The following is a 52,312-nucleotide window of genomic DNA, read 5'->3' on the forward strand; positions in this document are numbered from 1 at the left end:
GGGGCGGCGACAGGTGTCGCCGCCCCGCCTCATGTCACAGCCCGACTCACCGGAGAGTCGCAGGCGATCACCCCGGTTCAAGCAGCAACCACACAGCTCCCCCGTTTTGTGGGAATTCCAAGACTTCCTGGGTCTACAATTGGTGTGAGGTCACACGAACCACTTGACCTATCAACAGCGACCATTCGGAAGTCGTTCAGGAAACGACCAGAAACTGAAGGAATGGTGAGACTCATGGAGCGTTCCCAGCAGTCCCGCACCGAAGCTCACCTCCTTGTCGTCGACGATGAACCCAACATCCGCGACCTGCTGGCCTCGTCCCTGCGCTTCGCAGGCTTCGAGGTCTCGATCGCAGGCGACGGCAACGGCGCGCTGAAGACGGTGGAGAAGACATCCCCCGACCTGGTGGTCCTTGATGTCATGCTGCCCGACATGGACGGCTTCACCGTGGCCCGGCGCCTGCGCGAGCGTGACGTGACCACCCCGATCCTCTTCCTGACCGCCCGCGATGACATGGCGGACAAGGTTCAGGGCCTGACCGTCGGCGGCGATGACTACGTCACCAAGCCCTTCGGGCTGGAGGAGGTCATCGCCCGCATCCGCGCCATCCTGCGCCGCACCCACGCCATTGAGAACCAGGACGACGGCGTCGTGCGCGTGGCCGACCTGGTCCTGGACGAGGACGCCCACGAGGTGTACCGCGCCGAGGTCGAGGTGGATCTGTCCCCCACCGAGTTCAAGCTCCTGCGCTACCTCATGCTCAATGCCGGGCGCGTCGTGTCCAAGGCCCAGATCCTCGACCACGTCTGGGAGTACGACTGGAACGGTGACGCCGCGATCGTGGAGTCCTACATCTCCTACCTGCGCCGAAAGGTGGACCAGATCCAGGGAGCCGACGGCCAGCCCGTCACCCCACTCATCCAGACTCGTCGCGGAGTCGGCTACATGCTCCGCGAACCCAAGGCCGAGTGATGGCGGCGGCGCGTGGGGGGAGCACGCGCCCGGCCAAGTCGTCCGGTAAGCAGCACCGCCCGATCAAACGGGGCCGATGGCACCCGATCACCGCGATTCAGCGGCCCTGGCAGGCAATGCCGCTGCGCACGCGCCTGACCCTCATGACCACCGGCCTGCTCGCCATCGGGCTCATCGTCGTCTCCTTCGTGGTGACCTCGCTGCTCTACAGCCACATGATGGGCCAGATCGACAGCCAGCTGCGCACCACCTCCGTGGCCATCGGAAGCCAGGGACTGGCCCAGATCCGCGAGGGCGGGACCAGCAGCACCACCTTCCCCTCGAACTACTACGTCAAGGCCGAGTACCTCGACCCCACCCGCAACGGGGAGTGGATCTCGCCGGACACCGCCGCCACGTACGGCCGGCCCCAGATCAAGGGCCTGGACTACCGGCGCGCCCTGGCCCACGCGGACAAGAACGACTTCCCGATCACGACGGTCAACTCCGATCAGCCCGGCCACCAGTGGCGGATGATTACCCTGCTCATCCGGGACCAGAACACCGGCGAGTACACCGGTGCCGTGGCCCTGGCCCTCCCGCTGAGCGACGTCATGGAGACCGTCGAGCGCACCCGCCTCGTAGTGGCCCTGGCCGACGTCTCGATCATCTCGGTGGGCGCCCTCTTCGCCACCTACCTGGTCCACCGCTCGTTCCGCTCCCTGCGCCAGATCGAGAGCGTGGCCGCCCGGATCGCCCACGGCGACCTGTCCGCACGCATTCTGGTCACCGAGCCGCGCACCACGGAGGTGGGCTCGCTGCAGCGGGCGATCAACACGATGCTCACCCAGAACGAGAGCTCCTTCGCCGCCCAGGTCGTGGCCCAGGAGCGGATGACGCGCTTCGTCTCCGATGCCTCCCACGAGCTGCGCACCCCCCTGGCCGCCATCCGCGGCTACGGCGAGCTCTACCGGATGGGCGGGGTGCCCGCGAACAAGACCGGTGAGGTCATGGGGCGCATCGAGACTGAGTCCAACCGGATGGGGCGCCTCGTCGACGATCTCCTCCAGCTGGCCCGGATCGACGAGAGCCGGGAGATGTCGATGGAGCCGGTCAACCTCACCGACCTGGCCGCCGGGGCCCTCAGCGACATGATGGTGCTGGCCCCCGAGCGCGACTGCGGCCTCATCCCCCTCGACCCCCGCGACGAGGCCGCCGGCAAGGAGGCCCCCTCGCTTCAGGTCATCGGTGACCGCGACCGCCTCTCCCAGATCCTCACCAACCTGCTGGGCAACGTGGTGCGCCACACCCCTTCCGGGACGCCGGTGGAGATCGCCATCGGCATGGCGCCCCCGCGGGCCAACCCGACGGCGCAGCCGGTCGTCGTCGTCGAGGTCCGCGACCACGGCCACGGCGTGCCACCGGAGGCGGCCGAGAAGGTCTTCCAGCGCTTCTACCGCTCGGACACCTCCCGCAACCGGGAGACCGGAGGCTCCGGCCTGGGCCTGGCGATCGTGCTGGGGATCGTGGCCGCTCACAAGGGCACCGTCCAGATGCTCCAGACCCCCGGCGGCGGCGCCACCGTCCACATCGAGCTGCCGCCCGCGCCGGCCTGGTAGGCCTCGCCGCCGCACCTCAGGCAGCGCCGGCGGGCCTCGATCACGATAAGAGTGGCACGCCAGACACTGTGTCACGTCGACGTCACGGCGAGGACAGTCCTACGATGGCACGCGTTCCATTTCCAACACGGAGACTGACCCATGGGTGTTATCGAAGCACCGCAATGGCTTCTGCCCGCCTTCACCCGCTCGGTGAAGGCGATCGGCGCCACGCAGCCCCCAGAGGCGATCGGCTCCGCCGGCGAGCTCCTCATTGAGCGCTGGTCCACACCGGATCGTCGCTTCCACAATCTTCGCCACCTCATCGACATGCTCGCGCGGGTCGATGAGCTGGCCGAGGAGTCGCACGACCCGGACATCATGCGGGTCGCCTGCTGGTACCACGGCTGCGTCTTCTCCTCCGACGTCGAGGAGGTCATCCGCGGCAACGGCGGCGAGGACGAGACCGCCTCGGCCGCCTTCGCCGAGGCCGACCTGCGTCACCTGGGTGTCCCGATGGAGACGGTCAAGCGGGTGTGCAGCCTCATCGTCAACCTCAAGCGGCACATGCTCGCCGATGACGACATCGACGCCCAGGCCCTCATCGACGCCGACCTGGGCACCCTGGCCGTGGACCCCCAGACCTACACCGAGTACGTGCGGCTTCTGCGCGAGGAGTACTCCCACATCCCCGTGGAGGAGTACCTGCGCGGCCGCCTGACGATCGTCTCCCGCCTGCTGGACCGCGATCATCTCTTCCACTCCCCGCTGGGCCAGCGCTGGGAGCACCCGGCCCGCGAGAACCTGGCGGCCGAGCAGCGACGTCTCCACGAGAAGCTCGCCAAGCTCGCCGATGAGCAGGGAGCGCAGGCCGTTCCGGCGGCCCCGGAGGCCGGGGCCGCTCAGGAACCGGCGCGTCCCGCACCGGCCGCCCCCGTGGGCGATCCTGCCGGCGCCGCCGCCCCCGTTCCCGGGCAGCTGGGCGAGGCCGCCGAACGCGCCCCTCGCACCCCTCCGCTGGGCCTCCAGGCGCTGCCCGCCGAGGACCCTCTGGCCGGCCCCGCCCAGGACGGCGACACCCTGCGTCTGAATCCCACCGAGCTCAGGGCCCTGAGGGCCACGGTACCTCCGTCGAGCGCAACGACACCCGCCGCCCCGGCCGCCACGGCGTCCTCAGGATCGCCGGCGGCTCCGGCATCATCCTCCTCCCCGTCGAGCGCCTCCTCGCCGCGCACCCCCGCCCGCGGGATCCCGGCCGTGGCCTCGGCACGCCGCCCCGTCGAGGCGCCCGCTGAGCGCGGCGAGGGGCGCGAGGACAAGGACGGCGAGGAGGCGATGACGCACACCGCCTCCATGGAGTCGTGCATCGCGGACCTGGACCTGCTCATGTGCTCACGCAACCGCTCCGACGACGGCGAGGACCGCCGCGCCCGGGTCCAGGCCGAGCGGGACAAGCTCACCGAGAAGCTGCGGGCCAAGACCCAGGAGGCCAAGGAGCTGCGCGAGGCCCGCACCGGCGAGATCGCCCCCATCACCGAGGAGATCATCGACGACGGCGCCGGGGACCTCTGAGGCTCCGGCCTCCCCTTCCCTCAGGGACGGCCCGCCGTCTGCGGGGCCACAGGCCACGATCTGCAGGCCCACTCCACAGGGCCGGATCCTCGCCCGGTACGCCGCCGGCCGGGCCCCTACCGTGAGAGGCACAGCGCGCACCTCGGTGCACCACCAGCACACCGCGCACGGCCCTCGGGCCGCCTCTCACGAAAGGACGCCCCTCATGCCCACCTACTCCGTCGATACTGCCGCGGTGGCTGACACCGCCGCCCGGACCCGTACCCGCATCGCGACGATCCAGACCGAGGTCGATGGCATGCGGGGAGACATCGGCCTGCTCCAGACCTGCTGGACCGGGACGGCGTCGGACTCCATGGCCGCCTGCGCGGCCGACTGGCACCTCACCCAGATCCAGGTGCAGTCCAACCTCGATCAGATCAGCCTGGCCCTGGACAACGCCGCCGTGTGCTACGACGACGCCGAGACCTCCAACCAGGGCCGTTTCGCCGGCTCAACGCCGGCTCCCGCGCCCACACCGGCTCCCGCACCGGCCGCCGGCTCGGCGCCCTTGGGCGCCTGGTAGGAGGCGCCGACGGCGAGGCTCGCTCAGGACTGCGCCGTCTGGCCTCAGCGTGAGCGCCACGCGGTCCTGCCCGCACAGGCCAGCCGACCCGCCCAGCACGGACAGGTACGGATACGGCGGCGGGCCGCCCCTCACGTGTGTGAGAGACGGCCCGCCGCGGTTCCGGGACCGGCCGACGTCGCGGCCGGGCTACCGGGTGATGACTGGCTCGTCGGCAGTCGCGTCGATCAGTACATGCCACCCATGTCGCCGGCGCCACCGTCGGCCGGGGCGGCCGGGGGCTCGGGCTTGTCGGCCACGACGGCCTCGGTGGTCAGGAACAGACCGGCGATGGAACCGGCGTTCTGCAGGGCGGAGCGGGTCACCTTGACCGGGTCGGCGATGCCGGCGGCCAGCAGGTTGACGTACTCACCGGTGGCGGCGTTGAGGCCCTCACCGGTGGGCAGGTTGCGCACGCGGTCCACGACCACGCCGCCCTCGAGGCCGGCGTTGGCAGCGATCTGCTTGAGCGGGGCCTCCACGGCGACCTTGACGATCGCGGCGCCGGTAGCCTCGTCGCCCTCGAGCTTGAGGGTGTCGAGGACCTCGGCGGCCTGGAGCAGGGCGACGCCACCACCGGCGACGATGCCCTCCTCGACGGCGGCCTTGGCGTTGCGCACGGCGTCCTCAATGCGGTGCTTGCGCTCCTTGAGCTCCACCTCGGTGGCGGCACCGGACTTGAGGACGGCCACGCCGCCGGCCAGCTTGGCCAGACGCTCGGAGAGCTTCTCGCGGTCGTAGTCGGAGTCGGAGTTCTCGATCTCCAGGCGGATCTGGGCGGTCCGGGCCTCGATGGCCTCCTTGTCGCCGGCGCCCTCGACCAGGGTGGTGTCGTCCTTGGTGACGACGACCTTGCGGGCCTGGCCCAGGTCCTCCAGGGTGGCGTTCTCGAGCTTGAGGCCGACGGTCTCGGAGATGACCGTACCGCCGGTGAGGATGGCCATGTCCTGCAGCATCGCCTTGCGGCGGTCACCGAAGCCGGGGGCCTTGACGGCCACGGACTTGAAGGTGCCGCGGATGCGGTTGACGACGAGGGTGGCCAGGGCCTCGGCCTCGACGTCCTCGGCGATGATGGCCAGCGGCTTGCCGGTCTGCATGACCTTCTCCAGCAGCGGGAGCAGGTCCTTGACGTTGGAGATCTTGGACTCGACCAGCAGGACGTAGGCGTCCTCCAGGACGGCCTCCTGGCGGTCGGGGTCGGTGACGAAGTAGGGGGAGATGAAGCCCTTGTCGAAGCGCATACCCTCGGTGACCTCGAGCTCGAGGCCGAAGGTGTTGGACTCCTCGACGGTGACGACGCCCTCGTGGCCGACCTTCTCCAGGGCCTCGGCGATGAAGGCACCGATCTGCTCGTCGGCGGCGGAGATGGAGGCGGTGGCCGCGATCTCCTCCTGGGTCTCGACCTCCTTGGCGTCGGCCAGCAGGCGCTCGACGACGGCCGCGACGGCCTTCTCGATACCGCGGCGAACGGCGATCGGGTTGGCGCCGGCGGCGACGTTGCGCAGGCCCTCGCGCACCAGGGCCTGGGCCAGGACGGTGGCGGTGGTGGTGCCGTCGCCCGCGACGTCGTCGGTCTTCTTGGCGACCTCCTTGACGAGCTCGGCGCCGATCTTCTCGTAGGGCTCCTCGAGCTCGATCTCCTTGGCGATGGTCACGCCGTCGTTGGTGATCGTGGGGGCGCCCCACTTCTTGTCGAGCACGACGTTACGGCCCTTGGGGCCCAGGGTGACCTTGACGGTGTCGGCGAGGGTGTTGAGGCCGCGCTCCATGCCGCGGCGGGCCTCCTCGTCGAAGGCGATGATCTTGGACATTGAGTTTCCTCCACTGCGTGGTAGGGGCGGCCGGTTCGTGCCCGCGACGGACGGATCGGTCCCGGGCGTTCACGTCACGCCCGACGCCGGCCCTCACGTTCCAGCCTGGATGAACTTGGTGCATTCAAGGATGCTTTGTCACTCGAGGTGCCCGAGTGCTAACCGCAATGCTGGCACTCTCAGTCCTTGAGTGCAAGGAGCTCAGTTCTCATCGGCACTGAATCCTCCGACGGCGAAGCAGGGAATCCCGCCGGGCCCGCGGGTGGGCCAGCGGGAGGTCCCGCAGCCGGTCCTGCCTCGGGCCGCTGCCTGAGTCAGGAGGGCGGGGCCTCGGTCCGTGAGCCAGTGGCCAGCAGGATGAGTGCGCAGGTCCAGGCCAGGGGCGCGGGCCCCGCCGGGGCGCCGTCGGCCAGGACCTTCTCCGGCAGAGCGCCGGCAGCGGTGCGGTGCGCCTCGAGCCACGCCAGCAGCCGGGTCCCTTCCTCCTCCATTCCAAGCGCCAGGGCCGACCAGGCCATGAGGGCGGTCTCCGGTGTCCAGGAGATACCGTCATCGCGCCAGCCCGCTCCCGGGGCGAGGCCCCCGGTGGGGCGGTGCATGCGTGCGGCCGCCGTCTGCCGCACTGTTCGGGCCCCGGCCAGCGGCCGGGTGAAGGGAGGCAGGACCAGGGCGATGGCGGCGTCGACGTCGTCGCGCCGCAGATGGCGGCCCCAGGCGGGGGCGAAGTTGCGCTCCATGGCGCTGCGCACCGCTGTCACCCGCTCGGCCAGGGCCTGGGCGGGGCCGCCGAGGTCGATCCCGGCCCGGGCCAGCGCCGTCGCCGCCTCCAGCCCCAGGAGCACCGGGGCGGCCGTCCCCAGGGTGAGGACCGTCTCGGCGACCTCCCAGTAGTCGGGCGAGGCCGCCGGCAGACGGGAGGGCGTGTCCGTGATCCCCAGGAGCCGGGAGGCGGCGCGCGCCAGGGGCGCGCCCAGGCGGTCACGCAGGTCGGCGGCGGGAACGCCGTCGGCCAGGAGCCGGCCCGCGGCCCACAGGAACCATCCAGCGCCGTCAGCCTGGGCGGGGCGGTTGTCCGGCACGCGGCCGCTGCTGGTGTAGCGGGCCTCGAAGCCGCCGTCGGCCCGCTGCCAGGAGGCCAGGTTGCCCAGAACCCCCAGCGCCTCATCGGCCAGGTTCACGGCACTGAAGGCGGCCGCGGCGAAGGCGGCGTCCCGGGGCCAGACGTAGCGCCAGATGCTCATGGGCGCCGCCACGACCGCACCCGGGGGGAAGACCTCGGCCCCCGGCGGCAGAGCTTCGCGCGAGTCGCGCCCCTCCCGCCCGGCGCCCCCGGCGGAGGTGGGAGTCGGGGGCGGCGTCGACCCGGCGGAAGGTTCGGCAGACGGGTCAGCAGGGCCGGCGGGGACCATCGGACCGGGCATGAGTGCCGGTCCGGTCAGGGCCAGCAGGTCGGTCAGGGCGCCGTCGGCCAGGTCCGCCCACCGGCCTTGAGGAAGGCGGGCAGCCTGGCGGCGGGCGAGCGCCTGACGGGCCAGGGCGCTCTGCTGCGAGGTCGTCAGGCCCCACGGTTCGGGGGCCCGAGGCAGGCGGGTCCCCGGGACGTAGGCAACAGTGTCATCCGGGGCCATGGGGTACAGGACCCCTCCCCCGCCCACGACGAGCCCGCCGCTCAGCAGCGTCGGGGCGCGGCGGCCGAGGCCCACCAGGCGCGAGCCGCCCCAGAGGACCGCGGCGGCGGTGAGCGGGACCGCCGCGGCGAGAGCCAGGAACCGACGACGCCCGGGAAGCGCCAGTGGCCTCATGCCCCTTTACTGAGGCTTGTAGTCGTCACGCAGGATGACGGCGATCGAGGCGCCCTGGGTGTTCTCCGCGGTGCCCTCCACCACGTTGCTGATCCCGAGACGCTTGCCGACCTCCTCGGCCGCGGGCCGGGCCTGCGGGGAGCTGAAGTAGACCGTCGACTGGGCCGGCTCCGCGTTCTCGTAGACCCCGGGGATGACCTCCACTGCGGTGAAGCCGCCGTTGGTGAGCTTCTCGCTGGCCCCCTTGGCCAGGCCGTCGGTGTTCGTCCCGTTGGCCACCGAGACCCCGGTGTTGAAGTCCACGTTGCCGGAGGCGCTGGCCGAGGCACTGGGTTTGGCCGAGGCGGCGCCGCCCTTGTCGCCCTTGTCGCCCTTGCTGTCCGCGTTCTTGTTGCCACCGGCCTGTCCGCCCTGGGCGGGCTGAGAGGAGGAGACCGCGTCCGACGAGCCGGAGCCTCCTGAGCCGTTGAGGAACAGCGTCACCGCGCCCCAGGCGAGCGCCGGGACAATGATGATGATCGCCAGCAGCGGCACCCAGCTGCGCCACCTGGGCACCTGGGCACGGTGCACGCCCACAGGAACCGGGCCGTCATCATCGCCGACGTCGAACTCGTCCTCGGGGTAGTCATAGTTGCTCACGCTCACAAGATACCGGTCCGAGCGTCATTCGTCGGGTATTGCTCACCACGTCCGGCTCACAAGGCGGTGACATCGGGCCCGGCAGATTCCTGCGGTGTGGCAGGTGGGCCGTTAGGCTCGCGGCGTGACATCCGCCAAGCCCCTGTCCGAGATCATCGATCCCTCCTGGGCGCGCGCCCTGGCCCCCGTGGAGCCCACGGTCCATGAGATCGGGGAGCGGCTGCGCCAGGAGGTGGCCTCCGGCGTCGGGTACCTCCCGGCGGGGACCGACGTGCTGCGCGCCTTCACCTACCCGATGGAGGACGTGCGAGTCCTCATCGTCGGCCAGGACCCCTACCCCACCCCGGGCCATCCCATGGGGCTGAGCTTCTCGGTGGCGCCCGGCGTCAAGCCCCCGCGCAGCCTGGAGAACATCTTCCGCGAGCTGGTCAGTGACCTGGGTGTGCCCAGGCCGACGTCGGGGGACCTGACGCCGTGGTGCCGGCAGGGCGTCATGCTGCTCAACCGGGTGCTCACCGTTCGCCCGGGGGCGCCGGCCTCGCACAAGGGCTGGGGCTGGGAGAAGGTGACGCAGCGGGCGATCGAGGCCCTGGTGGAGCGCGGCGGCCCGCTCGTGGCGATCCTGTGGGGGCGGCCGGCGCAGTCGCTGACCCCGATGCTGGGGCAGACCCCCATCATCGCCTCACCGCACCCGTCTCCGCTGTCGGCCTCGCGCGGGTTCTTCGGCTCGCGCCCCTTCAGCCGCGCCAACGCGATCCTCACCGAGATGGGGGCCGCACCCGTCGACTGGCGCCTACCCTGAACGTCGAGGGCCGGCCCGCTCAGCGCCGACCAGCCCCCTTGGTGGAATCGCGCCCGTGAGGGCTGCTCAGCCGGCGAAGGGCGAGTAGAAGGAGAACACGAGACCTCCGATGCACTCGAGCGCACCAAGCCACTGAAGGGGGATGAAGAAGAAGGTGTGGATGTTACGTCCCGCCCGTTCCGCATTGCGACTCTCGCCGGCCACGACCTGCTCGATCTGCTGAGCAGCCTCCGCCTCGGAAGACGGCTCCGGGGCACCGGGAGCCATCTGGAAGGCATCGTTGGCCACACGCTCCCACAGATCGGCCCGCAGCTGATTGCGGAAGTCCTCAGCATTCTGAGCCGGGCGAATGATGTTGAGCCACCGACCAAGGAAGAAGTTGGCCACCCCTGCCAGCAGAAACCCTATTCCGCCGCCCAGTGCTAACGCCGACTCGCTGGTCCCCAGCAGCGCCTCCACGACTGTCAGAGTTCCGAATACTCCCGCCAGAGTGACAAACAGACCCAGAATTCCCCAGCCACGCCAAATAATCATGGAGGCAATATAAATGCTTCCGCCTTCACTGAGTGCCGGAGAGACTGTGACCTTGGCCGGCAGGCCGCCACCGCATAGCGCTCGTCCTTCCGGTCCACTACCAGACCGGGCCGACGACGGCCGGGCCGCTCAGAACGCGGCCAGGTCCCATCTGGTAGACACGGCCCCATGTCCGCACGCCAGTCAGACCAGTCATCCCACGCTGCTCAGCCCATGGACGCCGCCTCCACCGGCGTCGTCCCCGGTGACGCCTCACCCGCCGCCCCCGACTCACAGGCCCCGGCACCGTCCCGGGCCCGCCACGCCGCCGGCCCGGCCACGATCGACCTGAACCAGATCGCCCAGTTCCTGCCGCGCACCGGCATCGGCACCGACGTGCATGCCTTCGCCGCCCCCGACTCGGGCACCCCCATGCACCTGGCCTGCCTGGAGTGGCCCGGCGAGGTGGGCCTGGCCGGTCACTCCGACGGCGACGTCGTCGCCCACGCCTGCTGCGACGCCCTGTTCTCGGCCGCCGGACTGGGCGACCTGGGCTCGAACTTCGGCACCGCCGAGCCCCAGTGGAAGGGGGCCTCCGGGACGGCGCTCCTGAGCGAGGCCGCCCGCCGGGTGCGCGAGGCCGGCTTCGAGATCGGCAACATCGCCGTCCAGCTCGTAGGTGAGCGCCCGCGCGTGGCCGCCCGCTCCGCGGAGGCCTCCCGTGCGCTGTCCGAGGCCGCCTCCGCCCGGGTCTCCTTCTCCGCCACCACCACTGACCACCTGGGTTTCCTGGGGCGCACCGAGGGCCTGCTCGACGTCGCCACCGCCCTGGTCTACCCGGTCCCCGACGCCGTTCGCCCGGTCGTGGGTTAGCCCTCGAGGTCGTACCCTGAACCCTCGACTGCGAGGACTAAGGTACGACCGCGACGTCGAGCACCTCGGGAAAAAGTCCTGGTCCTGGTAGACACCGGTGGCGGGCGGCCAGGTAGCCTGTGCCTGTGAGCATCACCCCCACTGAGTCCCCTGAGTCCGCGGGCCCCGCCGACTCCGCCGCCCGAGCGGACGCGCCGGCCCTGCGTCTGTACGACTCCGCCGCCCGCGCGATCGTGCCGCTGGCCCCCACGGCCACCCCCGGCCTGGTGACGATCTACCTGTGTGGTGCCACCGTCCAAGGCTCGCCCCATATCGGCCACATGCGCAGCGGCATCGCCTTCGACGTCCTGCGCCGCTGGCTCGAGCGCGGCGGCCAGGAGGTCCGCCTCATCCGCAACGTGACGGACATCGACGACAAGATCCTCAGCAAGTCCGCCGCCGCCGAGCCGCCGGTGCCGTGGTGGGCCTGGGCCCAGCGCTTCGAGCGGGAGTTCGACGCCGCCTACCGCGCCCTGGGCGTGGACGCCCCCACCTACGAGCCGCGCGCCACCGGCCACATCCCCGAGATGATCGACCTGGTCCAGCGCCTGCTGGACGCCGGCCACGCCTACGTCGGAGAGTCCGGCAACGTCTACTACGACGTGCGCTCCCTGCCCGGCTACGGGTCCCTCACCAACCAGCGCCTGGAGGACCTGGCCACCACCGAGGACGAGTCCCAGCTCGACGACGACGTCGAGGCCGACAAGCGCGACCCACGCGACTTCGCCCTGTGGAAGGCCGCCAAGCCCACCGAGCCGGCCGACGCCGCCTGGGACGCCCCCTGGGGTCGGGGCCGGCCCGGCTGGCACCTGGAGTGCTCGGCCATGTCGCGCCGCTACCTGGGCGAGACCTTCGACATCCACGGCGGCGGCATCGACCTGCGCTTCCCGCACCACGAGAACGAGCAGGCCCAGTCCCACGGAGCCGGCTGGGGCTTCGCGCGCCATTGGGTCCACAACGCCTGGGTGACCATCAAGGGCGAGAAGATGAGCAAGTCGCTGGGCAACTCCCTGGTGGTGGCCGAGCTGCTCAAGCGCTACGACGCCGCCGTGCTGCGCCTGGCCCTGGGCACCGTCCACCACCGCTCCACCGTGGAGTTCTCCGAGGAGACCCTGGCCGACGCCGCCGCCCTGTGGGAGCGACTGTCCGGCGCGATCCTGCGGGCCTACGAGTTCTGCGACGGCGGGGACGCCAACCCCGTCGACGCCTCCGCCGAGCAGGTGCGCGCCCGGGCCCTGCCGGCCGAGTTCACCACCGCCATGGATGAGGACCTCAACCTGGCCGGCGCCATGGCGGTCGTCCACGCCACCCTCAAGGCCCTCAACGTAGCCCTCACCCAGGCCGCCCCGAGCGGCGGCCAGGGGGCCGACGACGCCCTGCGCGCCTCGGTGACCGGCCTCGCCCTGGACCTGCGCTCCCAGCTCGACGTCCTGGGCCTGGACCCGCTGGCCGAGCCCTGGCGCACCCGGGTCCTCGACGGTGCCGGCTCCTCCCAGGGCGGTGCCGCCATGGAGGCCCTCGACCGTCTCATCCGCCACGACCTGGAGGAACGGGCCCAAGCCCGCGCCGCCAAGGACTGGTCGCGCGCCGACGCCCTGCGCGACAAGCTGACCGGGGCCGGCGTCGTCGTCGAGGACTCCCCCTCGGGCGCCCGCTGGCACCTGGCCTGAGCGACCCGCCCGCCGCCCACGACTCTTTCGCATCAACTCGTACCGTCACGAACAGGAGGCCGGATGCCCGGCAACGAGCAGTACCCCGGCGCCAAGCGCCGCCCCGGCTCGAAGAAGGGCCCCACGAAGGGCTCGGGCGGCCAGCGCCGCAAGGGCCTGGAGGGCAAGGGCCCCACCCCGCGCGCGGAGAACCGCGTCGGCCACCCCAAGGCCCGGGCGAAGGCCCGCGCCGAGTCCCGGGCCGCCCAGCCCACCCGCGCCAAGCAGCTGGAGAAGATCAAGCGCCGCTTCGACGTGCCCGAGGACCACGAGATCCTGTGCGGGCGCAACGCCGTGGCCGAGGCCGCCTACGCCTCAGTGCCGATCACTCGGGTCTTCATGGCGGTCTCCGCCCAGTCCGACGACCGCCTGGGCGCCGTGGTGCGCCGCGCCGCCCTGCTCGGCGCCCCGGTGCTGGAGACCACCAAGCTGGACCTGGACGCCCTGACCGACTCCGCCACCCACCAGGGCGTGGCCATCGAGGTGCCCGCCTACGAGTACACCACTGCCCGCGACCTGCTCGAGCGCGCCCGCGCCCTGGGCCACACGCCGCTGCTCGTGGCCCTGGACCAGGTGACCGACCCCCACAACCTCGGCGCGGTCCTGCGCAGCGCTGGAGCCTTCGGAGCCGACGGCGTCATCATCCCCGAGCGCCGCTCGGTGGGCGTCAACGCCACCGTGTGGAAGGTGTCGGCCGGCGCCGCCGCCCGGGTGCGCGTGGCCCGCGAGACGAACCTCGTGCGCACCCTGGAGCAGCTGAAGAAGGAGGGCTGCTTCGTCGTCGGCCTGGACGGCTCGGGCAGCACCGCCGTCGAGGACCTCACCCTGGCCGACTCACCCCTGGTGCTGGTCACCGGCGCGGAGGGCGCGGGCCTGTCCCGCCTGGTGCGCGAGACCTGCGACGTGCTGGCCTCGGTGCCGATCAGCCGCAGCGTGGAGTCCCTCAACGCGGCCGTGGCCACGGGTATCAGCCTCTACGAGGTCGACCGTCTGCGGCGTCGGGCCGCCGGCGCCGGCAGCTGACCCCCGCCGCTCAGGACCGGCCCAGCCCCGACAGAGCCTGCCGATCCTGCCGATCCTGCCGATCCTGCCGATCCGATGGATCCGACGGATCCGGCCACCCCGGCAGGAAAAGCGCCCGGTTTACACTTCTCCAAGACGGCCCCGTTGCTGACACAATGGGCCGCATCCGATCCACAGGAGGTCCCCATGGCCCAGGACGCTTCGCAGCGCTGGAACCGCACCGACGGCGTGCTCATCGCGCCGGGCACGACGCCGGAGGCGGTCGCCGACGCCTTCGCCGAGCGCGGGGTAGTCGTGCGCCTGGAGTGGTTCCCGGCCACCACCCACCTGCTCAGCCTGACCCTCATGACCGACGTCGAGGGCCGGGTCGCGGTGACGCCGCCCTCACGCGGGGGCGTTGTGCCCGGCCCGAGCGTCAGTGAGCTCGTGGAGTCCCTGGCCCGGCAGTTCACGGCCGACGTCGCCGTGGGCCCGGCGACCTTCAACGCCCTGCCCGACGACGTCGAGCTGCCCTCGATCACCCACCACGGCTCGGCCAGTGCCCGCACCGTGGTGATCTCCCCGATGAGCGCCTACATGGTGCCGCTGCAGGCCACCCTGCTGGAGCGGCCCCTGGCGGTGGCCTCGACGCCGAGCCTGGACCGCCGCATCGTCATGTACTCCGGTGAGGGCACGGAGCTGGGAACCTTCGGCTGGGACGATGAGTCCCTGCCGGCCCTGGTGCTGACCTCCGACTCCGAGGACATGTCCATCCGCGCCATCCCCACCGGGGACCCGGAGGACGACGCCGTCTTCTCCTGGGGCATGACGTCGCGCTACGTGTGGGGCGGGGTCAAGGAGCCCGGCCCGGCCCTGAGGTCCCTGGTGGATGAGCTGCTGGCCGACCTGACCGATGCGTCGGGGATCGTCGCCGCCGTCCCGGGCGCGGACCTGGAGGCCGCGGCCGCCGCCATCGTCAAGCCCGGCATCGACGGATTCGCGGCCATGCTTGAGGCCCTGGGCCTGCCCGACTGGGTGCTGGAGGTCCTCACCGGCCGCCTGGCGCCGGTGGAGGTTCCCGGCGTCGTCGTGCACGAGCCGCGCGGGCTGTCCAACGCGGTGGGCCGCAGCGTGGGCCTGCTGCTGGCCGACCCCTCCACCCCGGGCTCGGCCTTCTGGCAGGGCTACGTGCGCACGGTGACGGACAAGCCGTGGGCGGTGCGGGGCGCCGCGCTGCTCGAGGCGGGTCTGGGCGGGGCCCTCGTGGGGGCCGCCGTGCGCCGTCGTCGCTCGACCGGCAGCATCCCGGGCGGGATGGCGGCCGTGGGGGCCTTCCTGCTGGTGGACGCCATCACCGAGGTCTCGCTGGCCTCCTGGACGCGTCACCGCGAGCTGCGCCGCCGCGCCGACGAGGAGATGGCCCTGGTCGCCGAGGAGCTCGGCGCCTAGAAGCGTCACGCCGCAGGGCGGGCCGGTCAGTCAAGCCCCTCGAGGTAGGCCCTCAGCACCCTGCGGGCATTCACGGGTGCAGCCTTGGCCGCCTGGTACATGAGCAGGGCATCCACCAACCCCACCAGATCGGGAGCGTGAGCAGAGGCCTGGTTGATACCCGCAGCAAGGAGTATCCGCTCGGCCAGACGCGTCAGCGGCTGCCTGACCGGCGCTTCCGCTGTGAGCAGCTCCCGGAGCTCGACGTCGTCGCGCAGCTCGAACAGCAGAGCCCCACGCGCGGCCTGGGCGTCCGCACGCCGCGCCATATGCTCCAAGATGCCGACGACGATCTCGGCGGCCTCCTGCCGGCTGACCGACGCGGGGATCTCAAGGTCGTTGATGTCAGCCTGTGAGCCCTCGGAGAGGCGGTTGACCACAAGCGCCAGCAGATCACGGCGAGTCCGGGCGTAGTAGGAGGTCGACCCGCGGGGCAGACCCGCCTCCGTATCGACCTGCAGATGAGTGAGGGCATGCACCCCGTCACGGGCGATGAGCCCGACCCCGGCGTCACCGATGTGCTCCCTGCGCCCCATCGTGCCTGCTCCTTGCTTTCCGACCACAATGACCTCTACGATCATAGAACACTCTATGATCGTAGAGGTCTACGCGACGGCCGGATCGGGCCATGAGGAGGCGACCGCAGTGAAGGTGGCAGTTGTCGGAGCAGGTGACTCAGGGAAAGCCATCAAGCGAGCCCTGCAGGCGGCCGGGGCGCAGGTGACGCTGCACTCGCGCCGTACCGGATTCGACGTCCTGCATGACGACGGAGCTGTCGCGCTGTCCGGCGCGGATGTCATTGTGGAGGCCACCGGACGGTTCACCACCAGCAAGAGGGTCGCCACCGACTTCTTCACGCGCTCGACCCGCGCCGTGTCCGCGGCAGCGAACGCCCTGGGAGCCAGGCACGTCCTGTTGTCGATCGTCAACTGCGACCTTCCGGAGGTGCAGGGCTACGGCTACTTCGCGGGCAAGTGCGCGCAGGAGCGGCTTGCTCAAGACTTGAGCAAGCGCATGTCGCTGGTTCGCTCGACCCAGTGGTTCGAGTTCGCCGAGCAGAACATGGAGCGCATGCGCTACGGCCCCATCTCGCTCGTTCCCTCGATGAGGATGCGGCCGGTCAGCCTCGATTCCGTTGCTGAGACGGCGGCCCGGGCGGCCCTGAGCGAGACCGACGGTCAGACCTACCAGGTCGCAGGACCGGAGGTCATGACGCTGTGGGAGATGACCGCACAGCTGCCGAGCCTCGTGGCGAAGCCGGTCCCCCTGGTGGTTCCCACCGGCTGGGGACTCGCTTTCCGTCGCGGCGCACTGATTCCCGGCGAGGACGTCCCTGCAGCGGGTCCCACCTACGCGCAGTGGCTACAAGAACGGCGCCACCCCTAGCCAACAGGATCACCGGTGGAGGCAGCCACGCTCACCCTGGCGGGGGCGACGTGTACTGCGCGCCGTTGGGATATTGCCCCGGAGGATGGAGCCCGCGGGGACCTTCGACGCCGTCGGGGACATTTCTCTACGGCCGGGGACCTTCGACGCCGTCGGGGACAGGATTCCTGTCCCCGGACGCGTGAGGTGTCCCCCTCCGGGGCGGAATGCACCCGGACGCGCAGGATGTCCCCACCCGTAAGCCCCGCCCGTAGGCCGCAGGCGCGCCGACTAACTACTCAGGCATCCCCCGGCTCAAGATAATCAGCAACGGCACCACGCCGGCGACGAGAATATGCAACAGCACCAGCAGCACGAAGATCAGCGACCCCTTCTCGGTTCGGGACATGCCGCGGTGCTTTCCTATGCTCAGCGCCCCTGGGTCGCCACGAAGGATCGAGGCGCGGTAGAACACCGGGACCACCTGGCCGGGCTGCACGACGAACTCAAGACGCGGCTTGGGACTGAGGAAGGCCGCGAAGTGGTAGGAGACGACTGTCACCGGCCCCGGCGGCACCGCAATCCTCACGAACTGGCCCGCGGAAAGGCGCATCGACCAGCCGTTGATCGTGATGGACACGGTGCTCTTGCCCGGCAGTGAGACGGACGGGTCGAAGTACAGGTCGATGAACGCGCTGTTCTGTGGCGTGGCCCCGGGCAGGGCCTGAAAACCTTGACTGTACGCACTCATCCCAGCTCTCCCTCAGTCTTCACTCGATACGCAACGCCAGCTAGGACGCGCCCAGGCTGTTGAGAAACCAGAACACCAGCCCCATGAAAATGGCGAACACGGCCATCGAGCCGAGAATGACGGCGAACATGATCTTCATGGAGTTGAGATCGTTCCGCTCGGAGGGCGAGAGCCCCTCGAACCTCTGGAACGTCAGTGATCCAGGGTTGCGCTCGAAATGGGAAGCCCGATAGAACACCGGCACCCTCTGACCGACATGCACAGAAAAGTCAAGCCGTGCCGTCGAACTGTAGAGGAGCTGGTTGATCTGCTGCACAACAATCGACACCGGCCCGGCCGGAACCGCCAACGCGACGGACTGACCGAAGCCCAGCCACAGCTGGTAACCATTGATGACGAGCGACACCCTCGACCTTCTGGGGTATCCCTTGATGGACGGGTCGAAGTACAGGTCGATGAAGGCGCTGTTGTCCGGCGTGGCCCCGGGCAGGGCCTGGAATGCGGGCACGTCCTGGCTCATATCCCCGTCACGGCCCTTCTCATCGCCTCAACTGATGTGAGGCCAGACTATCAACCGGCCGGGCGTTACCGGGCGCGAACGACGACGCACTAGCCGGCCTGCTGGGCGCGCCCTACTCCCCCTTGAACTTCATACCGGCGGTGAAGCCAAAGGGGTTGGCGGCGTAGTCGGCCAGGGTCTGCTCGTCGCGGGCGGCGAACTCGGCGTCGTCCTCGGGCATCGGCTCATCGGTGTCGTCGACGACGATCGCCTCCATCTCCTGGGTGTCGCCGACCCCCAGGTAGGCCCGCTCGTCGCGGTGCTGGGGCAGCACCGTGGCCACATAGTCCTCCACCGCCTCCTGGGTGGTGACGTAGCGGTCCTGGGCCTCGGACATGTACCAGCGGTGCTCGAGGATCTCGTGGAAGATCTCCGCGGGCTCCAACTTGCGGCGCATCTCGACGGGAACGGAGTGAATGGTGGGCTCGAAGACCTCCGCCAGCCAGGAGTGGGCCACCAGCTCAATCGGGTCCTCGCTGCGGCCGGTGATGGCCCGGTAGGCCTCCAGGTCGTTGAGCATGCGCTGACCCTGACGCTCCTGGACGTCCAGGCCGGTCAGTCGCATCACCTGGCGGTGGTAGTGGCCGGCGTCGACAACCTTGGGCTGAATGGTGATGTGGTTGCCGTCGGAGTCGGTGTTCATGGCGAGCTCGGCGACGTCGTAGCCCATCTCGTTGAGCTTCTCGACCCGGCGGCGCAGGCGCCAGCGCTCATCCATGGAGAAGGACTCCTTGGCGGTGAGCACGTCCCACAGCTCGGTGTAGCGGCTGACGATCCGGTCCCCCACCTCAATGGTGTCCACGGTCGGCTCCAGCAGGGCGCCGGCCTGGAGGTCCATGAGCTCGCCGATGATGTTGGTGCGGGCCACGTCGATGTCGTAGAGGCGCTTTCCGTCCGTGAGCCCCTCGGGGTAGAGCTCCCCGGTCTCGGCGTCCACCAGGTAGGCGGCGAAAGCCCCGGCGTCGCGGCGGAAGAGCGTGTTGGACAGGGACACGTCCCCCCAGTAGAAGCCCAGCAGGTGCAGGCGCACCAGCAGCACGGCGAGGGCGTCGATGAGTCGGGTGGCGGTCTCGGGCCGCATGTACTGGCTGAACAGCGCCCGGTAGGGCAGGGAGTAGGACAGGTGCTCAGTGACGAGCACCGAGTTGAGCTCCTCACCGGTGACGCTGCTGCGGCCGGTGATAACCGCCGTCGGATGCACGCAGGGCGCCCCCAGGCGCAGCAGGTCGCGCAGGAGCTCGTACTCGCGGTGGGCCACGGACTCGCCGATCTCCTTGACCGCGATGACGCGCTCGGAGAGGTTGACGAAACGCACGATGTGGCGGGACAGACCACGGGGCAGCGCGGCGAGGACCTCGGTGGGCCACTCCTCCAACGGCGTCTCCCAGGGGAGGTCGAGCAGCGCCGGATCAATGGTCGCCGCCGTGATCTTCATGGACTGGGACATGGGGTCATTCTTTCAGGCCAGAACCCAATTTGCTTTCCAAGACATGAGCCGCCGACCACACTTCTGACAGTGCCGGCCGCTGAACCTCCCCGCCGGACGTGTGGGCCACCGGCCCCCGCGGTGAGTGCGGCGACGGCGCCGCCCCCAAGGAAGGGGAACGGCGCCGTCGTGCTCAGCATCCTCAGGCGGGCAGGCGCTTGCCGGTGGAGGCGGAGAAGATGTGCTCCTGACCGGGGCGGATCCGCACGTAGACGGTCTCACCCGGCTCGGGGGCGGTACGCGGAGGCACGCGCACGATGATCTGGCTGGAGTCCTCACCGGAGCCGAGCTTGGCCTCGGACTCCTCGGCGCCGACGAGCTCACCGTAGATGTAGGCGTCGGAGCCCAGCTCCTCCACGAAGGACAGGCGCACCGGGATGGAGTGCTCGTCCTGGGCGGAGACGACGTCGAGCGACTCGGGGCGGAACCCGATGGTCACCTTGCCGCCGTCCTCGGGGGTGATGGCGTCCAGGGTCGCCTTGGACAGCTGGATCTTGGCGGCGCCGACGGTGGCGACGTCCCCCTTGACCGTGAACTGCCCCAGGTTCATGGCCGGCGAGCCGATGAAGCCGGCAACGAAATCGTTGGCGGGGTGGTCGTACATCTCGCGCGGGGTGCCGACCTGCTGGAGCACGCCGTCCTTGAGGACCGCGATGCGGTCGCCCATGGTGAGGGCCTCGGTCTGGTCGTGGGTGACGTAGACCGTGGTGACGCCCAGCGAACGCTGGAGCGAGGCGATCTGGGTGCGGGTCTGCACACGGAGCTTGGCGTCCAGGTTGGACAGCGGCTCGTCCATGAGGAAGACCTTGGGCTTACGCACGATGGCGCGGCCCATGGCCACACGCTGACGCTGACCACCGGAGAGGGCCTTGGGCTTGCGGTCCAGGTACTCGGTCAGACCGAGGATCTTGGCGGCCTCGCGCACGCGCTTGTCGATCTCGGCCTTGGGGGTGCCGGCGATCTTGAGGGCGAAGCCCATGTTGTCGTGCACGGTCATGTGCGGGTAGAGCGCGTAGTTCTGGAAGACCATGGCGATGTCACGGTCCTTGGGCTGAACGTCGGTGACGTCGCGGTCACCGATGAGGATACGACCGGCGTTGACGTCCTCCAGGCCCGCAAGCATGCGCAGGGAGGTGGACTTACCGCAGCCGGAGGGGCCAACGAGTACGAGGAACTCGCCATCGGCGATCTCGAGGTTGAGAGCGTCAACGCTGGGGCGGTCATTGCCCGGGTAGATACGTGTGGCGTTCTCGAAAGTCACAGTTGCCATGAGTGGTGCTATCCCTTCACCGGCAGGTACGTGCCGGACGATCCGTCGTGAAAGGTGCCGATGCGTGTCCGCATTGACACGTGCCGCGATCAGCCGTTCGACCGCGGACGGGCTCATCTTGACACAGGTTTCCCGCTTTGACCAGAGATTCTCAGCAATCAGTCAGCCCGGTCCTCGACGGCGATGACGGACGGTGGAGACCTCCCCATCCCCGCCGTCGGAATCCGCCCGACCCGATACCGGCAATCCGGCTCCACCACTGGCTTTACTCCCGCGACATGGCCCACAGTCGGGCGAAGAGCCCCACAGGTTCGGGGCGCCCACGAGCGAATCCGGGCCGGTACTGTGGGGGCCATGACGCAGAACTTCGACGCGCACCCGGGCGAGCCGGTCACCCTGAGCAAACTGCGCGCCGGTACCTCAGTGGGGGGATACCGGCTTCTGCGTCGCCTGGGCGCCGGCGGTATGGGCGTGGTGTGGGAGGCCACCGATGAGGGTGGGCGCCATGTGGCCATGAAGATCCTCCACCCGCAGATCGCCGCGGACCCCACGGCACGGCGCCGCCTGGACCGGGAGGCCAGCGTCCTGGCCCGGGTGAGGGACACGCGCGTGGCGCGCATCCTGGACATCGAGACCGGGGACGGCTCCCAGGGCATCACCTTCGTCATCACCGAGCTCATCGAGGGCCCCACCCTGCAGCACGAGGTGGAGCACGAGGGCGTCTACGACCTGACCACTGACGCCCGTGACCTGGCCGACCTGGCCCACGGACTGGTCGACTCGCTGCGCGCGGTGCACGCCGCCGGCGTCATCCACCGCGACCTCAAGCCCTCCAACGTCATGCTCGGCGCGCAGGGGCCGGTTCTCATCGACTTCGGCATCGCCCAGGTGGCCGACGACGTCCGCCTCACGCAGACCGGCCAGGTCACGGGTACGCCGGGGTTCATTCCCCCGGAGATGCTCGACGGCGGGGAGCCGAATGCCGACGTCGACTGGTACGCCTGCGCGGGCGTGCTCCTGTTCACCGTCACCGGTCTGGCACCCTTCGGTTCGGGCGCCTGGCAGGTGGTCTTCCGGCGCGTCTACGCGGGCACCCCGGAGCTGGGGAACCTGGAGGAGGAGTGCCCGGCGCTGGCGCGGGCCTTCACGGCGGCACTCGCCCCTGAGGCGGAGAACCGCCTGACCCCGGACGGCCTGCTCGAGGTGCTCGACGAGATCGCCGAGGGCGGGACCGGGCAGGAGGCGGTCGACCGGCTCCTGGGACCCGAGGACGAGGAGCCGGAGTTCAGCGAGCTGGAGCGGAACACCAGTACCTTTATCCCGGGTTACGGCTCGACCTCGGGGTCGCCTCGGGATGCTCGCAGCGCGACCTCGGCCTCCCCGGCCGCTTACGGCAGTCCCGTCTCCGCGCCCTCCGGCGCGGAGGGAGGGTACGGGTACTCGGCGCCGTCGGCCGCGTCCGGCGCTTCCACCCAGCCCCCACCGGCCATCCCACCTCGCCAGTGGTACCAGAACAGTTCGGCGATGTCCTCACGGGGGGCGCAGTCGATGCAGTACGGCGTGGGCGCTCCTGCACCTGCGGCCGCCTCGGGGGCGTACCCGCGGCCGGCGCCGTCGGGGCAGGTGCCGATGTTCCCCTATTCGGGTCAGCATCCGACGGCGTATCAGCCCGGTTACTCCCAGGCCGTCGCCGGTCCGACGGCTGCACCTTCGGTGGGAGCAATGGCGGGACCGATGGCAGCCGGCGCCCGGGGGGCACAGATCAGCCGCGGCAACACTCCCAGACGTCCGGGGGAGCTGCCCCAGTGGGCGCAGGAGCCGGTGCGTCACCCGATAGCGATGCTGGCCCTGTGGTTCATGCTGTCCGCGGCCGGGATCTTCAGACCGGTTTGGATGGCGATCATCGCGGCGATTCTGACGGTGGTGGCCGGCGCTGTAGGCCGGGCCCAGGACGCTCGGCGTTGGAACCGGCTTCAGAGGGGCGGCACCTCGCCGTCGGACGACTCCCGCATGTGGGCCATGACCCCGTGGTACCTGGTGCGTTCGGCGATCTCTGTTGGCTTCGCTTTTCTTCTGGCCTCGGGGACTGCGTTCCTCTTCCTCATGGCTATTTTCTCATCGGATCTGGGGCAGGAAAAATCCGAGACTTTTGGATCGATCCCGCTACCTGTTCGTTTCTACACCATCTTCCTCTTGGGGGTAGCCCTGGACCTTCTCATCCTGTGGCTGGCGCCATGGGGTGCGGCGACGCGACGCGGTGGCGCACATATCCTCAATTCCGTCGCCCCCAGCGACAATGCCCGAAGGAACCTGGTCATGGCCATGTTGGGTATTGGGGCCGTGATATTGATTCTGTCCTTCGCTGGGCTGATGCCGATTCCGAGGATGAGCCCTTACGGGACCTGATATGCCGCTTCGGTGGCGAGCGCCATGGCTGCCCGGCGACTTCCGCCTCCGGGGCCCGCGGTGCGCTGGGCTCAATGCTGGCCCGTGCGGGCCTGGTCAACAGAAGAAGGGGAAGCCTCCGAAGCGGAGGGTCTTGCCGCGGTAGGCCCGAATCATTTGGACGGTGCACACCAGCACGTGGACCCCGACCATGACCAGCGCCATGATGATCGGGGTGCCCCACGGGATGAAAGGCAGCGATTCATAGAAACTGTGCGCGATGGAGACCAGGGCGATCTGGATCGCCACCAGAGCCAGCTCCACCAGCAGCAGTGTCAGTCCCCAGCTCGCCGCCAGGCGGCGATTCGTCCGGGCCGGTTCCCGCAGGTCCTTCTTGTTCCACAGGCCGACCACGATCATCGCCACCATGGCGAACAGCACGTCGAGGATCGGCAGAGGCGCCAGCAGCCCGAACAGCCCTGCACTCCACGCCTCAGCACCAGAGGGAGCAGGCACCTTCACAGGCGCCGGAGCCATCATCGGCGCAGGCGCCACCCCAGGGGCCGGCACACCCGGAGTCCCAGGCGCAGGGAAGGCACCGTAGCCCGCCACTGGGCCCGACACGGATCGTCTGGAGGGATCGACCTCCGGCGCCGACTCCTGCATCGTGTAGTAACCACCCGAGGACGCCACAACCTCAGGCTCTTGCATCTCACTCACGCAATTTTCCCCGCTCACTCATCACCAGAGCGGCCGACCCTACCGGAACTCGGCTCATCAGCACCGTTACCCTCAGTCAGCCAGTCACGCAACAATGCCTCGCACTTCGCGACGACAGGGTTTCCCCGATCTCTCTGAGTACTTGACGTCAACTCACTCTCCCGCACTCTTGCTGCGGCACGTCTTGATGCAGTCGCGCGCCCTTTGCTCCCGCTGCACCCCCCGAGCCGGTTCTTCTACCTTCAGACCCCGATCTTCATCCAGTCGGGGATCGCACCGGGGTCACGGGGGAAGACCTCCAGCTCCTTGGCGCAGTCCTCCGCCGTGTAGGGCGGGTCGAGGACCGGCTCGCGGTCGTAGTCGAAGTCGGAGATGAGCTTGTATCCCTCGCTGCTCTTCATGGACAGTGCCGCCCAGGTCCAGGTTCCACCACGGGGGTGGGCCATGAGCGCCCGCAGGCGCACGGCCTCACGGACCAGCTCAACGGGCATCTCGTTCTCGGCCCACTGGGCGCGGCGCAGAATGCCGCGGGGCCTGAGCACCCGGCTCGTCACCGCGGCGCGCGTCCCCACCCCTTCGACCTCCACCACGACCTCCTGGGCACCCACGGACTGCATCCAACGGCCCCACTCAGTCGACATGTTCTGGAGCAGGACCATCTGCTCCTCCATCTGACCGCCCATAGGCCCATCCATCATGGTCACAATCCCCTCCACCCGGTCACTCCCGGACCGCTCGGTCCGATTCCCCCGATTCTGCCCGACCCCGACTGCACGCGCCGGGACAACGACGACCGATGCGTCACAATCCGCCACCGGCAGACACCAGGCGTGGTTTCCTCCAGGATCCTCGGGCAGAATGTCGTCACGACAGCCATCACTCGTTGACTATTCGTCTTCCTGGTCGTCCGCTCGTCACCGCATCACAAGGAGCACCGCGTGTCCAGTAACCAGCCCCGCCAGACCAAGGCCCAGCGCCGTGAGGCCGCGCGCCTCAAGGCCAAGGAGCTGCGCGAGGCCTCAGCCCGCCGCGAGCGCCGCAACATGATCGCCCGCCGCAGCTTCATCGGGGTCGCGGGCCTGGGAGTGACCGGCGGACTCGGCTACCTCGTCTACCGCGGCGTCGAGGCCAAGAACGGCACCAAGGACAACAAGTCGTCGTCGAAGTTCCCCGCACCGAGCGAGGGCCTGGCCACCGCGAAGGCGAACCAGAGTGGTATCCCCAAGCAGGTCCTCTCCGATGCCTCCTGGACCTACGGTGAGGGACCCGCCCTCGACACCGTCGCCGCCTCGGCCCCCGTCCTGGACATCTACTTCGACTACTCCTGCTCTCACTGCGCCCAGTTCGAGGGCCTCCACACCCAGGAGATCAACCAGCTCCTGAGCGAGAAGAAGATCACCCTGGCCCTCCACCCCTGCAAGCTCCTCGAGCAGGAGTGGACCAGCGTCGTCATGAACGCGATGGGCGTGGTGCTCGATGAGGCCCCGGCCCAGTCCCTGAGCTTCCACAACGCCGCCTTTGAGATCTTCTCCCAGGTCATTCAGACCAAGAACCAGAGCAACATGACGGTGGAGGGCCTGGTCGCTGCCGCCACCAAGGTGAACGTCCCCAAGGACGTCTCCGGCAAGTTCAAGGCGGCCGTCGACTCCGACAAGTACGGCAAGTGGGTCAAGCTCGGCGATGAGGCCTTCAAGGCCCGGGAGCTGGAGGGAACCCCCACCGTCTTCTTCAAGGGAGAGAAGGTCGACCTGAACAAGCTTCAGACTCCGACCTCTCTGACCGAGCTCGTCGCCGCCGCCACCCCGACGGCGCAGCCCAGCCAGCAGGCCTCTCAGCAGCCCAGCCCGCAGCCGACTCAGCAGGGCTGACCGGGGCCCGTCGCACCGCCCGGGGCGGCGGCCCTGCACAGGCCCCTCCCGGCACCCACATGCCCGGGCGGCGACGGGCGCAGCGCCGCCTCCCACGGTTTCCCGCCGTGGGGCGGTCTGTGTCAGACTGTCCCACGCACCTGCGGCCGCCTGGCCGGCCGCGCGCCGCTTTAGCTCAGTTGGTAGAGCAGCTGTCTTGTAAACAGCAGGTCGTCGGTTCGAGTCCGACAAGCGGCTCCATTCATCGCCCGCAGCCGTCCGGGGCCCGGCCACTCCTGTCACGGCCCCACCCCACGGCCGGCCACGAGCGCACCACCGGGAGGGGACATGTCGGTGACCGCAGCAGACGCGGCGTCCTGCGTCCTCCACGACGCCGGCACCTGCCGCTCCTGCCCCCACCTGTCCCTGCCGATGCCCGACCAGCTGGCCGCCAAGCAATCCCGCGTCGCCGCCCTCCTGGCCGAGCACGTCCCGGCCGAGCTGTGGCAGGCACCGGCGGCAAGCGCCCCCACCGGCTTCCGCAACAAGGCGAAGATGGCGGTGGCCGGGACCGCTGCCCACCCCACGCTGGGGATCCTCGATGGCGCCGGATGCGGCGTCGACCTGCGCACCTGCCCGCTGCACGTGCCCGCCATCGAGGCGGCCCTGCCAGTGCTGGCCGACCTCGTCACCGAGCTGGGCCTTCGCCCCTACGACGTGCCCACGCGCCGCGGCGAACTCAAGTACATCCTCGTGACCGCCTCGCCCGACGACGACCTCATGGTGCGCTTCGTCCTGCGCTCCCGCCGATACCAGGAGCGGCTGCGCGCCGCCGTGCCGGATCTGCGTCGGCGCCTGCCCCAACTGGCGGTGGCCGCCGTCAACATCCAGAGCGTCCACCAGGCCGTCATCGAGGGACCCGAGGAGATCGTCCTGACCGAGGAGGACCGCCTCCTCATGCGCCTGAGCCTGCCGTCACCGGGGCTCGGCAGCCGGGCAGGCCGGCGCGCCGAGAGCGTCGAGCTGCCCCTCTACCTACCCACCCGTTCCTTCTTCCAGACCAACACGGCCGTGGCCGAGGCGCTCTACGCCACCGCCCGCGACTGGGCCCAGGAGGCCGAGCCGGCCCGGGTGTGGGACCTGTTCTGCGGCGTCGGCGGCTTCGCCCTGGCCCTGGCGGCGCCCGACCGGCAGGTGCTGGGGGTGGAGGTCTCGGCGCCGGCCATTGACGGGGCGCGCGCGGCCGCCGACCTCATGAGCCTGGACCCGACCCTGGTGCGCTTCGAGGCCGGCGACGCCCGCGTCCTGGACCCGGCCGCCGGGGACCGCGCCGGCGGGGTGCAGCGCCCGGACCTGCTCGTGGTCAACCCACCCCGGCGCGGGATCGGGGAGCAACTGGCCACCCGGATCGAGGCCTCCGGCGTGGAGCGGGTGCTCTACTCCTCCTGCAACCCGCGCACGCTGGCGACGGACCTGGCGCACCTGCCCTCCATGCGGGTGGTGCGCTCGCGCCTGTTCGACATGTTCCCGCACACCGAGCACGCCGAGGTGCTCGTGGAGCTGGTACGGGACTGAGCCCGCGGCTAGCCGAGCTCGGCCAGGGCGGCGCGCACGTCGGCCAGGGCGCTGTTGATGGCCTCGGCCTCGAAGGGGACCTCGAGGTCGCGCAGGCGTACGGCCAGGTCCGCCAGGTCCCGGGCCTCGCCGAAGCCCTGCTCGGCCAAGGTGCGGGCGGTGGTCACGGAGTCGGCCTGCCCGGCGCCGGCGGCCGCGGCCGCCTCGAGAACCTCCAGGATCGGGCCCTGGATGACGCCGAGGTCCTCGGCCACAACATCCAGCTCACCACCCACCAGCTCGCGGCGCGCGTCGAGCAGGCCGACGCGCTGGGTGAGGTTGTCGGCGCCGTCGCTCAGCGCCGAGCACAGCTCGGTGAGGCTGCCGACGGCGTCGTTGGCGTCAACCTCGTCCTGGCCCTGGAGGATCTGCAGGGCGAAGAGCCCGGCGGCCAGGTTGTGCAGGCGGGCCAGGGCGATGCGGAAGCTCACCGAGTCCAGGTCGCCGCGCAGCGCCTCGATCTGGCTGCTCAGCGGGTGGAGCTGCTCGGAGCACTCCAGGACCAGGGCGTCGACCTGCTGGCAGCGCGCGGCGACGTCGTCGGCCTGCTCTCCGTGGCCCAGGACCTCGACGTCGGTGCCGACGGCGCGCATGGCCTCGCGCAGGGTGCCCAGGCGGGTCGAGAGGGCCTCGATCTCGCCGGCCCTCTCGCCCAGGAGGTCGGCGAGCCGCTGACCCTCCTGGAGGATGCCGACCAGCCCGGCGGTCTCGGCCTCGATCCGGCCCATGGCCCCCAGGATGCGGGCCACGGGGCCCTCGGTCTGCGGGCTGTCGGGGATACCGACGCCGTGGGCCAGCAGCTCACCGACCTCGGCGACCAGCACCCTGCGGGTGAAGTCGATCGCGTCGGCGTAGCCCAGGGCCTGCAGCTCGGCCTGAAGAGCGGCCTGCCCGGCGGCGGCCACCTCCCGGCGGGTGGAGCCGGCCGCGGCGGAGGCCTCCTCGACGTCGCGGACCCGGGCGTAGGCGGCCTCGATGTCGTCACGCAAGTCGGTGAGCATCGGCAGGGTGCGCACGGACAGGTAGCCGGAGCCGGAGGGCACGATCGTGGCGAAGACGCGGTAGTGGCCGTCGTCGGAGGAGCGGTTGGTGATGTAGGCGCTGGCGGCCCGGCCCTCCTCGATGGCGTCCCAGATGGAGCGGAACAGGCCGGCGGGCATGTCGGCGTGCCGCACCACGTTGTGGGCCCGCCCCACCAGGGCGCCGCGCGGGTAGCCGGACAGGCGCATGAAGGTGGAGTTGGCGCGGCGGATGCGTCCGTGGGAGTCCGTGGTGGAGAAGAAGAGCTCGTCGGCGGCGAAGACGTGCTCGACGTGAGCGGCGGACTCGACCATGAGTGACCTTCCTAGTGACCTTCCTGGGGCGGCGCAGGCGCGCGGCGTCGGAGCTGTGGGGCCTGCGGGGCGTTGTGGGACCTTGGTCGGAAGCCTACTCTTGACCGGCCGTCGAGGCGGCCGTTCCCGGCAGGAGGGCGAGTCACCGTGGTCACGGCGTGATGGGGCCGTTTTCTGCCGATCGAGTGGTCGCGGGCGCAGGCTGCAGCGGGCCCAGCCGCCACCGGCCCGGGGATGATTCCCCATGGTGGGAGTTCACCAAGGCGCTGACAGGGCCGGGCGGGCTCCCTAACCTGACGCCATGACCCCGAGTAATCCCTTGATGAGCCTGTCCGCCTCCGACCACTGTGGCTTGGCCCGCCGTCAGGTGCTGGCACTGGGCGCCCTGGTTCCCGCAGCAGTGGTGCTGCTGGGCGGCTGCTCCCTGGCCTCAGGCACGCAGCTGACCTCCAAGGTCACCCACGAGAAGGTCAGTCTCTCCGACGTCGCCTCCCAGGTGACCAAGGCCGCCACCGCCTGCGACCAGCTCGGGAGCAAGCTCCTGACCCACTACCTCAAGGAGGACTCGGCCGCGACGGCGATGGCCTCCCCTCTCAGTCTCGCCTTCGTCCTGGCGATCCTGGCCGACGGCGCCACGGACGCCGCGGCCCAGGGCTATGACGCGCTCCTGGGGCTCTCGGGTGAGGACCGCGACCGGGTCTGGTCGGCCATCCAGAACTCCCTGAACCGCTACGACAGTGACCTCAAGGGCTTCGACCCGGACAAGGCCCCCGACAAGCCGCTCGTTCACCTGGCCAACCACGTCCTCATCTCCGACGACAAGACGTTCAAGGTCAAGCAGACCTACCTCGATGCGGTGCTGCGCTGGTTCTCCACTGAGATCGAGCAGGTCGGCGTGAGCTCCATGAAGGAGAACCTCGATGCCTGGGCCTCACGCAACACGGCCGGCCTCATCCCGGAAAGCGGCATCGATGTCACCCAGGACACCCGCCTGGTGGTGCAGAACGCGCTGCTCTTCGCTGCCCAGTGGGAATCCCCCTTCGAGGCCGGGAGCACCTCGCAGAGGAACTTCACGCTCGCCGGGGGCAAGACCGTCAAGGCCGACCTCATGCACGACACGCGCTCCATCCCTCACACCACGGGGAAGGGCTGGGCGGCAGTGCGCCTGGCCTACGCCGGCGGGCAGGACGGGAGGGACTCCGACCTCGCTCTCGACGTCGTCCTGCCCGACGCCGGAACCCTGCCGAGTGCCATGGATGCCGGGACATGGGCGGAGGCGTCCACGGCTCTGGACAAGGTGCGCCCCCGAGAGGTGGAGCTGGCCCTGCCCAAGCTGGACCTCACCTCCGAGCCCAAGGAGCTCCTCGACTTCCTCAAGGAGCAGGGGCTCAAGCCCGAGGGCCTGGACAAGATCGCGCCCGAGCTGGCACTGACTCAGGTGGTCCAGCAGATACGCCTCATCCTGGATGAGGAAGGCACCGTCGCGGCCGCTTTGAGCGAGGGCCAGGCAGCGGCGATGGCGGCGCCGGCGGAGCAGACCAAGCCAGTCGAGTTCACGGTGGACCACCCCTACGTGCTGCGACTGCGGGACCTGACCAGCGGCACCGCTCTGCTCGAAGCCGCCATCATGGATCCCACCGTCAAGGAGATCAGCGGCTCGGCCTGACCGGGCCCGCCGGCGGCCGGCCGGGGCGCCCTCGGACCTTGGCTCCGCAAACCAAGGTGGCCCGTCGGCCGAGACTCTCCACGAGCCCAGACGCCCCAGCCCAACCATTCCAACAGCCGAGGTGCCCTATCGGTCAGGGAACTCCACCCCGCCAGCCCTTGCCCTGTCGCTCAGGCTCCCCCGGCCGAGCCACCCCACGAGCCCAGGCATCCCACCTCACCGGCCGAGTCTCTCCACCGGATTCTTCCGGTCGGTGGGGCATCTCGGCGCTCGGAGCGCTCCCAGGCGGTAGGCTCCAGGGCTGACAGGAAGCCGTCGCGGGACCAGCCCGTCTCGGCCCGCCGCCTCTTTTCAACCAGCAGGAGAACTCCTCATGACCGTTGAGCTCGTCACCACCTCCAGCCCGGAGATCGTCGAGGCCATGGAGCGCCTCATCCCACAACTCTCCCGCAGCGCCCCGGCGCTGACCGCCGAGCAGTGCGAGGCCCTCATCGCTCAGGAGGGGGTCTTCCTCTTCGTCTTCCGGCCCGAGGCCGAGGCCGGGCAGAACGCCCCGATCCTGGGCATGCTCACCCTGGCGACCTTCACGATCCCCACGGGCCTGCGCGCCTGGGTGGAGGACGTCGTCGTCGACGGTGAGGCCCGCGGCCAGGGTGCCGGGCAGGCCCTCGTGGAGGCCGCCGTCGAGCACGCCGGGAAGCTGGGCGCGCGCACGGTGGACCTCACCTCCCGCCCCACGCGCGAGGCCGCCAACCGCCTCTACCGCCGCGCCGGCTTCGAGCTGCGGGAGACCAACGTCTACCGCTACGCCCAGGCCTGAGCGGCGCCCCCACGGGCCCCTTCCTACCGCCATCACTTCGACCGAATCTTCAGAATCGACCCGGAGCCGCGTCGATTCTGAAGATTCGGTCGAAGTGTGTAGGCGCGCTGAGCCAGTCGGTGCTCAGCAGCCGGGCGAGAGGCACCGACGGCACGCGGGCCCAGCCTCCACGCGCCTTCAGGCCAGGAGGGCCTCGATGAAGGCGGCCACGCTCGGGGTGGTGCGCCCGCCGGCGGCCTCGACGACCTCGCCCGGGGCACCGGCCATCGCGCAGGGGATGTCGGCCTGCTCGAACATCGAGATGTCATTCCAGGAGTCGCCCACGGCGGCCACCTCACTGACCTCCATGCCCTGGTCGGCCAGCAGCTCGGCGAGCCGGCCCAGGCCCATCCCCTTGGACTCGCCTGCGGCCGTGACGTCCACGAAGCCGGTCGAGCGGGTGCAGCTGATGCCGTCCACCGTCTCCTCCAGGCCGCTGGCCAGCGCCGCGGCGGTCCGAACGTCGGGGATGTGCAGCGGCATGGAGGTCACTCCCAGGCCCGCAACCTGCGACAGGGGCGCCACGGTGAAGCGGTCCGGCGGCGTGCGCTGGTCGGTGGACAGACCGATCGGGTCGTCCAGCACGTAGTCGCGCTCGAGGGTTGAGGCGAACACCGAGACGGGGGCCTGGGTGACATCGCCGATCGCCCGCACGACCGCCCGCACCTGGTCGGCCTCAAGCGTCCGGGTGCGGTGCACCTGACCGGCCGCGTCGATGACGGTCGTGCCCGTGGCGCAGACGGCGTAGTCGTAGTCCAGGCCGATGGATGTCGAGGCCCGGGCCACCTCGACGGCGTGCTGCACCAGCCGCACCGAGCGCCCCGTGGCCAGCACGAGGAGATTGCCGGCGGCCCGCCAGCGCACGAGAGCCTTGGCGTCGGCCTGCCTGACGACGTGGTGGAAGACGAGGGTGCCGTCGAGATCCGTGGCGAGCAGACGCATGCCGGCGAGCATAGCCCGCACTCCCCGCTTCCGCCCTATGCCCGCCGCGCGCCGCGACACCCCAGCCCACCGGCGCATCAACGCCGCAACGCCGCAACACTTCGACCGAATCTTCAAAAAAGACCCGGAGCCGCGTCGATTCTGAAGTTTCTGTCGAAGTGTGTGGACCCTAGAGCGTCGGTCGCCCCATGAGGGAGTCGATGAGGTCGGCGAGGCTGGAGACCGTGCCGTCGCACTGGGCCACTACCTCCGGCGGCGACCAGGGCAGGGCGTAGGAGTGGTCGGCGGCGGCGTGCATGGAGATGTCGTTCCAGGAGTCCCCGATGGACCAGGTCTCCACCGGCTCCGCCGTCCACGGACCGACGTCGAACCCCGCCGAGCTGCCGACCGGCGCCTCCCCGGACGCACCCTCTCCGGCAGCCCCGTCCGTCTCCCCGGCGGGCGGCTCGGCCAGGCGCGCCACCAGCCGCCTGAGGCCCTCCCCCTTGGAGGCCGAGGCGGGCACGACGTCGATGAAGTCCTGGTTGCGGAAGCCCACCGCCTGCCCCTCCCAGCGCCGGTGCAGGTAGGTCTCGGTGCGCGCGGCCATCTCCGGGTCGGTGAAGCGCATCGGCACCCCGATGACCTCGCGCCCGTCCAGCTCGCGCCGGGTGGCCGGCCGGAACAGCGTCAGCAGCTCGGAGCCGGAGCCGATCGTGTCGTAGATGAGCAGGTCCTCGTCCAGCCCGGTGGTGAAGACGGTGACACCCGGCGCCCCTTCGACGAAGTCGAGAATGTCCTCGACGACGCCGGCCGGCAGCGCCGTGGAGCACTGCACCCGGATGTCCTCATCCACGATGGCGGCCCCCGTGTAGAGGATGGCGTTGTCGAACTCCAGGCCCATGGGCACCACGACGTGCTCCAGCGCCGAGACCGACCGGCCGGTGTTGATGACCAGGAGGTTGCCGGCCGCCCGCCACCGGGCCATGGCCTCGCGGTCACGCAGCGAGATCGTCCCGTTGAAGACGATGGTGCCGTCCAGGTCGGTGGAGATGAGCCTGCGTGGCATGGGAGTCCTTTCCGTTCCGGTCCTGCCGGTCTCCAGCCGCCTCAGAGCGGCCTGCGGGCGACCCGCGAGCCGTCCAGGATCGCTAGGAGCCGTCAGCAGCCTTATTCTCCTCATTCTTCGCCGCAGCGTCAGCGGACTCGTCGGACTCGTGACCCGTTCCCTCCCGGCGGGCCTTCTTCTCGGCCTTGCGGGCCTTCTTGGCCTGCTTCTTGTCCTCGCGCTCCAGGCGCTCGTGGGCCCACTGGGCGTAGCCCTGCAGGAGGCTGCGCGAGTCGGGGGTGAGGATCTTGTTGTCCTCGAGCAGCCCCTCGGCGCGCAGGGTCATGAACCGCAGGTACTCGGGGTTGCGGGTGAGCCCCCACTGGCGCTTGGCCTCCTCCAGGTCGGAGACGTCGCGACGCACCTGCCGCTCGATCATGGCGCGTCCGCCCATGAGGAAGATGGCCACGAGCAGGGCCAGGATCGAGCCGATGCCCCGCGTGAAGGGGTAGAGGATGCAGGCGATGACCATGAGCCAGGTGACGTACTTGCCCATGGAGTGGGTGTAGCCGCGCCAGCGGCCGTCCTCCCCAGTGGCCCAGGCGCGCAGCTTGGCGCGCCCGTCGGGATCCCCGCCGTTGAACCAGTCGCGCACCCGGGTGCCCAGGGTCCGCACACCATCGGTCTTGCTGTTCTCACTCATGCCGGTCGCCTTCCAGGATCGTGGTGATGAGCTCGGCCATGGAGCCCACGGTGGTCTCGCACGCGGCCGTCACCTCCGGCGGGGACCAGGGCAGGGCAACGGCGTGGTCGGCGACGGCGTGCATGTCCAGGTCGTTCCAGGAGTCGCCGATGGTCCAGACCTCGATGTCCTGCCCCACCAGGGGCCCGTCCAGGAGGGCGCGCAGGCCCGCGCCCTTGGTGGCGCCGGCGGGCACGAGGTCGAGGAACTCCTGGTTGCGGTGGCAGTCCAGGACGCCCTCCCAGCGCCCGGTGAGGTCGTGCTGGAGGCGCTCGCGCAGGGCGTCGTCGGTGACGCGCAGGGGCACGCCGATGAAGCGGTGGGCGTCCATCTCCTCCAGGCTCAGGTGCTCGAAGACCGCGAGGATGGAGGAGATCTCCTCGTTGTTGTCAGCCAGGATGTAGTCGGTCTCGATGGTGGTGGCGTAGGTGGTCACCCCCGGCAGGTCAACGGTGCGGGTCGCCACGTCGCGGGCGACGCCGTCGGGCAGGTAGCGGGCCGAGAGGACCTGGTAGCCACCGTCGATGAGGACCGCCCCGGTGAAGACGACGCCGTAGTCGAAGTCGACGCCCAGGGGCGCCAGGACGTCGCGGGTGGCGAAGGAGGACTTGCCGGTGTCCACGGCCAGGAGGTTGCCGGCGGCCCGCCAGCGGGCCATGGCCTCACGGTCGGCGGGTGAGACGGAGCGGTCGAAGACGATGGTGGCGTCCAGGTCGGTGACGAGGAGTCGGGTCACGCGGGTTCCTTGCTTGAGGGGGCGGAGGACGGGGACGACGTCGGAGCGGGGCGGGAGGAGGAGAGCCGGGAGGAGGCGTCGGACGGCCCCGGTGGAGCACTGATGGCGCGCCGGGAGAACTGGCGCCGGCCCCGCGCATTCTACCGAACACACGGAACGGGGAGGGGGCTGGAAGCAAGTCCTACGCCCCCTCCCCGCTCAGAGACGGGATGCGGATGCCGTCGTCAGACTCCCAGGAAGCCGGTCCAGCGCCCCAGGATGCCGAAGGCGAACATGCCCAGGATGATCCACAGGGCGTTGACCTTCTTATTGAGCAGCCACATGCACAGGAAGGTCAGGCCCAACGCCGCCAGGCCGGGCAGCAGCTGGTCGAGGATGCTCTGGACGGTCGTCACCTTGACGATCTGGGTGTCGGGGTCGGCGACCTTGGAGACCACGGTCGGGAACTTGATGGTGGTCCACTTGGAGACCAGGGCGCCCATGACGAACAGACCCATGATGGCGGCCATCTGGGTGATCTTCTTGAGCTGCCCACCGCCGACCTCGGTGACCATCTCGGTCCCGCGCTCGTAGCCGAACTTCAGGCCGTACCAGCGGGTGAGCACGCGCAGGAGGTTGATGCCGACGAAGAACAGCAGCGGGCCCACGATCGAGCCGTTGAGGGCCAGGGAGGCGCCCAGCGCCGCCAGGACGGGGCGAGCGGTCCCCCAGAAGATGGGGTCGCCGACGCCGGCCAGCGGCCCCATGAGGCCGACCTTGACCGAGGTGATGGTCTCCTCGGAGATCTCCTCGCCCTTTGCCTTCTGCTCCTCCATGGCGGCGGTGACGCCGAAGACGACCGAGGAGACCCAGGGATGGGTGTTGTAGAACTCCAGGTGCCGCTTGAGAGCGGCGGCCTGGGCGCTCTTGTCGTCGCGGTAGAACTTCCGGATGGCGGGCATGAGCGTGTAGCAGAAGCCCATGGCCTGCATGCGCTCGAAGTTGAAGGAGCCGAGCAGGAAGGTGGAGCGCCAGTACATCCGGCGCAGGTCACGAGTGGTGAGCATCTTCTCCGAGGTGGCCGGAGCGGTTTCAGTAGTCATGAGAGTCTTCCTTCTTCCAGCTCAGTCGAGCTCGTCGTCGAGGTCGTCATCCAGGTCGCTGCTGGAGCCGCCGCTGGCTGCGGGGGAGGCGGCGGCGGGCAGACGCACGGAGTCGTGGAACTCGGGGTTGAGCTGGACGTAGATGACGGCCAGGCAGGCCCCCAGAATGCCCAGCGCCACGAGGGTGGCGCCGTTGGGAGCGAGGTCGATGACCCACTTGTCGATGCCCTTGCTGTGGTCGCTGACCGAGGCCGAGCCGCCCACGGTGGTGGCGAAGGTGGCGAAGATGAAGCCCAGGAAGAAGAAGGGCATGAGCTTGCGCGCCTTCATCATGTTGATGACCATGGCGTAACCGACGACGACGATGAAGCCTCCGGCGATGCCCAGGCCCTCGGTGATGACCTTCGGAATGGCGTCGAGGGCGTGCTTGACCGTGTCACCCGAGGCCAGTGCGGCAACCACTGCGGTCGGGATGGCGACGCGCAGTCCCTGCAGGCCCAGGGCCGTGAAGTGCATGATGGCGATGCCCCGGTAGTTGGCCTGCTCGGCGAAGCGGTCGGCCTGATGGGCGAAGAAGATGGCGATCGTTCGCACGAAGATCGTCAGGGCCTGGCCGGCGACGGCCAGCGGGACGGCCACACCGATGGCGGCCGCGATGGCGCTCTTGGTGGAGGAGGCGTCACCGACCGAGGCCACGGCGATGATGGTGGAGACGGTGGACGCCAGGGCGGAGTCGGGGGCCATGGCGGCACCGACGTTCATCCAGCCCAGGGCGAGCAGCTCCAGGGAGCCACCGACCATGATGCCGACGGCGGGGTTGCCCAGGGCGATACCGGTCAGGGTGCAGGCGACGAGCGGGCGGTGGAACTGCCGCTCGTCCAGGACGCTGGCCATACCCGCGACGAACGCCACGAGCGTGACCAGAATGATCTGGATCAGATTGATGTCATGCACGGTATGTCTCTCTCATGTGAGGGTTGACAGCACACTCCTGCTGAGCCCGCCACCGAGGGGTGACGGGATGGAGGTGTGCGAGGGAGGTGTGGGGACGAAGGCCGCGCCCTTAGAGCAGGCCCTTCTCCTTGAGGGCCCCCATGAGGTCGGAGCTCGCGGTGGAGGGCACCTGCTGGATGTACTGCTTGATGCCGCGCGAGTCGATCTCCTTGAAGGCCTCGACGTCGGCAGGGCTGGCGTAGACGGCCTGGGAGACCTGGCTGGTGCCCTGCTTGAAGGTCATGCCGCCGACGTTGACCTCCTTGGCCTCCACGCCCAGGTCGAGCAGGCGCACGATGTCGGCCGGGGTCTCGACGACGATGACGGCCTTGAGGGTCTCGTACTTGGGGTTCTTGTAGACGCGCGCGGCCTTCTCCACTCCCAGCACGTGGACCTTCACCTTGCCGCCGCCGGTCTGCAGCATGAGGGTCTTGCGCAGCTCGTCGTTGGCGGCGCCGTCGGAGACGGCGAGGATGGCCTCGGCGCCCAGGGATCCGGCCCAGTTGTTGGCGACCTGTCCGTGAACCAGGCGGGAATCAATACGCAGGAGCTTGACGTCCATCAGAGCTCGTCTCCTTCATCGTCGGAAGTGGTGGTGGGGGCAGGGGTGAAGACTTCGGAGAGGACCTTGACGCCGTCGACGGCGGAGGTGCGGGCGGCCTCCACGAGCTCGGCGAGACCGGCGCCGGTCAGACGTCGGGACAGGACCTCGATGACCATGGGCAGGTTGACGCCGGTGACGACGTCGGCATCGTCGCGCCCCGCCGCGAACCGGGCGGCGGCGTTATAGGGGCTGCCGCCGAAGAGGTCGACGAGGATGAGGTACTCCTGGCTGGAGGAGGCCTCGACCGCGGCGGCGTACTTCGCCAGCAGGTCATCGGGGCCCTCGGAGGGATCGAAGGTGACGGCGACGACGTCGTCACTGGGGCCGACGATCATCGACGAGGAGGCGACAAGACCTTCAGCCAGGTGTCCGTGCGCGGCTACGACCAGGCAGACCATGGGCGGGGACCTTTCCCATCCGGGCTGCCGCCGAGGGTACGTATGGCCTGGGCAACAGCAACGTGTGTGACATGGCGACGATAAAAAGGATCAGGGTGATCGCCACCACTCAGTTGCCCACCACTTTCACACAGAAGCGCACAAAACCAACGTTGATAACGCGCGTTACCATCACATCACCGGAACTTTTCGCCGGAAATATGCGTTTTGCTCAAATCAATCCCGAACACAGCAAGCCTCAGGAACCACATTGTGTTGTGCCTCACATCATAGGACAATAGTCCCGGTTCTTCACGGGGGTCTCACGCCCGCGGCACGTTGCGCTCAAGCTCGGCCAGCCAGGCGGTCGCGGCGGCGTCGGAGGGCATGCGCCAGTCGCCCCGGGGGGACAGCGAACCGCCGGCCACCACCTTGGGCCCGTTGGGCAGGGTGGAGCGCTTGAACTGGTTGGTGAAGAAGCGCCGGTGGAACAGCTCGAGCCAGCGCCGGATCTCGGGCAGGTCGTAGGCCACCTTCTCCGACGACGGCAGCCCCTCGGGCCAGTCCCCGCTCTGCGCGTCCGCCCACGCCTTGTGCGCCAGGAAGGCGATGCGGCTGGGGCGCGAGCCGCGGCGCAGCACGTGCCACAGGGTGAAGTCCTGCAGGGCGTAGGGGCCGATCTTGGCCTGGGTGGACTGGATGGCACCGCCGGCCTCGGCCGGGACCAGCTCGGGGCTGATCTCGGTGTCCAGGATGGACAGCAGCGTGCGGCCGACGGCGTCGTCGAACAGCTCCTCGGCGACCACCCAGCGGATGAGGTGCTGGATGAGGGTCTTGGGAATGCCGGCGTTGACGCCGTAGTGGGCCATCTGGTCGCCCACCCCGAAGGTGCACCAGCCCAGGGCGAGCTCGGAGAGGTCCCCGGTGCCCAAGACGATGCCGCCGCGGTGGTTGGCGATGCGGAAGAGGAAGTCGGTACGCAGGCCCGCCTGGACGTTCTCGAAGGTGACGTCGTAGAGGTCCCGCTCGCTGACTCCCTCGGGCAGGATCCCGGTACGGGCATACTCGCCGTAGGGGTGGCCCATCTCGGTGAGCATCTGGGTGGCGGTGGCCCGGATATCGAGCTCCTCGAAGGTACAGCCCAGGCCGACGGCGAGGTCCTCGGCGTTGCGGCGCGTGCCGGCGCTCGTGGCGAAGCCGGGCATGGTGATGGCGTGGATATCCGAACGGGGACGACCCAGGCGGTCCATGGCGCGGGCGGCCACGATGAGGGCGTGGGTGGAGTCCAGGCCACCGCTGACGCCGATGACGATCTTGGGGTTGCCAATGGCCCCCAGGCGCTGGACGAGGGCGGCCACCTGGATGTTGTAGGCCTCGTAGCAGTCCTGGGCGAGGCGGGCCGGGTCGTCGGGCACGAAGGGGAAGCGGTCCACACGGCGGCGCAGGCCGATGTCCGTGCGCGGGGCGGCCAGGTCGGCGGCGCCGATCCGGATGCGCCGGAAGGCCGCCGGGTCGGTGAAGGTGACGGCCGAGGCCGGGGCGCCGGCCACCGGGGAGCTCAGGGTGCGGGCGTTGTCGGCGAAGGTCCCCTGGCGCAGGCGCTCGGCGCGCAGGCCTTCGATGTCGACGTCGACGACGGTGGCGCGCGGCCCGTCGGGGAAGCGCTCGGTGGTGCCGAGCAGCTCGCCGTTCTCGTAGACGAGGGTCTGGCCGTCCCAGGCCAGGTCCGTGGAGGACTCGCCCTGCCCGGCGGCGGCGTAGACGTAGGCGGCCAGCCCCCGGGCCGAGGAGGAGCGGGCCAGCAGCTCACGGTCCTCGGCCCGCCCCACCGTGATGGGCGAGCCGGAGAGGTTGACCAGGACCGTCGCCCCGGCCAGCGCCGCCACGGAGGAGGGCGGGACGGGCACCCACATGTCCTCGCAGACCTCGACGTGGAAGGTCAGGCCGGGGACGTCCTCGACCTCGAACAGGAGGTTCGCCCCGAAGGGGACCCGGGCGGCCGTTTCAGGACAACCAGAGCCGTCGGCGCTCTCGGTCCTCTCAGCGCCGTCGGAACCGCCGTGCACGCCGGGCAGCTCGATGCTCTCCACCCCGGCGGGCAGGGCGTCGCCGGGGGCGAAGTGCCGCTTCTCGTAGAACTCCCGGTAAGTGGGCAGGTAGGACTTGGGGGCGACACCGCGCACCCGCCCGCCCTGGATGACCAGGGCGCAGTTGTAGAGGCGGTCGCCCAGGCGCAGGGGGGCGCCGACGACGAGGGCGGTCAGGAGGTCGGCGCTGGCGGCGCGCAGGGTCTCGATGGCGGCGAGCACGTCGGACAGCAGGACGTCGGACAGCAGGAGGTCGTCGATGGCGTAGCCGGTCAGGCACAGCTCGGGGAAGGCGGCCAGGCAGACGCCGTCCTCGGCCAGGGTACGGGCCTGCTCGATGATGGCGGCGGCGTTGGCGGCCGGGTCGACGGGCACCACCGGCAGGGTGACGGCGGCGACGCGGGCGAAGCCCTGGTCGTAGGCGGAGAGGAACTCGATGTCGGTCGCTGGAGCAGTCACGGCGTTGGTTGCGGCGTCATTCACGGTGTCGGTCACGGCTCGATCCTCCCATCGACGGCGCCTTCCCGCGAAGCCGCCGCCCCCGTGTCACGGCCGGGAACGCTGCCTGCTCCAGGCTCCGGCCGATGGGCGCCGCCACGCACTGCGCCCGCCGCGTCACCCGTGGAACCGGGGGTAGCGAGGCGGGCGCAGCCCATCGCTCACGCGTGGACCCGAGGCGCCGCCTGGAACCGATGGCAGCAAGGACGGGCATGCGTCAGGAGAAAACGAGTGATGGACAGACGGCAGGAGAGAAGCATTGAGGAGAGCGAAGAGACAGCCATCACCTTTCTTTCTACGAGGCCGAAGACGTCGACGTCCTCGGCCGATGTCGGTAGTCGTGAGTCTGGTACGGGTCGTGTTACCGAAGCGCTAAAGGTCTCCGGAGGACTGTCACGGCCCGGGCCAGTCGGCTCGGACCCGCCCGGGCAGGCTGAGAACAGTCAGTACTGGGCGGGGGCGGGCTCGTCGAGCATGAGGCACCAGGCTCCGACGTAGACCAGGAACATGGGGCCGGGAAGGAAGCCGGCCAGGATCACCCCGACGCGCACCGCGGTCACCGGCATGTTCCAGGCCTCGGCCAGACCCCCGCAGACACCACCGAGAATGCGGTGCTCACGGGAACGGCGGGGCAGGGAGTCACGGAAACGGAAGAACTCGCCCGTCCGACCGGAGGCGGTGCCCCCGCCCTCGGAGCGGGCGGACTGGCTGAACTGACCGGGGTACTGCTGCTGCGTCATGGCAACAGTCTGGACGATGAGGCCCGCCACCGACTATCGGGGAGCACCCTGAGAAGTCCCCGATGCTGATCGGGAATGACCCCGGGTGCTTGCCCGACGTCGAGGGGCCGCGTAACTTATTACCGGCGCTAACGCGCGTTATCGGATCGGCGTGGGAAACGGGGCGGCAGCCCCTGAGCACCACCCCGACCCGCAACGGCGCCCGCCCTCGTTCACGCCGAGCCCGCTTCCCGGAGGACAGCACATGAGTCGGACCACCCGAGCACTCAGCGCCCTGACCGCCTTCTGCCTGCTGGCAGCCGCCTCTACGCTGACCTCCATGCCCGCAGCCGCCTCCGGCCAGGCCCGACCGGCCTCCGTCACACCGAACGCACCAGCTGCACCGGCGCCGCCGAAGGCCGACCAGTCCGGCGAGCGGTGGCGCCCGCAGAGCCACTACACCCCCCAGAAGAACTGGATGAACGACCCCAACGGACTCGTCTACTACGACGGCGAGTACCACATGTTCTACCAGTACAACCCCGAGGGCTCGGACTGGGGCAACATGTCCTGGGGCCACGCCGTCTCCAAGGACCTGGTCCACTGGCAGGAGCTGGGGGTGGCGATCCCGCACACCTCGCAGTACGGGGTGTTCTCCGGATCGGCGGTCATCGACACCAAGAACACCTCCGGCCTGGGCAGCCCGGACAACCCGGCCATGGTCGCGGTGTGGACGCGGGCCGATGTCGGCGGCAACCAGTCCCAGTCCCTGGCCTACTCCACGGACAAGGGCCGCACCTGGAACCTGTACAACAACGGGGACCCGGTCCTGGACATCGGCTCCAAGGAGTTCCGCGACCCGAAGGTCTTCTGGGACCAGACCTCCGGACGCTGGACCATGGTGGTCTCCCACGCCACCGAGCACCGGGTCTCCTTCTACTCCTCCCCCGACCTCATCCACTGGACCGAGCAGTCCAGCTTCGGCGGGGAGGGCATCACCTCAGCCGTGTGGGAGTGCCCGGACTTCTTCCCGCTGCCGGTCGACGGCAGCTCCAAGGAGGTCAAATGGGTCCTGGTGGTCACGGTGGCCGACTCCGCCCAGTACTTCGTGGGCAGTTGGGACGGCACCACCTTCACCCCCGACGAGATTCCCCACTACACCGGCGATGAGGGCACGACCCTGGCCGACTTCGAGAACGGCTACGCCGGTTGGAAGGCCGACGGCGCCGCCTTCGGCTCGGGCCCGGCCACCGGGGACCTGCCCGGCCACCAGGGCAAGGCCTACGTGGACTCCTTCGGCAGTGGCGATGCCGACACCGGCACGCTGACCTCGGATGAGTTCACGGTCTCCTCGTCCTACATCAACCTGCGCACCGCCGGCGGCAAGCACCCCTACAACCCGCAGGCCACCGGCGACAACGGCGGCGGCAGGCTCCTGGCCGGCTTCGACGGCTCCTGGGAGGGCTGGACCGTGGAGGGCAACGCCTTCGGGGCCACGCCCCCTCAAGGCGCTACCCCCGGCCAGCAGCCGCTGGTCAACCACTCCAGCGCCGGGCTGCTCAACACCTATCTCGACGCCGCCACCGGGCAGGGCTCGGACGCCACTACCGGCACCGCGACCTCGCCGACCTTCACCATCGACTCCGCCTACCTCAACCTCCTCATGGGCGGCGGCAACAACCCGCGCCCCGAGGGCGGCGCCGACGGGGGCTCCGGGGTGAGCGTCGTCGAGCTGGTCGTCGACGGCAAGGTGGTGCGCTCGGCCACCGGCCGCAACCTGGAGGAGCTCAACTGGCAGAGCTGGGACGTCAGCGATCTCAAGGGCAAGTCCGCCCAGATCGTCGTCACCGACACGGCCACCGGCCCCTGGGGACACATCCTCCTGGACGAGGTGCGCGCCTCGGACAAGAAGGCCTCCCCCATCGCGGACAACACCTCCGTCAACCTCGTCGTGGACGGCAAGGTCGTCGCCTCCGCCACCGGCAACAACTCCGGGACCCTGGAGTGGACGAGCATGGACGTGGCGGCCTACAAGGGCCGCAAGGCCCGGCTCGTCATCGAGGACCACAACGGCAACGCCGAGGACTGGGGCCACCTCATGGTCGACCAGATCCTCCAGTCGGACACGAAGGCCTTCTCCGGGGCCGACGTCGTCCCGCGCCTGGACTACGGCAAGGACTACTACGCGGCCGTCACCTGGGACAACGTCCCCAACGGCAAGCGCTACCAGGTGGGCTGGATGAGCAACTGGGCCTACGTGCACGACCTGCCCACCACCACCTGGCGCACCGCCATGTCCACGGTGCGCGAGATGGGACTGACCCGGGTGAACGGCAAGCTACGCCTGACCGCTCAGCCCGTCACCGCCCTGGAGTCCCTGCGCACCGGCCAGGAGCTCACCCGGAAGGACACCGACATCCCTGCGGGCGACACCTCCCTCGGCCAGGCCGCTCAGGGCACCTCCCTGGACATCAGCGTGGACCTGAGCCCTGGCGCCTCCTCCTTCGCCGGTATCAAGGTGCTCGACAACGGCGAGCAGTACACGCTCATCGGCTACGACTCCCAGGCCAAGCAGCTCGTCGTCGACCGCACCCACTCCGGGGTCACCGACTTCTCCCCGAAGTTCCCGGCCCGGTCCACCGCGCCGTTGTCACCGGACAGCAAGGGACAGCTCCACCTGCGCATCATTGTTGACGCCCACTCCGTGGAGGTCTTCGCGGCCGACGGCACTCCGGTCATCACCCAGACCGTCTACCCCGAACAGGACGCCACGGGGGTCTCGCTCTACGCCGAGGGAAGCACGGCGCATCTGGGTTCCCTGAGCCTGTGGCACCTGGGTTCCGTCCAGGACGCCGGCGCCCCGGCCGAGGGCCCCGACTCCCCCGGGGCCGGCAAGCCCGCCGTCCAGGGGCCGGCCCGCGGCCAGGCGAAGGCGGCTGCGGCGTCGGCGAGCCCCACCGCCGCTGCGGCAGGCAAGAGTGCCTCCGCCCGGTTCCCGCTGGCCCGCACCGGCACCTCCCTGACCCTGGGCGCCCTGGGTGCTGCCGCCGCCGCGACCGGCGCCTACACGCTGCGCCTGCGCCGTCGGCACTCCTGAGCGGCAGCGCCTCCCTCACGGCCGGGGACCTTCCCCTGCGGTCGGGGACATTCAACGCCGTCGGGGACATTTCGGTGCGGCCGGAGACGTTCGACGCCGTCGGGGACCGGAATCCTGTCCCCGACGGCGCAGCATGTCCCCGCCGGGAAGGTTCCGCACCCGTACGCGCACAATGTCCCCGGCCGCGGACCCGGCCGGCCACGTCAGGCGGTACTGGATCGGCTGCATCGGGCAGTACGCGGCCGCAGAGGCGGTGAGACGCACCGTCAGGCCGAGGAGCGACGGATGATCGTGCCCGGCAGGAGCGTCTCAGCGGGCACCTCCTCGCCCTCCATGAGGGCCAGCAGGTGGGAGACGGCCACCTGCCCCATCTCCTCGAAGGGCAGCGCAACCGTCGTCAGAGCCGGATGGACCTGGTCGGCGATGAGCTCCTGGTCGTCAATCCCGATGACGGCCACGTCCTCACGCACCCTCAGCCCCTGTTCACGGATCGCGGCATAGGCCCCCATCGCCATGCGGTCGTTGCCGCACACCAGCCCGGTCAGCCAGGGGTGATCCGTCAGGAGGCGGGAGGCGGCCGCGTAGCCGTCCCGGGTGGTGCCGTGGCCGACGGCCACGTGAACGGTGCTCCAGGGGATGCCGGCCTGCTCCAGGTAGCTCCGGCAGCCGACGCGCCGCCCCGGGGCGGCCTCACCGTCGTTGGGGTCGAGCTCGATGACGCCGATGTCGCGGTGGTGGCCCTCCAAGAGCGCCTGCGCGGCCAGGCGTCCCATCTGCTCCTCGTCGGGGCGCACGCAGGGAAGGCCGGAGACCGGGTCGATGCAGTGGACCAGGACGGTGGGGATCTCGCGGGCCTGCGCCGGCATGCGAACCCGGCAGTTCCAGCCGGTGGCGTAGATGATCCCCTCAACCCGGGACTTCAGCAGCGTCTCGAAGGGCTCGCCATCCACGGTGGCCTCCGTCGAGGTCGGCACGATGAACAGGGTGTAGCCGGCGGCCCGGACGCTGTCCTGGATCCCGCGGATCGTGGCGGCGGCGAAGGGACTGGTGACGATCTCGGAGACCAGGCCGATGAGGGAGGACCGGCGCGAAGCCAGAGCCCGCGCCCCGCCGTGCGGGCGGTACCCGAGCTCGGCAGCCACCTGCTGGACGCGCTCACGGGTCTGCGGTGGGATACGAGCCCCGTCACGGTTGTTGAGCACGAAGGACACCGTGGTGCGCGAGACGCCGGCCGCCTTGGCCACGTCCGCCATCGTGGTCCTGTAGGTGTCGCCCACCCGCTCTCCTCCCGGCCCCTCCGACTGCGCCGCCACCTGCACACCCCGTTGGGTTCCGGCACGTGCACCACCTGGCGTCCTGACGGCAGTCTGCCAGGACGACGGCGCAGCACATAACCCCGAGCGCCGGCAGGCGGGTCATGAGGCAGCGCGCCCAGCGCCTGTGCGCCGCGCCACCCTCCGGTTAGGCTATTTCTCATGACGACCTCCCCCACTCCCAACTTCACGGTGCGCGCTGTCCTGTGGGACATGGACGGCACCCTCATGGACTCCCAGCCCTTCTGGGACGAGGCATTCATCCACCACTGCCAGGCCCTGGGCGGCGACCCGCGCCCCGAGCTCGTCGCCCAGATGACGGGAGCCTCGATCCGTCAGGCCCGCGAGCTCATTGCCGCCACCGGCGCCACCCGCTCCTGGGACGATCCGGCCACGCAGGAGGTCTTCGAGGCGATCGCGCACGACGTCGAGGCCTCCGTGAGCGCCGCCCCTCCCCTGCTGCCCGGGGCGCTGCGGATCACCTCGGCGCTGTCGGAGGTGGGGCTGGCCCAGGGAATCGTCTCGGCCTCACCACGCCCGATCGTCGAGAAGGTGGCCTCCGCGCTCGGCGACGTCTTCGCCGTCCTGGTCACCGGTGACGACGGCGTCGGCGCCAAGCCCGATCCGCTGCCCTACGCCACGGCGGTCGAGCGCCTCGACCTGCGCCCCCAGGACTGCGTCGTCGTCGAGGACTCCCCCACGGGGGCGGCCTCGGCCCGGGGCAACGGGATCCACGTCGTGCAGATCGGGACGACCAAGCACTTCCCGGCCGACCCCGGCCTCGTCGTCGTCCCGGACCTGGCCTCGATCACCCCGCACCTGCTGCTGTGGGCGGACCGCTGAATCGGTCCGGAATCAGGCGGGCCACCCGCTCACGACCGGTACCCGAGGACAGGACCGGCTCGGGAACACGAGGTTCCCGAGCCGGATGGGATGGATAGGGATTCTGATGAGGATTCGTGGAGGCGCCGAGCCCAGGGCGACGCGGCGCCTCTGACCGTCAGGCGGCCTTGGGGCGCTGGGGGGTCTCCGGGGTCTCCTGGACCTCCCACTGGCTGCGCAGGCAGTCGGCGTAGAGGCGGATCTCCGCCACCAGGTCGGTGGACAGGGACTCCGCAGCGGCCGTCCCGGGCGTCGTCGAGCACAGCCACTGCAGCTGGAGGCCATCGATGAGGGCGACCAGGCTGCGCGCCACGAGGCGCGAGGGCATCTTCGGGTCCACGAGCCCGGCGGTCTTGCCGGCCTCGAAGCTTGACTCGAAGCGCTCGACGGCGCTGTTGAGGTGGTTGGCCATCCACTGGTGCGCGGGGTGCTCGGCATCAAGGACCGAGACCGCCGTCGCGGTGTAGATCGCCGTGAGGTCCCGGTGGGCGACGTTGCGCTCGAGCAGCTCGATGTAGCGCTCCAGCAGGGCCCAGGGGTTGCCGTCCAGGTCGGAGGCACCCGCGACGTCGAGGGTGTCCAGGTTGCCGATGGTGTCGACGGGTGCCTCAGCGGTGTCGCCCTCGACGGCCGGGGACTCCACGAGAATGCTCAGGGCGTCCTCGCGGTCACGGCGCTCCAGCACCTTGCAGAAGAGCTCGTCCTTGGAGGAGAAGTGGTGCAGGAGTCCGGCCTTGGAAATGTCTGCCGCGTTGGCGATGTCGGCCAGGGAGGTGCCGGCATACCCGTGCTCTCCGAAGAGAACCACGGCTTCATTGAGGATGCGTGCTCGCTTGTCCTCGCTGCCCGCTCGGGGGCGCCCGGGTCCGCGCCGCCTAGCCGGGGCAGCTTGGGGCGAAGTCGGGGTACTGACAGTGTTCATGGCGGCATCATGGCACCTTCCAGTAAGGGAATTGCAAGGCAGAAAGGCCCTCATCGGAATAATCCGCTCAAGTGTGACCTCCACGTGCCCTCCCCGTGACGTGAGTGACGACTTGGTCTCGGTTTTCACACAATTAACCAGCTCCTACCAGCACAGAGTTCCCCGACCGCGCGGTCTGTTGGGGCTGCTGGGATTGCTGGCCGCCACAACCTCCCGTCGTCACCCAGGCTCTTTTGTGATTTCATCCAGGTTCGCGGTGCAGCACCGCATTGGTCACAGTTGCATAACACTTACGAGATTCTTGTTTCCGGTTCAAATACATTCCGCGAACCTCCCTGACAGCCGGCCACCAGCCTCCACCAGGAGCCATCGAGGCGCATCGTGTACGCATGCACATGCACACTCAGTGCATTACACTCACTCCATGACTGTTCTTGCCGGCCTGCTCGACCAGCTCGACCTCAGCGACGAGGACCTCGCGGACGCGATGCGCGAGGCCACTGCCCGCACGTCGCAGGGCGGCGTCGGCCCGGTGTCCGCCGGCATGACCGACTTCCTGGCCCGAACCACCCCTCGCAGCCGCAGCAGGTCCACAGCCCGCACAGTGGAGCGCATCCTGTCCGATCGCACGTACGCCGAGCAGCTCACCGCCCAGCATGAGGCCGTCCAGGCGGCCTGCACGCTGGCGCGCTCTCTGAGTACCCGCCAGGTCGCCACCCTCCTCGGCCGGACAACGACGACGATCACCCGCGCGGCCGGGCGCACCCTCTACGCCTACCGCGAGGGGCGGTCGCTGAGATTCCCCACGTGGCAGTTCCATGAGGGCCGCCCGATCCCGGGCCTGGCAACGGTGGTGCCCACCCTGCGCGAGGGGCTGACGCCGGCCACCATCGAGGCGCGGATGACGACGTCGGATCCCGAGCTGCTCGACGGGGCGACACCCGCGCAGTGGTTGATCGCCGGCGGGGACCCGGCGGCGGTCGTCCAGCAGCTCTCGGATGCGGACCACCGGTGAGTCCCCGACCGAAGAATCCTTCGCAGCCGCCGTCGACGCTCCACACCCGCCCGGAGGACATCGTGACGGTGGAGCACGCTGAGCTCGCCCGCGTCGCCTTCGCGCTCAGCCCTCACCCCCTGCCGTGGGGCGAGCTGCGGACCTGGGGGCCGCACCCGCGATGCCGCTGGGATCCGCACCCGCTGCCGACGGAGGAGCATCCGGAGCACGGGGTCCTGTACACCGCCGGTGACCTACTTACGTGCGTCGCGGAGGTCTTCGCCGATACCCGCGTCATCGACACGCGCAGCGATATGCCTCTTCTGCAGGTCTGGGAGGCGACTCGTCCGCTGCGTCTGCTCGATCTCACCAGCACCTGGGCGCTGCGCAACGGAGCCTCGGTCAGCCTCGACAGCGCCCTGCGCTCGACGTGCCGAGCCTGGGCGCGAGCCATCCGGATTCAGCTGCCCGACATCGACGGTCTGCGCGCCCGCTCGACGATGACCGGGGGCGAGATGACAGTTCTGTTCTCCCCCGCGCGCAACAGCCTGCCGACCCTGCCCCGAGACACCGCCCCGCTGGCCGACGCCACGCTCTACGCCCTGCTGGAGACGCTCGCCCCCGAGTTCGGCTACGAGATCGTCTGAGGCTCACCCGGCGGCGCGCGGCCGGAGGCACCGAGAAGCCTGCTGGACGCCGATCACACGGCCTCCCAACGACGTCTCGACGCCGCGTGTGACCTTGGGCGCGCAGGGGTGCCTCCCGGCGGGTTGGTCGGGCGCACGCCCCTACGATGGTCGTATGCGTCCCTCGACCCCGCAGCCGCCGCGGCGCCCCTCCCGCCCCGGCCGCGCCTCGTCGTCGGCATCTGGACGCCGTCGAACATCCGCCGGGCACCGACGCAGCCCTGAGGGCCGGCCCTCCCCGCAGCGCCCTTCGTCGGACGCGCCCGATCCCGCCAGCCGGCGAGCCCTCACCATCGCCCGCCGGGAGCGACGTCGGCGTCGCGCCCGCAACCGGCTCCTGTACGGCACGACCTTCGTTGTGGCACTGGTCCTGATCGTCATCGGACTACGGGTCTGGGGGCTGCACCCCGGTTTCGCCCTGCCGCTGGGCTCCTCCGCACGCCAGTCCTCAACCCCGGCCAAGGCCACGGCCCAGCCCTCCGCTCGGGCGTCCGCCAGCCGCGCGGCCTCGCCGTCGGCCTCGGCCACCCCCTCCGCCTCATCGACGCCGTCGGCCTCGGCGCTGCCGTCCCCGCAGCTGGACTCCGAGGGCTTCGCGCACTCCGGCGCCGTCGGCAACGGCAGCTGGACCATCGCGCCGGCCGTGCCCGTCGCCCGCCCCGCGGCCGCCACCGTCTACCGCTACGTGCTGCGGGTCGAGGGCGGCACACATGTCGACGCCGCGGCGGCGGCCCCCATCGTGGAGCGCATCCTCAATGACGAGCGCGGCTGGCCCACCGCGCAGAACACCTCCTTCCAGCCGGTGGCCGACCCCGCGAGCGCAGACTTCACCTTCAACATCGCCACGCCGCCCAGCGCCGACGCCCTGTGCTCACCGCTGGACACCGGCGGCATGTGGAGCTGCCGCAACGGGAACAACGTGGTCATCAACTCCGACCGGTGGAACTGGGGCGCCGTCACCTACCCCGACGTCGACTCCTACCGCACCTATGTCACCAACCACGAGGTGGGCCACTTCCTCGGTCACGAGCACGAGTTCTGCGCCGGGGCCGGCCTCAAGGCCCCGCTCATGGCTCAGCAGAGCCACGACCTGGCCGGCGGCTGCGTGTACAACGCCTGGCCCACCCAGGACAACCAGCCCGGCTGAGGCGCGCGACGCCGCCGGCAGCATGCGCTGGCAGCACGAAGGGGGCGGGCCCACCACTTCGGGTGGGCCCGCCCCCATCACTGGCCGGTTACCGGCCTATCACAGCCTCTGCTCCAGGCGGTCGGCTCGGTCGGGTTCCGGGATCAGGCCGGCGACGCCGCCGAGGAGGCCGACGGCAGGTGCGCCTCACCCTCGGCCCGCAGCGTGAGCCCCTCGGAGCCGTCAACCTTGTCGACGACGACCTTCTGCCCGTCGAGGACCTCCCCGGCCAGCAGCATGCGGGCCAGGCGGTCGCCGATCTCGCGCTGGACGAGGCGGCGCAGCGGCCGGGCCCCGTAGGCGGGGTCGTAGCCCTCGTCGGCCAGCCAGCTGCGGGCGGCGTCGGTGACCTCCAGGCTCAGGCGCCGATCCGTCAGGCGCTTGGCGATGCGCGCCAGCTGGATCTCGACGATCTCACCCAGCTCCTCCTTGGAGAGGGCCTCGAAGATGATGATGTCGTCGAGGCGGTTGAGGAACTCCGGCTTGAAGGAGGCCTGAACCACGCTCATGACCTCGTTGCGCTTCTCCTCGGGACTGGTGAGCGGGTCGGTGAGGAACTGGCTGCCCAGGTTCGAGGTGAGCACGAGGATGACGTTGCGGAAGTCGACCGTGCGCCCCTGGCCGTCGGTGAGGCGGCCGTCGTCGAGCACCTGCAGGAGGATGTCGAAGACCTCGGGGTGGGCCTTCTCGACCTCGTCGAGCAGGACCACGGAGTAGGGCCGACGCCGCACGGCCTCGGTGAGCTGGCCGCCCTCCTCGTAGCCGACGTACCCGGGAGGGGCGCCCACGAGGCGCGCCACGGAGTGCTTCTCGGAGTACTCGGACATGTCGATGCGCACGATGGCGCGCTCGTCGTCGAAGAGGAACTCGGCCAGGGCCTTGGCCAGCTCGGTCTTGCCCACGCCCGTGGGGCCCAGGAAGAGGAAGGAGCCGGTAGGGCGGTCGGGGTCGGAGATGCCGGCCCGCGAGCGGCGCACCGCGTCAGCCACGGCGGCCACGGCGGCCTTCTGCCCGATGAGGCGCTCACCGATGACGTCCTCCATGGTCAGGAGCTTCTCGGTCTCCCCCTGGAGGAGCTTGCCCACGGGGATGCCGGTCCAGGAGCCCACGACCTCGGCGATCTCGGGGGCGCCGACCTTCTCGGCGATCATCGGCTCGCCGGCGGTCTGCTCGGCGGCGTCGTCGGCGGCCTCGGCCTCGCGGATCTGGCGCTCCAGGGCGGGCATGTCGCCGTAGCGCAGGCGGCCGGCCTCCTCGAAGTTGCCCTCGCGCTCGGCCAGGTCGGCGCGGGTACGCATCTCATCCAGGGCGGCGCGCAGTTCACCGACCCTGTTGTGGCCGGCCTTCTCGGCCTCCCAGCGGGCGTTGAGCGAGGCCAGTTCCTCGGAGGCGTCGGCCAGCTCGGCGCGCAGGCGCTCCAGGCGGTCGACGTCAGCCGGGTCGGCCTTGGCGACGTCCTCGATGGACTCGTCCAGATAGGCCTCCTCCATGCGCATGCGGTCCACGCGGCGGCGCAGCTCGTCGATCTCGACGGGGCTGGAGTCGAGCTCCATGCGCAGCCGGGAGGCGGCCTCGTCGACCAGGTCGATGGCCTTGTCGGGCAGCTGGCGACCGGTGATGTAGCGGTCGGAGAGGGTCGCGGCCGCCACGAGGGCGCCGTCGGAGATGGTCACCTGATGGTGGGCCTCGTACTTGGGGGCGATGCCGCGCAGGATGGCCACGGTGTCCTCGACGCTGGGCTCACCGACGAAGACCTGCTGGAAGCGGCGCTCCAGGGCGGGGTCCTTCTCGATGTTCTCGCGGTACTCGTCCAGGGTGGTGGCACCCACCATGCGCAGCTCGCCGCGAGCCAGCATGGGCTTGAGCATGTTGCCGGCGTCCATGGCGCCCTCGGAGCCGCCGCCGGCGCCGACGACGGTGTGCAGCTCATCGATGAAGGTGATGACCTCGCCGTCGGAGTCCTTGATCTCCTTGAGGACCGCCTTGAGGCGCTCCTCGAACTCACCGCGGTACTTGGCGCCGGCCACCATCCCGGACAGGTCCAGGGAGATGAGGCGCTTGCCGCGCAGGGACTCGGGGACATCACCGGCCACGATGCGCTGGGCCAGGCCCTCGACGACGGCGGTCTTGCCCACACCCGGCTCCCCGATGAGGACGGGGTTGTTC

Annotated in this window: 45 protein-coding genes and 1 tRNA gene; 21 read left to right on the top strand and 25 right to left on the bottom strand. The window is 70.0% G+C overall.

The window, feature by feature from the left end:
- Positions 1–234 precede the first annotated feature (234 nt).
- The 4 genes from HMPREF3165_RS10815 (at position 235) to HMPREF3165_RS10830 (ending at position 4,686) form a co-directional block, all read left to right on the top strand.
- Positions 235–972 (top strand): response regulator transcription factor, encoded by a 738-nt coding sequence (locus HMPREF3165_RS10815; RefSeq protein WP_009407606.1) that lies wholly within the window; start codon positions 235–237, stop codon positions 970–972.
- A complete protein-coding gene (locus HMPREF3165_RS10820) occupies positions 972–2,570 on the top strand; it encodes a sensor histidine kinase (RefSeq protein WP_070513397.1) in 1,599 nt (532 codons plus the stop codon). The genes HMPREF3165_RS10815 and HMPREF3165_RS10820 overlap by 1 nt, the downstream gene beginning before the upstream one ends.
- Positions 2,571–2,711: 141 nt before the next feature.
- On the top strand, positions 2,712–4,121 hold the full coding sequence (locus HMPREF3165_RS10825; protein WP_070513400.1) for an HD domain-containing protein: 1,410 nt from the start codon (positions 2,712–2,714) through the stop codon (positions 4,119–4,121).
- Positions 4,122–4,326: 205 nt separating this feature from the next.
- Positions 4,327–4,686 (top strand): WXG100 family type VII secretion target, encoded by a 360-nt coding sequence (locus tag HMPREF3165_RS10830; RefSeq protein WP_070513403.1) that lies wholly within the window; start codon positions 4,327–4,329, stop codon positions 4,684–4,686.
- Positions 4,687–4,913: 227 nt separating this feature from the next.
- Here the strand turns inward: HMPREF3165_RS10830 and groL are convergent, their stop codons facing one another.
- The 3 genes from groL to HMPREF3165_RS10845 form a co-directional block, all read right to left on the bottom strand.
- A complete protein-coding gene (groL, locus tag HMPREF3165_RS10835; RefSeq protein WP_003788944.1) occupies positions 4,914–6,536 on the bottom strand; it encodes a chaperonin GroEL in 1,623 nt (540 codons plus the stop codon).
- Between the two features lie 314 nt (positions 6,537–6,850).
- Positions 6,851–8,338 (bottom strand): glycoside hydrolase family 15, encoded by a 1,488-nt coding sequence (locus HMPREF3165_RS10840; RefSeq protein WP_070513406.1) that lies wholly within the window; start codon positions 8,336–8,338, stop codon positions 6,851–6,853.
- A 6-nt stretch (positions 8,339–8,344) separates the two neighbouring features.
- Entirely contained in the window at positions 8,345–8,983 is a 639-nt protein-coding gene (locus HMPREF3165_RS10845) for a LytR C-terminal domain-containing protein (RefSeq protein ID WP_083303301.1), read from the bottom strand.
- A 118-nt stretch (positions 8,984–9,101) separates the two neighbouring features.
- On the opposite strand from HMPREF3165_RS10845, the gene HMPREF3165_RS10850 reads away from it, so the two are divergent.
- A complete protein-coding gene (locus HMPREF3165_RS10850) occupies positions 9,102–9,779 on the top strand; it encodes a uracil-DNA glycosylase (protein WP_070513412.1) in 678 nt (225 codons plus the stop codon).
- A gap of 66 nt (positions 9,780–9,845) precedes the next feature.
- Here the strand turns inward: HMPREF3165_RS10850 and HMPREF3165_RS10855 are convergent, their stop codons facing one another.
- On the bottom strand, positions 9,846–10,313 hold the full coding sequence (locus tag HMPREF3165_RS10855; RefSeq protein ID WP_070513415.1) for a transcriptional accessory protein: 468 nt from the start codon (positions 10,311–10,313) through the stop codon (positions 9,846–9,848).
- A 213-nt stretch (positions 10,314–10,526) separates the two neighbouring features.
- Between HMPREF3165_RS10855 and ispF the strand changes: the two genes are divergently transcribed.
- The 4 genes from ispF to HMPREF3165_RS10875 all read left to right on the top strand — a co-directional run bounded on the left by ispF (position 10,527) and on the right by HMPREF3165_RS10875 (position 15,364).
- Entirely contained in the window at positions 10,527–11,165 is a 639-nt protein-coding gene (ispF, locus tag HMPREF3165_RS10860; protein WP_256275299.1) for a 2-C-methyl-D-erythritol 2,4-cyclodiphosphate synthase, read from the top strand.
- A 125-nt stretch (positions 11,166–11,290) separates the two neighbouring features.
- Positions 11,291–12,874: a cysteine--tRNA ligase gene (cysS, locus tag HMPREF3165_RS10865; RefSeq protein ID WP_070513418.1), complete on the top strand. Its 1,584-nt coding sequence runs from the start codon at positions 11,291–11,293 to the stop codon at positions 12,872–12,874.
- Between the two features lie 63 nt (positions 12,875–12,937).
- On the top strand, positions 12,938–13,936 hold the full coding sequence (gene rlmB, locus HMPREF3165_RS10870) for a 23S rRNA (guanosine(2251)-2'-O)-methyltransferase RlmB (RefSeq protein WP_070513421.1): 999 nt from the start codon (positions 12,938–12,940) through the stop codon (positions 13,934–13,936).
- A gap of 186 nt (positions 13,937–14,122) precedes the next feature.
- Positions 14,123–15,364, top strand: a complete 1,242-nt coding sequence (locus HMPREF3165_RS10875) for a hypothetical protein (RefSeq protein ID WP_070513424.1) — start codon at positions 14,123–14,125, stop codon at positions 15,362–15,364.
- Positions 15,365–15,390: 26 nt separating this feature from the next.
- Here HMPREF3165_RS10875 and HMPREF3165_RS10880 read toward each other — a convergent pair whose 3' ends face one another.
- On the bottom strand, positions 15,391–15,939 hold the full coding sequence (locus HMPREF3165_RS10880) for a TetR/AcrR family transcriptional regulator (RefSeq protein ID WP_141745055.1): 549 nt from the start codon (positions 15,937–15,939) through the stop codon (positions 15,391–15,393).
- Between the two features lie 55 nt (positions 15,940–15,994).
- Between HMPREF3165_RS10880 and HMPREF3165_RS10885 the strand changes: the two genes are divergently transcribed.
- Positions 15,995–16,789: an SDR family oxidoreductase gene (locus HMPREF3165_RS10885; RefSeq protein ID WP_070513430.1), complete on the top strand. Its 795-nt coding sequence runs from the start codon at positions 15,995–15,997 to the stop codon at positions 16,787–16,789.
- A 274-nt stretch (positions 16,790–17,063) separates the two neighbouring features.
- Here HMPREF3165_RS10885 and HMPREF3165_RS10890 read toward each other — a convergent pair whose 3' ends face one another.
- From HMPREF3165_RS10890 to HMPREF3165_RS10905, 4 genes are all read right to left on the bottom strand, one after another.
- The gene (locus tag HMPREF3165_RS10890) at positions 17,064–17,519 is read right to left on the bottom strand and encodes a hypothetical protein (protein ID WP_070513433.1); all 456 of its coding nucleotides are present in this window, start codon (positions 17,517–17,519) and stop codon (positions 17,064–17,066) included.
- Positions 17,520–17,559: 40 nt separating this feature from the next.
- Positions 17,560–18,039, bottom strand: a complete 480-nt coding sequence (locus HMPREF3165_RS10895) for a hypothetical protein (protein ID WP_070513435.1) — start codon at positions 18,037–18,039, stop codon at positions 17,560–17,562.
- Positions 18,040–18,151: 112 nt separating this feature from the next.
- A complete protein-coding gene (locus tag HMPREF3165_RS10900; protein ID WP_070513438.1) occupies positions 18,152–19,525 on the bottom strand; it encodes a DUF4032 domain-containing protein in 1,374 nt (457 codons plus the stop codon).
- A 181-nt stretch (positions 19,526–19,706) separates the two neighbouring features.
- Positions 19,707–20,834, bottom strand: a complete 1,128-nt coding sequence (locus tag HMPREF3165_RS10905) for an ABC transporter ATP-binding protein (RefSeq protein ID WP_003788927.1) — start codon at positions 20,832–20,834, stop codon at positions 19,707–19,709.
- Between the two features lie 354 nt (positions 20,835–21,188).
- Between HMPREF3165_RS10905 and HMPREF3165_RS10910 the strand changes: the two genes are divergently transcribed.
- Entirely contained in the window at positions 21,189–23,240 is a 2,052-nt protein-coding gene (locus HMPREF3165_RS10910; RefSeq protein ID WP_070513440.1) for a serine/threonine protein kinase, read from the top strand.
- 96 nt (positions 23,241–23,336) lie between these two features.
- On the opposite strand, the gene HMPREF3165_RS10915 is transcribed toward HMPREF3165_RS10910, so the two are convergent.
- Both HMPREF3165_RS10915 and HMPREF3165_RS10920 read right to left on the bottom strand, forming a co-directional pair.
- Positions 23,337–23,735 carry a hypothetical protein gene (locus HMPREF3165_RS10915; protein WP_256275285.1) on the bottom strand — a complete coding sequence of 133 codons (399 nt, stop codon included), beginning with the start codon at positions 23,733–23,735 and terminating at the stop codon, positions 23,337–23,339.
- A 446-nt stretch (positions 23,736–24,181) separates the two neighbouring features.
- Positions 24,182–24,622, bottom strand: a complete 441-nt coding sequence (locus HMPREF3165_RS10920) for a hypothetical protein (protein ID WP_083303302.1) — start codon at positions 24,620–24,622, stop codon at positions 24,182–24,184.
- A gap of 255 nt (positions 24,623–24,877) precedes the next feature.
- On the opposite strand from HMPREF3165_RS10920, the gene HMPREF3165_RS10925 reads away from it, so the two are divergent.
- From HMPREF3165_RS10925 to HMPREF3165_RS10935, 3 genes are all read left to right on the top strand, one after another.
- A complete protein-coding gene (locus HMPREF3165_RS10925) occupies positions 24,878–25,807 on the top strand; it encodes a DsbA family protein (RefSeq protein ID WP_070513446.1) in 930 nt (309 codons plus the stop codon).
- A gap of 164 nt (positions 25,808–25,971) precedes the next feature.
- Positions 25,972–26,047 (top strand) — tRNA-Thr (locus HMPREF3165_RS10930).
- An 87-nt stretch (positions 26,048–26,134) separates the two neighbouring features.
- Complete coding sequence (locus HMPREF3165_RS10935; RefSeq protein ID WP_070513449.1) at positions 26,135–27,361, top strand: methyltransferase domain-containing protein; 1,227 nt, start codon at positions 26,135–26,137, stop codon at positions 27,359–27,361.
- 8 nt (positions 27,362–27,369) lie between these two features.
- Here HMPREF3165_RS10935 and HMPREF3165_RS10940 read toward each other — a convergent pair whose 3' ends face one another.
- Positions 27,370–28,734 (bottom strand): PAS domain-containing protein, encoded by a 1,365-nt coding sequence (locus HMPREF3165_RS10940; RefSeq protein ID WP_009407808.1) that lies wholly within the window; start codon positions 28,732–28,734, stop codon positions 27,370–27,372.
- A 322-nt stretch (positions 28,735–29,056) separates the two neighbouring features.
- Here HMPREF3165_RS10940 and HMPREF3165_RS10945 point away from each other — a divergent pair, with 322 nt between their 5' ends.
- Both HMPREF3165_RS10945 and HMPREF3165_RS10950 read left to right on the top strand, forming a co-directional pair.
- Positions 29,057–30,400: a serpin family protein gene (locus HMPREF3165_RS10945; protein WP_070513452.1), complete on the top strand. Its 1,344-nt coding sequence runs from the start codon at positions 29,057–29,059 to the stop codon at positions 30,398–30,400.
- 373 nt (positions 30,401–30,773) lie between these two features.
- Positions 30,774–31,220: a GNAT family N-acetyltransferase gene (locus HMPREF3165_RS10950; protein WP_070513455.1), complete on the top strand. Its 447-nt coding sequence runs from the start codon at positions 30,774–30,776 to the stop codon at positions 31,218–31,220.
- A 177-nt stretch (positions 31,221–31,397) separates the two neighbouring features.
- On the opposite strand, the gene HMPREF3165_RS10955 is transcribed toward HMPREF3165_RS10950, so the two are convergent.
- The 10 genes from HMPREF3165_RS10955 to HMPREF3165_RS11000 all read right to left on the bottom strand — a co-directional run bounded on the left by HMPREF3165_RS10955 (position 31,398) and on the right by HMPREF3165_RS11000 (position 41,087).
- Positions 31,398–32,201, bottom strand: coding sequence for an HAD family hydrolase (locus HMPREF3165_RS10955; RefSeq protein WP_256275287.1), 804 nt, complete (start codon positions 32,199–32,201; stop codon positions 31,398–31,400).
- Positions 32,202–32,370: 169 nt separating this feature from the next.
- Complete coding sequence (locus HMPREF3165_RS10960) at positions 32,371–33,249, bottom strand: HAD family hydrolase (RefSeq protein WP_070513461.1); 879 nt, start codon at positions 33,247–33,249, stop codon at positions 32,371–32,373.
- Between the two features lie 82 nt (positions 33,250–33,331).
- Positions 33,332–33,931 carry a hypothetical protein gene (locus HMPREF3165_RS10965; RefSeq protein ID WP_070513464.1) on the bottom strand — a complete coding sequence of 200 codons (600 nt, stop codon included), beginning with the start codon at positions 33,929–33,931 and terminating at the stop codon, positions 33,332–33,334.
- Positions 33,924–34,706, bottom strand: a complete 783-nt coding sequence (locus tag HMPREF3165_RS10970; protein ID WP_070513466.1) for an HAD-IIB family hydrolase — start codon at positions 34,704–34,706, stop codon at positions 33,924–33,926. The genes HMPREF3165_RS10965 and HMPREF3165_RS10970 overlap by 8 nt, the downstream gene beginning before the upstream one ends.
- A gap of 224 nt (positions 34,707–34,930) precedes the next feature.
- Positions 34,931–35,788 carry a PTS system mannose/fructose/sorbose family transporter subunit IID gene (locus HMPREF3165_RS10975; protein ID WP_009407764.1) on the bottom strand — a complete coding sequence of 286 codons (858 nt, stop codon included), beginning with the start codon at positions 35,786–35,788 and terminating at the stop codon, positions 34,931–34,933.
- A 21-nt stretch (positions 35,789–35,809) separates the two neighbouring features.
- Positions 35,810–36,742 (bottom strand): PTS mannose/fructose/sorbose transporter subunit IIC, encoded by a 933-nt coding sequence (locus HMPREF3165_RS10980; protein WP_003788909.1) that lies wholly within the window; start codon positions 36,740–36,742, stop codon positions 35,810–35,812.
- 109 nt (positions 36,743–36,851) lie between these two features.
- On the bottom strand, positions 36,852–37,343 hold the full coding sequence (locus HMPREF3165_RS10985) for a PTS sugar transporter subunit IIB (protein ID WP_009407462.1): 492 nt from the start codon (positions 37,341–37,343) through the stop codon (positions 36,852–36,854).
- Complete coding sequence (locus HMPREF3165_RS10990) at positions 37,343–37,783, bottom strand: PTS sugar transporter subunit IIA (protein ID WP_040322120.1); 441 nt, start codon at positions 37,781–37,783, stop codon at positions 37,343–37,345. The genes HMPREF3165_RS10985 and HMPREF3165_RS10990 overlap by 1 nt, the downstream gene beginning before the upstream one ends.
- A gap of 302 nt (positions 37,784–38,085) precedes the next feature.
- Positions 38,086–40,344 (bottom strand): NAD(+) synthase, encoded by a 2,259-nt coding sequence (locus HMPREF3165_RS10995; protein ID WP_020992157.1) that lies wholly within the window; start codon positions 40,342–40,344, stop codon positions 38,086–38,088.
- A gap of 446 nt (positions 40,345–40,790) precedes the next feature.
- Positions 40,791–41,087 (bottom strand): PspC domain-containing protein, encoded by a 297-nt coding sequence (locus HMPREF3165_RS11000; protein ID WP_020992156.1) that lies wholly within the window; start codon positions 41,085–41,087, stop codon positions 40,791–40,793.
- Between the two features lie 244 nt (positions 41,088–41,331).
- On the opposite strand from HMPREF3165_RS11000, the gene HMPREF3165_RS11005 reads away from it, so the two are divergent.
- Positions 41,332–44,163 (top strand): GH32 C-terminal domain-containing protein, encoded by a 2,832-nt coding sequence (locus tag HMPREF3165_RS11005; protein WP_070513470.1) that lies wholly within the window; start codon positions 41,332–41,334, stop codon positions 44,161–44,163.
- A gap of 266 nt (positions 44,164–44,429) precedes the next feature.
- Here HMPREF3165_RS11005 and HMPREF3165_RS11010 read toward each other — a convergent pair whose 3' ends face one another.
- On the bottom strand, positions 44,430–45,440 hold the full coding sequence (locus tag HMPREF3165_RS11010) for a LacI family DNA-binding transcriptional regulator (protein WP_083303303.1): 1,011 nt from the start codon (positions 45,438–45,440) through the stop codon (positions 44,430–44,432).
- A 198-nt stretch (positions 45,441–45,638) separates the two neighbouring features.
- Here HMPREF3165_RS11010 and HMPREF3165_RS11015 point away from each other — a divergent pair, with 198 nt between their 5' ends.
- Entirely contained in the window at positions 45,639–46,319 is a 681-nt protein-coding gene (locus HMPREF3165_RS11015) for an HAD family hydrolase (RefSeq protein ID WP_070513473.1), read from the top strand.
- Between the two features lie 157 nt (positions 46,320–46,476).
- Here the strand turns inward: HMPREF3165_RS11015 and HMPREF3165_RS11020 are convergent, their stop codons facing one another.
- Complete coding sequence (locus HMPREF3165_RS11020) at positions 46,477–47,280, bottom strand: TetR/AcrR family transcriptional regulator (RefSeq protein WP_256275292.1); 804 nt, start codon at positions 47,278–47,280, stop codon at positions 46,477–46,479.
- Positions 47,281–47,704: 424 nt separating this feature from the next.
- Between HMPREF3165_RS11020 and HMPREF3165_RS11025 the strand changes: the two genes are divergently transcribed.
- The 3 genes from HMPREF3165_RS11025 (at position 47,705) to HMPREF3165_RS11035 (ending at position 50,107) form a co-directional block, all read left to right on the top strand.
- Positions 47,705–48,295 (top strand): hypothetical protein, encoded by a 591-nt coding sequence (locus HMPREF3165_RS11025; RefSeq protein WP_070513597.1) that lies wholly within the window; start codon positions 47,705–47,707, stop codon positions 48,293–48,295.
- On the top strand, positions 48,292–48,921 hold the full coding sequence (locus HMPREF3165_RS11030) for an RES family NAD+ phosphorylase (RefSeq protein WP_256275293.1): 630 nt from the start codon (positions 48,292–48,294) through the stop codon (positions 48,919–48,921). Before HMPREF3165_RS11025 ends, HMPREF3165_RS11030 begins: the two co-directional genes overlap by 4 nt.
- A gap of 154 nt (positions 48,922–49,075) precedes the next feature.
- Positions 49,076–50,107 (top strand): DUF3152 domain-containing protein, encoded by a 1,032-nt coding sequence (locus HMPREF3165_RS11035; protein WP_070513480.1) that lies wholly within the window; start codon positions 49,076–49,078, stop codon positions 50,105–50,107.
- A 143-nt stretch (positions 50,108–50,250) separates the two neighbouring features.
- Here HMPREF3165_RS11035 and HMPREF3165_RS11040 read toward each other — a convergent pair.
- Positions 50,251–52,312, bottom strand: a 2,062-nt coding sequence (locus HMPREF3165_RS11040) for an ATP-dependent Clp protease ATP-binding subunit (protein WP_256275294.1), incomplete at its 5' end; no start/stop codon positions are given.

Source organism: Actinomyces sp. HMSC08A09 (genome assembly GCF_001807465.1).
Classification (GTDB): Bacteria; Actinomycetota; Actinomycetes; order Actinomycetales; family Actinomycetaceae; genus Actinomyces; species Actinomyces oris.

Bases quoted from the DNA above. Each gene is read 5' to 3' on its own strand.
- HMPREF3165_RS10815 (WP_009407606.1), top strand. From the start codon at position 235: ATGGAGCGTTCCCAGCAGTCCCGCACCGAAGCTCACCTCCTTGTCGTC.
- HMPREF3165_RS10820 (WP_070513397.1), top strand. From the start codon at position 972: ATGGCGGCGGCGCGTGGGGGGAGCACGCGCCCGGCCAAGTCGTCCGGT.
- HMPREF3165_RS10825 (WP_070513400.1), top strand. From the start codon at position 2,712: ATGGGTGTTATCGAAGCACCGCAATGGCTTCTGCCCGCCTTCACCCGC.
- HMPREF3165_RS10830 (WP_070513403.1), top strand. From the start codon at position 4,327: ATGCCCACCTACTCCGTCGATACTGCCGCGGTGGCTGACACCGCCGCC.
- groL (WP_003788944.1), bottom strand. From the start codon at position 6,536: ATGTCCAAGATCATCGCCTTCGACGAGGAGGCCCGCCGCGGCATGGAG.
- HMPREF3165_RS10840 (WP_070513406.1), bottom strand. From the start codon at position 8,338: ATGAGGCCACTGGCGCTTCCCGGGCGTCGTCGGTTCCTGGCTCTCGCC.
- HMPREF3165_RS10855 (WP_070513415.1), bottom strand. From the start codon at position 10,313: ATGATTATTTGGCGTGGCTGGGGAATTCTGGGTCTGTTTGTCACTCTG.
- ispF (WP_256275299.1), top strand. From the start codon at position 10,527: ATGGACGCCGCCTCCACCGGCGTCGTCCCCGGTGACGCCTCACCCGCC.
- rlmB (WP_070513421.1), top strand. From the start codon at position 12,938: ATGCCCGGCAACGAGCAGTACCCCGGCGCCAAGCGCCGCCCCGGCTCG.
- HMPREF3165_RS10875 (WP_070513424.1), top strand. From the start codon at position 14,123: ATGGCCCAGGACGCTTCGCAGCGCTGGAACCGCACCGACGGCGTGCTC.
- HMPREF3165_RS10880 (WP_141745055.1), bottom strand. From the start codon at position 15,939: ATGGGGCGCAGGGAGCACATCGGTGACGCCGGGGTCGGGCTCATCGCC.
- HMPREF3165_RS10885 (WP_070513430.1), top strand. From the start codon at position 15,995: ATGATCGTAGAGGTCTACGCGACGGCCGGATCGGGCCATGAGGAGGCG.
- HMPREF3165_RS10890 (WP_070513433.1), bottom strand. From the start codon at position 17,519: ATGAGTGCGTACAGTCAAGGTTTTCAGGCCCTGCCCGGGGCCACGCCA.
- HMPREF3165_RS10895 (WP_070513435.1), bottom strand. From the start codon at position 18,039: ATGAGCCAGGACGTGCCCGCATTCCAGGCCCTGCCCGGGGCCACGCCG.
- HMPREF3165_RS10900 (WP_070513438.1), bottom strand. From the start codon at position 19,525: ATGTCCCAGTCCATGAAGATCACGGCGGCGACCATTGATCCGGCGCTG.
- HMPREF3165_RS10905 (WP_003788927.1), bottom strand. From the start codon at position 20,834: ATGGCAACTGTGACTTTCGAGAACGCCACACGTATCTACCCGGGCAAT.
- HMPREF3165_RS10910 (WP_070513440.1), top strand. From the start codon at position 21,189: ATGACGCAGAACTTCGACGCGCACCCGGGCGAGCCGGTCACCCTGAGC.
- HMPREF3165_RS10920 (WP_083303302.1), bottom strand. From the start codon at position 24,622: ATGGGCGGTCAGATGGAGGAGCAGATGGTCCTGCTCCAGAACATGTCG.
- HMPREF3165_RS10935 (WP_070513449.1), top strand. From the start codon at position 26,135: ATGTCGGTGACCGCAGCAGACGCGGCGTCCTGCGTCCTCCACGACGCC.
- HMPREF3165_RS10940 (WP_009407808.1), bottom strand. From the start codon at position 28,734: ATGGTCGAGTCCGCCGCTCACGTCGAGCACGTCTTCGCCGCCGACGAG.
- HMPREF3165_RS10945 (WP_070513452.1), top strand. From the start codon at position 29,057: ATGAGCCTGTCCGCCTCCGACCACTGTGGCTTGGCCCGCCGTCAGGTG.
- HMPREF3165_RS10950 (WP_070513455.1), top strand. From the start codon at position 30,774: ATGACCGTTGAGCTCGTCACCACCTCCAGCCCGGAGATCGTCGAGGCC.
- HMPREF3165_RS10955 (WP_256275287.1), bottom strand. From the start codon at position 32,201: ATGCGTCTGCTCGCCACGGATCTCGACGGCACCCTCGTCTTCCACCAC.
- HMPREF3165_RS10960 (WP_070513461.1), bottom strand. From the start codon at position 33,249: ATGCCACGCAGGCTCATCTCCACCGACCTGGACGGCACCATCGTCTTC.
- HMPREF3165_RS10965 (WP_070513464.1), bottom strand. From the start codon at position 33,931: ATGAGTGAGAACAGCAAGACCGATGGTGTGCGGACCCTGGGCACCCGG.
- HMPREF3165_RS10975 (WP_009407764.1), bottom strand. From the start codon at position 35,788: ATGACTACTGAAACCGCTCCGGCCACCTCGGAGAAGATGCTCACCACT.
- HMPREF3165_RS10985 (WP_009407462.1), bottom strand. From the start codon at position 37,343: ATGGACGTCAAGCTCCTGCGTATTGATTCCCGCCTGGTTCACGGACAG.
- HMPREF3165_RS10990 (WP_040322120.1), bottom strand. From the start codon at position 37,783: ATGGTCTGCCTGGTCGTAGCCGCGCACGGACACCTGGCTGAAGGTCTT.
- HMPREF3165_RS11000 (WP_020992156.1), bottom strand. From the start codon at position 41,087: ATGACGCAGCAGCAGTACCCCGGTCAGTTCAGCCAGTCCGCCCGCTCC.
- HMPREF3165_RS11005 (WP_070513470.1), top strand. From the start codon at position 41,332: ATGAGTCGGACCACCCGAGCACTCAGCGCCCTGACCGCCTTCTGCCTG.
- HMPREF3165_RS11015 (WP_070513473.1), top strand. From the start codon at position 45,639: ATGACGACCTCCCCCACTCCCAACTTCACGGTGCGCGCTGTCCTGTGG.
- HMPREF3165_RS11020 (WP_256275292.1), bottom strand. From the start codon at position 47,280: ATGAACACTGTCAGTACCCCGACTTCGCCCCAAGCTGCCCCGGCTAGG.
- HMPREF3165_RS11025 (WP_070513597.1), top strand. From the start codon at position 47,705: ATGACTGTTCTTGCCGGCCTGCTCGACCAGCTCGACCTCAGCGACGAG.
- HMPREF3165_RS11035 (WP_070513480.1), top strand. From the start codon at position 49,076: ATGCGTCCCTCGACCCCGCAGCCGCCGCGGCGCCCCTCCCGCCCCGGC.